This window comes from Ruegeria sp. F12, assembly GCF_056533885.1.
The window spans coordinates 112,916-168,896 of record NZ_JBQFOV010000007.1 but is presented as its reverse complement, the minus strand read 5'-3'; the positions used below and the strand labels follow the sequence as shown (position 1 = coordinate 168,896).

Here is a 55,981-nt window from a genome sequence, read left to right as displayed (position 1 = left end):
CAAGGGTTATGAGCTTGCCTTTCAACTCCACCTCCCGAGAGCATAGCGAGGGCTTTGTTCGCCTCTCTTTAGCCGCTCCCTTTCTGCAATATCTCACCGAACGTAAGATCAATCCGCAACCAGCATTGGATCAGGTCGGCTTGAAAGCTGAACTGATGACTAACCCATCCGTGTTCGTTCACTCCGAGTTGGTTTACGGCTTGGTAAATGCTTTCTCAGAAGTATCAGGGGATCGATACCTAGGACTGAATGTAGGGGAAGCGTTTGACCTACAAGGATGGCCGCCCTTCGCTCAAGCCTTGCAATCTACAAAAACGCTGTTCGAGTTTTTTACCCGCTTTGTTGAGCTCGTGCCGCAGGAGTCCAATTCTGTGCGGCACAGCCTTGTCATTGAAGCAGGCAAAGCGACTTATCGTATCGAGAGGCAACAGGAACCAACCGTCCCACCCATTCAGGTGACCGGTTTTGGTGCCGCAATCTATGTACGCCTATTGCAGACCGTCGTCGGAGAGTCCTGGGACTCTTCCCGTGTGCGATGGGAAAGCAGATACATCAATGGGCTGCCTATCGACTACAAAGGGATCGAGGTTGGCCTTGGGACTGATCCCGGAATGCAAATTAGTTTTCCTGTGGAATGGTTGTTTTTGCACCACGTCTCTGAGGGTTCTGCCAAGCCCATAGCATCACTTCGACAAGATGAAGAAGTAACCGTGGTGGCAGCTTTGCGATCTGTCTTACGCGACAAACTGGATGAAACCGATTTGGGACCAGAGATGGTGGCTGGAATGCTGGGAATACAACCGGAACGGTTTCTGAAAGCGCTTCAAAAACAAGGCACAACGCTACCGCGCGAAATCAAACGGCTGCGTATCGATGTCGCCAAGGAGCACCTCAAACAAAACCAGATGACAATTGCAGAGATCGGACTGATGCTCGGCTATTCTGACAAGTCCCATTTCACTCGCTTTTTCCGAGGTCAGACCGGAATGACACCGACCAAGTTCCGAAGCAAGTAAATGTGGTCGAGCCAAATGAACGCTTCGAAGATTAGGTCCTCGTGGGATCAGTTCGGAGAAGTTGTAGTGCGACGTTGAACAGGTTAGTCGACGACATGAATGGTTGGTTGCCACCGCCGATACAACCTCTGCAACTGGCCGTTTCGTTGTGTATTTCGGAGTTAGCAAAGCTTGGTTGCGAAGGTCCGCTTCGGGCTGCCATCGGCCGAAAAAACAGGGCGCAGAGAAACGCGTAATTGAGGCCGCGGCGGTAGGACAAAAGAGTAAAGGTCGGCGTCAGCCGGTCATACCTGCCGCCCGTAGCCCATTGGTGAGAAGTTTAAAATCATCCGGTCGCCGCCACATAGACCGAAACCCGCGAGTAAGGCTATCTAACGTATCATCCTCAACCACAATACCTCGACTTGTGAACTCATCGTGACGTTCAGAAACAAATTCTTGCAATGCGTCAGAGGCGTCTCGCTCACGTTTGAGCTGCGCGTAGGAGGCGGCGACAAATGCTGTGGCCAACGAGTTAAGCCGCGCTGCTCCCATTAGAAAACTAAGCGCTGCTTCAAAGTTGCCGTTGAAAAATTCGACCTGCCCCATAATCCAGTCGATGGCAGGCGGATGTAGCGGGTCCAGCGCCATCGCTTCCGAAACTACTTCGCGCGCCTTTTCGTGCAAGCCGAGCAATAGGAAAGCGTAGCCGCACCATGCCATCGACTCCGCCTCGTTTTCTATCATGGAAAGTGTCTTGTTGAATTGTGCCTCTGCCTCATCCCAAAGGCCAGCACAGAGATAGGAAAAACCAAGTTGGTCCTGAATGTAGACGTCCCGGTTATCCAGTGCCACGCCCTTTCGGGCAATTTTCAAAGTGTGGGCCGGTGCGTCAGCGTCCGCCAGCCCAAGCCACAAATCTATGACATATGTATCTGAAAGATACATATAAGATCGCGCGATGGTCGGATCGAGTGCGACCGCTCGTTCCAACAACGCTCTCGCCTTGGCCGTATCTCGTGCGTTCAGACCATCGCGTAGCGCCTTGCCCTTGAGCATCAGTTCATAGGCCTTCATCTGATCCGTTGGTTTCTGTGTCGAACGGTCGACGACATCGTGCTGGACCCTGCCCGGCAACACTGCGACGATATTTCGAGCCACTTCGTCTTGAACCGCCAGAACGTCTTCCAGTTCGTGGTCATATCGATCCGACCAGAGTTGAGTGCCCGTACCCGCGTCAGCGAGCTGTACCGAGATTCTCACGCGACTGCCGACCTTTCGCACGCTGCCTTCAACCAGGTAATCAGCGCCGAGAGCCTCCGCGATTTTGGCCGGATCTGTGTCCTGTGTCCGGAACCTGAAAGACGCATTTCTGGAAACAACCTTAAGCGTCCGAAAACGCGATAAGCCCACAATAATGTCTTCCGCAATCCCGTCGCTGAAGAAGGCCTGCTCGGGGTCATCGCTCATGTTGTGCAGTGGCAAGACCGCAATAGTGGCTGTTCCTGACGATTCAGGCCGATCCGGTTTAGCGCATACTGCGCTTGACCCGCCAATGCGCCAAGCATGTACCGGTTCGGCAACGTTCTTTACTGTGTGCTGACCAGCATCCTCCCAAGCAACCGGTATACGGTTTCCGACCACACGATATACAGCGTCCGACACCAACACACCGCCCGGTGGGGCAAGCTGCTCCAGTCTCGACGCCAGGTTCACACCGGAACCAAAAACATCTCCGTCGCGCATGATTATGTCCCCAAGAGTAACGCCAATACGAAATTGGAGAGGGTCCTTACCTGCCGCTGATGCGTTTTGCCATTCAACCGCGCAGGAAACGGCGTCGACTGCGCTGTCGAAGCTGGCGAGCAGACCGTCACCCATCTGTTTGACGATGCGACCGTAATACCGACCGACAAGCGGAGCAGCAATATCGTCAATGTGCGCTGAAAGGACTTCGAGCGTGCCTTTCTCGTCCCGCTCCATCCGAGCGGTAAAGCCGACAAGGTCAGCAATCAGGATGGCCGCTAGCTTTCGCTCCACGTGTTGTCCTCCTTTCTGTTTAATACTGGTCGCTAAGTGTTAAGACCACGCGAAAATGAACAGGGTCGGTTTCTGACCTTGCTTGAAGTCGGTTTCAATGTTGGGGAACTATACCATTTGTCTGCGCGAAAGGCTTGGAGGACAAACAGCCGAATTGTCCTCGCCTTGAGTTGCGCCATGTCCGCTTTGGGGCTGAAAATTCTACTCTCAGAGTTCGCGCAAAAAAAGGCCGCTCGAAAGCGGCCTGATAGATCACATCTCGGTGGCTTCCGCGATGGCGAGTGCGTCTTCGATGTCTACACCCAGGTAACGCACTGTACTGTCCATCTTGGTGTGACCAAGCAATAGCTGCACGGCTCGCAAGTTACCTGTTCTACGATAAATCTGCGCCACTTTTGTGCGTCGCATTGAATGGGTCCCATACTGACTGGGATCAAGCCCAATCGAAGCGACCCATGACTGAACCAACCTCGCGTACTGACGAGTAGAAATATGCAGCCGATGCTGAAAACGCCCTGGCCACAAGTACTCGGATCTTTTCATTGCAGGTTGTTTCAGCCAATTCAAAAGCGAGTTTCTCGTACCACTACTAATTTCAAAACGAACGGGTATCTTTGTCTTGCTTTGGTTGACAGACGCGCGTTCCTTTACTTGTCCAGCGGCAAATACGTCTGCAACTTTCAGGCGAACAAGATCGCAACCACGGAGCTTACTATCTATTGCTAAATTGAAGAGTGCTAAGTTCCTATAATCTTCTGAAATTTCTAAGCGAACGCGTATTGCCCAGACATGCCTTGGCAAAAGCGGGCGCTTCTGGCCAATAACCCGACCTTTGTTCCACGCAGATCGGCCAACTCGAATGACGGGTAGATTTAAAGCTTGCATGACGAATACTCCACACCGCCACGCACCACCTCATCGCCCACACAGTGTCAGCGTCTATTGGTTACCATGCTTGGTCTCCGTCATGAAAAATCTGACTTTGTCGAAGCCTGACCGGCGCCACAAATATGCGATTTGGTATAGGGCGAATAGCAGAACTATGGATTCAATAGATCAGGATGGATAATCTTCGGCGTAGGGGAGAACGGAAGTGGAACGCCGCCTTACCACTATCTTGAGTATTGACGTCGTGGGTTACTCGCGGCTGATGGAACGCGATGAGGCAGCGACGCTGGCTGCACTAAAGTCGCATCGGCTGGAACTCATTGACCCCTTTGCGGCGAGTTTTGGCGGCAAGACAATCAAGCTAATGGGTGATGGTGCGCTGCTGGAGTTCGAAAGCACCGTACAGGCAATGAAATTTGCCGTTTCTGTTCAAAACGAAATGCTTTCTCGAAATTCGGACGTTCCAGAAAGCGAACGAATTGTGTTTCGGATCGGCATCAATATCGGAGATGTGATTGCCGAGGATGGAGACATTTATGGTGATGGCGTCAATGTCGCCGCTCGACTTGAAGGCTTGGCTGAGCCCGGAGGTATTTGCATTCACCGCAGCGTAAGGGACCAGGTACAGGACAAGCTGGATCTGAATTTCGAGGATCTGGGTGAGACCGAAGTCAAAAACATAGAGAGACCAGTCCGAGCCTTCGAAGTCGTTCTGGATGACAAGGCCAAGGCTTTGGCTATTTCAGAGCCAGTTGCGCATACGAAACCACACATATCCAAGTGGGTGCCAACTCTAATCGGTGCAGCATGCATCTGTTTGGTGCTGGTTTCGGTCGTATGGTGGCGATCCAGAGATGTGGCACCCCTGACCGAACAAGAGGAGTTTGCGCTTGCCATCCCCGACGAACCGTCCATCGTCGTTTTGCCCTTTGAGAACCGCTCAACAATTGAAGAGGTCGGCTATCTGGCAGAAGGTTTTGGAACAGCAATCACGACGCAGCTTTCGAAGTTTCCACAGCTATTTGTGATTGCTGGTTCTACTTCGATTACCTTTGCGGACAGCTTGGTCAAACCGCGAGAAATTGGCCGAGAGCTCGGTGTGCGATATGTTTTGTCAGGTAGCGTTCAGAGCGTTGGCGAGAATATTTCGATTAACTCAACACTGATAGAGACAGAGTCGGGGCACGCTCTATGGTCGGAACAATATGACGTTGGCGTCGAAGAATTGTTTTCCGCTCAGGCCGACCTTATTCGGGAAATCGCATCCACCCTGAAAATTGTAGTTGAGGAAGAAGAAATCGCTTCGCTTAGGAAACGGCCAACCGATGATCTAGAAGCGTATGAACTTTTTCTGAGGGCTGTCGCCAAAAGCAAGCTGCTGAATACTGCGAGTCGGCAAGAGGCAATTGAACTACTGGAACGAGCCATAGTGCTCGATCCAGACTACCTTACTGCACATATTGAATTGAGCGGTCGCTACCTTAGCCTTTGGCGCTTTGGTGGGTCGGACGATCCAGAAACCGCGCTGAACAAAGCCCGCAGGCACGCACAGCGTGCGTTAGAACTGGATCAATCGGACTATCGCGTTCAACACCGCTTGGGCCAGCTACATTTGTTTGCTGACCACGATCATCAACTCGCATACCAGGCATTTCAGCGGGCAATACGGGAGAATCCCAATGATCCTGAGGTTCTATATGGTATGGGCTTTCTACGGTCGCTTATGGGTGAGCCAGCCGAAGCGATTGAGTGGAACAACAAGGCAAAAAAGGTCAACCCGCGTTATCCCGGCTGGTACAATTTTAACGCGGCCCTTTCTCATTTCCTAATCAGAGATTACGAACAGGCAATTCTGCTGGCAAAAACCGGTATCTCAACTTATCCAAAGTCGCTTCCTCCGCGCCGTATCTTGGTCGCAACCCTTGCTGAAATGGGACGTCTGGAAGATGCACAGGTTGAAGCAAAGAAATTACTCGAAATCCGGCCGGACTTCCGTGTTTCTACACACAGAAACACACCCTTTATGCATACTGAGGACCAGGACCGGTATTTTGGTGCGATGGTTGCTGGTGGATTGCCCGAATAACAAGGTTTTCAAAACCCCGAATACTGGCTGTATGCGCGGTTTCCACTTTTGGTAGCATCGTTGCATGAACGGACCAATCCGCTCCTCGGGATCAACAAAGCTTGCTGATGAATGTCTGGTTTGGGCTGGGAGCGGCCATCCGAAAACCTTCCCCGGAAATATGGCGATGGCGCTAAACAAGCAAAGAATGAGACCCGAAGATATAGAACCTCGAACTAAGGAAGTTGAAGATTAATACGCCCAGAGTTTTGGGCCAAAAATGCAAATCTTTGGGCGAAATGCAAAGCTATGGGCGCACCTACAACATCCCTAGAAATCCAGATTTTCCACGCTTAGCGCATTTTGCTGGATGAATTCTCGGCGCGGTTCGACTACATCGCCCATTAGTTTGGTGAACAGGTCATCCGCCTCGACCATGTCATCCACGCGGACCTGCAACAGTGTACGTGCATCTGGATCCAGCGTGGTTTCCCACAGCTGATCAGGGTTCATTTCGCCCAGACCCTTGTAGCGCTGCAGAGACAGGCCCTTTTCGCCTTCTTCCAGAATGGCGCGCAACAGGTCCAGCGGGCCGTGGATGGCCTGCGTCCGGTCGCGGCGGATCAGGGTGGCGGGGGTGTTGTAGACCTCTTGCAGGCTTTGCGTGAAGCTGCCGGTTTTGCGTGCCTCACCAGACCGCAGCATGGGGCCGTCCAGTGTACGGACCTCCTCGACGCCGCGCAGGATGCGGGCCAGACGAATGCCGTGATCCTGTGTGATCCGGCCCTGCCAGCCGCGTTCATATTCCAGCGCGATCAGGTCCAGACGAGCGGCCACCTTGTCCGCGACGCCTTGCAGGTCGGCATCGACCGCACCGGGCACAAAGGCACCTGCCACCGCAGCCTGTTCCAGAATGTGACGCGGGTAGTGGGTTGGGAAGGCGTCCAAAACACGTTTCAACTGACGCGCTTCATCGACCACGCGAGTCAGGTCCTGCCCGATGATTTCCTCGCCCGAGCCCAGCTTCAGCACCGCGCCCTCGACCCCTTGATTGATCAGGTAGTCATCCAGAGCCGCCTGATCCTTCAGGTAAACCTCTGATTTACCACGCGAAACCTTATAGAGCGGTGGCTGCGCGATATAAAGGTATCCACCTTCGATAAGCTCTGGCATTTGCCGGTAGAAGAAGGTCAACAGCAGAGTCCGAATATGCGCGCCGTCCACATCGGCATCCGTCATGATGACGATCTTGTGGTAGCGCAGCTTTTCGATGTTGAACTCATCCCGGCCAATGCCGGTGCCGAGCGCCATGACCAGATTGCCGATCTCTTGGCTCGACAGCATCCGGTCAAACCGCGCGCGTTCGACGTTCAGAATCTTACCACGCAGCGGTAGAACGGCTTGGGTCAGACGGTCTCGACCCGTTTGGGCAGAACCACCGGCCGAGTCCCCCTCGACCAGAAAAACTTCGGTCTTCGAAGGGTCCTTCTCGGAACAATCCTTCAGCTTGCCGGCCAGATAATTCACGTCCATCGCCGTCTTGCGGCGGGTCAGTTCGCGCGCCTTGCGGGCGGCCTCACGGGCCAGCGCGGCCTCGATGATCTTGCCGACAATCCCTTTGGCTTCGTTCGGGTTTTCCTCGAACCACTCAGCCAGCTTTTCGTTCATCAGACCTTCGACCGCCGGGCGCACCTCGGACGACACCAGCTTGTCCTTGGTCTGGGATGAGAATTTCGGATCAGGTACTTTGACCGACAACACGCAGGTCAGACCTTCGCGTGCGTCGTCTCCGGTAAAGCTGACCTTTTCCTTTTTCGCGATCCCGCTGGACTGCGCATAGTTGTTGATTGTCCGGGTCAAAGCACCCCGGAAGCCCGCCACGTGCGTTCCGCCATCGCGCTGGGGGATGTTGTTGGTAAAGGGCAGAACCGTCTCATGGTAGCTGTCATTCCACCACATCGCGATTTCCACGCCGATGTCATCGCGCTCGCCCTTGATATAGATCGGTTCGGGCATCGCAGGCGTCTTGGACCGGTCAAGATATTTGACGAATTCCTTAACGCCACCCTCATAGAACAACTCGGTCTCCAGCCGCTCAGCCGGGCGTTCGTCGATCAGGATGATCCGCACACCCGAGTTCAGGAAAGCCAGCTCGCGCAGGCGTTTTTCCAGCGTCTCGAACGAGTAGTTCAGGTTCGAGAACGTATCGGTCGAGGCCAGAAACCGCACTTCGGTCCCGGTCTGTTCACCGCATTCCTGAACCACCTTCAAGTGCTCCGACGTCTCACCACCTTCAAAGCGCGCCACATGTTCCTTGCCGTTGCGCCAGACGCGCAGCTCTAGCCAATCGGAAAGGGCGTTCACCACCGAGACACCCACGCCGTGCAGACCGCCCGACACCTTGTACGAGTTGCTGTCAAACTTACCGCCCGCGTGCAGTTGGGTCATGATGACCTCAGCGGCGGACACACCCTCTTCGGGGTGAATATCCACCGGAATCCCGCGCCCATTGTCGCTGACTGAAACACTGGAATCGGCGTGGATTTTTACGGTTACATGGTCGGCGTGACCGGCCAGCGCCTCATCAATTCCGTTGTCGACGACCTCATACACCATATGGTGCAGACCCGAGCCATCATCTGTATCCCCGATATACATACCTGGACGTTTGCGAACAGCTTCTAAGCCTTTGAGAACTTTAATGGAATCAGCGCCGTATTCCTGTGGTGCCTGTGCGTCGTCGGACATGCCGTTAGTACCTATATTATTTTGGTAACTTATACGTTTTCTGGTGGGGAATGTCACGCGCTCCCCCAAGATTTTGTGGTTTTCTCTGCCGTTTTCGGCCGATCAAAGCCGGTCCAAATCCGCCGCGATATCTGCGGCGATTTCTGCGGCATTCACATCGTTGCGTTCGGCGGACAATCGCAGGCCCAGAATGTCCGACTGATACCGTGCAGCCAGCCGATCCGGGTCGTGATCCGGCCCGATCTCTCCGGCTTGCTGGGCACGACGGAAGAGCGTGGCGAAACACTCTTTCATCTCGACCATGTGGCCACTCGCCTTGTCCGCCAACTCATGACCTTTGGCCTGCAATTCCGCATAGGTCTTGGCCAGCATACAGGCATGCGTCGGCACAGCGCCCGCGTCGATCACCACATGCGGTTGCGCTTTTAGTGCCCGCAACGGACCCATCTCATCGGCCATTGCCATCAGACGCGCTACGCCGTCCTGCGCGTATCGCTCTAACGTCAGTGCGTAAAGCGCATCCTTCGACCCGAATGCGGCATAAAAACTGCCGGGTTTCAGGTTCAGCGCGCGTTCTAGATCTTTCAGCGACGTGCCGGCCCACCCCTGTCGCCAGAATATATCCCGCGCCTGCGCAATCAGCGCATCCCGGTCGTATGAGGGTTTTCTTGGCATCGCCGTCACCAATTCTTGAACGTTTGCTCAAATATATACTTGAGTGATCACTCAAGAAAGCCTAAATGTGATTCACTTCGCCAGAAACAGGAGCTTTGACATGGCAAACTTCCCCTCTCATGACCTCGAAACAGCGCCCGAAGGGTCCAAACCGCTGCTGGAAAAGTCGCAGGCCGCATTTGGGCGCCTGCCCGGCCTGCACAAGGTGATGGCCGAAAGCCCCCAGCACCTGGAAGCTTACCAGATGCTGCACCACCTGTTTCTGCAAACCGATTTCGACAATGACGAGAAAACCGTCGTATGGCAGACCATCAACGTGGAAAACGAATGCCACTACTGCGTGCCCGCCCATACCGGCATCGCCAAGATGATGAAGGTCTCGGACGAAATCACCGAGGCGCTGCGCAACGAAACCCCGCTGCCGTCCGCCAAGCTTGAGGCACTGCGCACATTCACCCTGCAAGTGATGCAAAGCCGCGGCAACCCGAGCGAGGAACAGCTGCAAGCCTTCTTTGACGCAGGTTACTCGCACCGCGCGGTGCTGGACGTGGTGCTGGGTCTGGCTCAGAAAACCATGTCGAACTACATGAATCACATGGCGCAAACCCCGGTCGATCAGGTGATGCGCGGCTTCCTGTGGGAACGCAAGGTCAGCGAACCTGCCTAAGCGACAACCGAGGCCCCGTCGCTTTCGGTCACAACCAGCGTCTGGGCCCGGTCGCCCAGTTCCACAAACAGCTCAGGCCCGGTGCCCGTCATCCAGGCCTGCGCACCCAAGGCGCAAATCTCGTCATAGAGCGCGGCCCGCCGTCCGGCATCCAGATGGGCGGCCACCTCATCCAGCAGCACAATCGGCGGTGCACCCACCATCCCCGCCAGCGCCCGCGCATTCGACAGGATCAGCGAGACCAGCAGGGCCTTTTGCTCTCCGGTCGAGCAATCCTTGGCCGGAACGCCCTTGGCCGCGAACACACCGTACAGGTCCGATCGATGCGGCCCCACCAAGGTCCGCCCCGCCGCTAGATCGCGAAACCGGCTTTCATTCAGCGCCTCGCGCAGGTCCTCGACTGTGTCCGGCATCGCGCCTTCGGACTGAACCAGCTCCAGATCAGCGGACGGAAACGCGGTTTCGGCCTGCTCCTGCGCCGCGCGCAAGTGATCCAAGGCCGCCAGACGCGCCGCGTGGATGCGGTGCCCGGTCTCGGCCATCTGCCCTTCTAACGCGGCATACCAATGGGCATCTCGCACCTGCTCTTTCAGCAGGCGGTTGCGTTCGCGCATTGCCTTTTCATAGGTCAGTGAAGCCTCGGCATGGGCGGGATCAAAACTCAGCGCAATACGATCCAGAAACCGCCGTCGCCCCTCAGCCCCTTCGATCCACAGTCGATCCATCGACGGGATCAGCCAGACCACGCGCGCCAGCTTGCCCAGATCAATCTGACTGGCCGCCTTGTCATCAATCCGAACCTGCCGCGCAGCGCCCCCTTCGGACCATGTCTCGATCTCATAGCCTTGCCCCTGTGCGTTCAGCAGGCCTGACAGCTTCCACCCCAGCGCTTCGGGTCGTCGCGTCATCTCAGCGGCACTCGCCCTCCGCATGCCGCGACCGGGCGAAAACAACGACACCGCTTCCAGAATATTGGTCTTCCCGGCCCCGTTCGGCCCATGGATCGCCACCGGCCGCCCATCCAGAGACAAACGCGCCAGCTTATGAGACCTAAAATGCGAGACCGTAAGCTCGGTCAGGGCCAATCCCATGACCCCTCCCTTCTTCTGTTCAAAAATACCTCCGCCGGAGGCATCGCGCGCCAGCGCGACTAGACGCGCATCGGCATGACAACATAAACCGCGCTTTGGTCATTGCCCTCGCGCATCAGGGTTGGATCACCGGCCGAATTGAACAGGAACACCGCATTCTCGCGATCCACTTGAGACGCAATCTCCAGCAGGTATTTCGCGTTGAACCCGATCTCCAGCCGCTCATCGCCATATGCTACGGCCAGTTCTTCCTCAGCCGCACCGCTATCGGGCGCATTGACCGACAAAACCAGTTTATCCGCATCCAACTGCAACTTCACCGCGCGCGAGCGTTCGGACGAGACGGTCGCCACCCGGTCCACAGCCTGAGCGAACTCGGCGGCATCCACTTCCAACTGGCGCGTGTTGCCTTGCGGAATAACACGAGTGTAGTCGGGGAAGGTGCCGTCGATCACCTTGGAAGTCAGCGTGATATCGGGAGTAGCAAAACGCACTTTCGTCTCGCTGACCGAGACAGCGATGTCCATCTCGTCATCGTCCAGCAGCTTCCGCAGCTCACCTACGGTTTTACGCGGTACGATCACGCCGGGCATGTCTGCCGCCCCATCAGGCAAGTCCGCATCGATGCGCGCCAGACGATGCCCATCGGTGGCCACACAGCGCAGCACCTTGCCGCCATCTGACCCATCGGCCACATGCATATATACGCCGTTCAGATAATAGCGCGTCTCTTCCGTCGAGATTGCAAATTTCGACTTGTCGAACAGCCGCCGCAGCAGCGCCGCAGAGGCTGTAAAGTTCGATTGATATTCCGAGGACGCCATCACCGGGAAATCCTCTTTCGGCAGCGTCGCCAGCGAGAAGTTCGACCGCCCGGCCTCGACCGTCAGACGCCCTGCGGCGCTGTCAGCTGTCAGCGTAACCAGCGCGCCATCGGGCAGTTTCCGCACAATTTCATGCAAGGTGGTGGCGGCCACTGTGGTCGCGCCCGCGCGTTCTACCTGCGCAGGGGCCTTGTCGACCACCTCGATATCCAGATCGGTGGCGCGGAACATGGCCTGATCACCTTCGGCCTCGATCAGCACATTGGCTAGTATCGGAATGGTGTTGCGACGCTCCACAACGGATTGGGCCTGCGAAACTGCCTTCAGAAGGGTGCCGCGTTCGATGCTGATCTTCATACCCTTAATTCCTCTGACTTGCGTGCCGATAGGGGCGGGACTGGCACGTTAGCGGTTCCACCCTGAGGCACAAGGATTTTTTATGGATTTCTGAGTCGGATTGCCCAAAGGGTCAAGGGCCACGTGGCCGCTTGGGCACAGTTCCCAATCAACCGTGGAGTTTATCGCACAAGAAAACGCCCCGGATGTGAGGCTCCGGGGCGTTTTCCTGTTTTCTGAAGATACGTCCTACGCCTCCAGAGCGCGGCGCAGCATTTCCACGTCTTCGGCGATTTGACCGTCGGTGGTCTTCAGCTCTTCGATGCGCTTCACACCATGCATAACGGTGGTGTGGTCGCGCCCGCCAAACCGACGCCCGATCTCGGGCAGCGAGCGGCTGGTCAACTGCTTGCACAGGTACATCGCCACCTGACGCGGGCGAGCATAAGACCGCAAGCGCTTGGGGCCGATGATATCCGACAGACGGATGTTGTAGTATTCGGACACTTTGCGCTGAATCTCCTCGACGGTGATCTTGCGCTCTGAGGCACGCAGCACGTCAGCCAGACAATCCTGCGTCAGTTCCATATCGATCTCGCGACCTACCAGCGAGGCAAAAGCAAACAGACGGGTCAGCGCACCTTCCAGCACCCGCACATTGGTCGAGATGCGGTGGGCCAGAAATTCCAGCACGCCATCAGCGATCTGCAGGTCGGGATAGGTGGCGCTATAGTGCTGTACCTTGTTCTGCAAAATGCCCAGACGCAGCTCATAGTCAGTGGGATGCAGATCCACAACCAGACCACATTGCAGGCGCGATTTGACACGGTCTTCCAGATCCTTGATCTCACCCGGCGCACGGTCGGCCGAGATGATGATCTGTTTGTTCTGATCCACCAGCGCGTTGAAGGTGTGAAAGAACTCTTCCTGCGTGGAATCCTTGCCTGCGATGAACTGCACGTCATCAACCATCAGCACGTCGACCGAGCGGAACAGGTGTTTGAAATCCATCATCCGGCGTTCGCGCAGGGCCTGAACGAAACGATACATGAACTGTTCTGCTGACAGGTACAGCACGTTCAGATCAGGGCGCTTGGTCTTCAACTCCCACGCAATGGCGTGCATCAGGTGGGTTTTACCCAGACCAACACCACCATACAGAACCAGCGGGTTGAAGGTCACCGGACCGCCTTCGGACACGCGGCGCGCGGCGGCATGGGCCAATTCGTTGGGTTTGCCGACAACAAACGTATCAAAGGTAAAACGGGTATCCAGCGGAGCAGCCTGCAGGGACTCAAGCGCCTCATTTCCGACGGCGGCCTGCTGCGACAGAGGCTCATCCTGCGGGACTTCGACCGCAGGTGTAGCTTCGACCGAAGGGCGCGCAGGCGAGTTGGCCGCGACCCGAAAGGCCAGACGCTGAACGGATTCCCCGGATGTATTCATCTCATACAGAATCAGGTCGGCAAAATTCTGGCTGACGTAATTGCCCATAAAGTTCGTCGGCACCGAGAACACCGCAACGCCATCCTGAACTTCTTGGAATTGCAGAGGTTCAATCCAGGTCGTGTAATTGTTCTTGCCGATTGCCTTGAGCAAATTGTTTTGCAGTAGTCCCCATTTCTCTTGTGTCATTCAGCGCCTCACGCATCCCATTCTTTATTGGCCTGTCGGCCTTATTAATGTGTCCGGTTGCCCGGTTCTGACGCTCACTCGCAAAAGGATATCAACCCGCCGAACCCGCAAAGTTCGGCGCCTTCGTCCCAGAAAGCCTGCACAGACCAATTTCGCAGACGTTCCATAACCGGATCGCCCCGAAAACCGGGTCGTGGCTCGCAATCTCAATTTTCGACAGGGCCTAGGTTCTTGGTGCGCCAAGTCCCACAGCAGACCGGCAATCCGGTGCAACCGGTTGCCGACAATCGTTCCCTGACCATCCTGATGCCCGTCAGTCCGGTCGGTGAAACAGCCTGTCCCCCCAAGCGAGTGAATCGCTAAAACAGTGGTAGCAAGAGGGTGACGCTCGGGGCAACGAAACTCTGATATTGACTCGGGTCTGGGGGCGAAAGAATCTCTCGGTTTCGTGAGGACGCGGTATTCTGGCAACAGCAGAAAGGGCGCCGCACTGCGCGACGCCCTTTAAATAGATCAGTCTTGCTTACGTGACCTAAGGTCACCAGCGGTCACTGTGCGACTCAGCCCAGCGCTTTGACGCGGGCCGACAGCCGCGACATTTTACGCGATGCGGTGTTTTTGTGGAAAACGCCTTTGGTGACGCCGCGCATCAGTTCGGGTTGTGCTGCGCGCAGGGCAGCAGTTGCTGCGTCTTTGTCTCCGGAAGCGATCGCTTCTTCAACTTTGCGCAGGTAGGTGCGGATGCGCGAACGGCGCGCTTTGTTGATTGCAAAACGCTTTTCGTTCTGACGTGCGCGTTTCTTTGCCTGGGGCGAGTTAGCCATGTGTCTCTGACCTTTGTTCGGTACGGTTATCTAGGGTTGCGCGCCACGGAATTATCCGCACCGGATCAGAAATCACGAGTGTGAGTCGGGCCAAGCGGGCCGCACGCGCATGTATAGCGGCGGTTACTATCCAAACTGCCGGGGTTTGCCAAGCAGATTCTTGCACCCGCATATCAGGCATGAAAAAGGCGGGCCTGCCCGCCTGATCCGATCTGCCGCAAGCTTACTTGTCGCGGAATTGCGCGGCCCGCTTTTCAAGGAACGCAGCCATGCCTTCTTTCTGGTCTTCTGTCGCAAACATCGAATGGAAGACGCGGCGTTCGAACAGCATCCCCTCGCTCAGCGTCAGTTCGTAGCTGCGGTTGACCGCCTCTTTCGCGGCCATTGCACTCAGCTGAGACTTCTCTGCGATCTTCTGTGCCGCGGCCATCGCCTCTTCTAGAAGTTTCTTGGCCGGCACCACGCGGCTGACAAGACCGGCTCGTTCTGCTTCGTCCGCGTCCATGAACCTACCGGTCAGGTTCATGTCCATCGACTTGGACTTGCCCACGAAGCGGGTCAGTCGCTGGCTGCCGCCCAAACCTGCGATCACGCCCAGATTGATCTCGGGCTGGCCGAACTTGGCGCTGTCCGCGGCGATGATGAAATCGCATAGCATCGCCAGTTCACACCCACCGCCCAACGCATAGCCTGCCACGGCTGCAATGATCGGCTTGCGGATGGCCGTCATGCGGTCGTTCAGATCCGCAAACAGATTCGTAGTGTAGACGTCGACAAAGCTCATCGTGGACATTTCCTTGATGTCCGCGCCTGCAGCAAATGCCTTGTCCGAGCCGGTGATGACGATGCAGCGCACCTTGTCATTGCTATCGGCATCTTCCAATGCCGCGCACAATTCGCCGATAAGCTGCGAATTCAGCGCGTTCAGGGCATCGGGTCTGTCCAGCTTGATAAGAGCGACGTGGTCTTCGATTTCGACGATGATCGTCTCAAAAGCCATGAGGTGTAAGCTTCCGGTTGTTCCGTTCAGATACGATTCATTATCACGCGCAAAAGCTGGATCAAGTTATCTTTGGCATTGCGCGCAATAGAAGGATGAGCGACCGGACTGGGTGATTCTCTTGATCGGCGCGCCGCAGCCTTCGGTGCGGCAGGGTTCGCCTTCGCGCCCGTAGACATCAAAGCTGTGCTGAAAATATCCAAGTTCTCCATCGGCTTGACGGAAATCACGCAGGGACGACCCGCCGGCCTGAATGGCATCTTGCAGGACCTGCCGGATAATCGGGACCAGTGCTGCAACACGCGGCGTCGAAATTTTCCCAGCCTTGCGACGTGGCGACACTCTGCCGCGATAAAGCGCCTCGCAGACATAGATATTCCCTAATCCGGCAACGATTCCCTGATCCAGCAGTGCGGATTTGACAGGGGTGTTCTTGCCCATGAACGCATCAATCAGGTGCTGCTCGTGAAAATCATTGCCCAAGGGTTCCGGCCCCAGAACCGAGAGCAGCTTATGCGCCTCGGCATTCGCGGTGGGCAACAGGTCCATCGCCCCGAACCGGCGCGGGTCGTTAAAGGTGACGCGCGCACCATTAGCCATGTGAAAGACCACATGGTCATGTTTTTGCGCCGCAGGATGATCATGCACGAACTGACCCAACGGATCGCCCGAGACCGTCATCCGCCCCGACATGCCCAGATGAATCAGCAAGGTCTCGCCGCTGGAAAGATCGGCCAGAATGTATTTTGACCGCCGCCGCAACCGATCTATCCGCTGCCCCGTCAGCCGCTCGGCCATACGGTCGGGGAAGGGCCAGCGCAGATCGGGACGGTTCACATCGGCGCGTTCGATCACCACCCCCTCCATCGCCGGGGTCAAACCGCGTCTTACTGTCTCGACCTCGGGCAATTCGGGCATTAGATGGCTCCTATTCCAAAGGGCCGCATTGTGCCCGCCTCTTATGGCCCTATAACAGAGGCGAAATTCGACGAACGGCAAGGCTTATGTCCGACAACAGCGACAAGACCACTCATTTCGGGTTCGAAACCGTACGCGAGGCTGAAAAGGCCGGGCGTGTGCAAGGCGTGTTCAACTCGGTTGCCTCGAAATATGACGTGATGAACGATGTCATGTCGATGGGGATCCATCGGGTCTGGAAAGACGCGATGATGGACTGGCTGGCTCCGCGCCCCGGTCAGCGCCTTCTGGATGTCGCGGGCGGTACCGGAGACATTTCCTTTCGTTTCCTCAAGCGCGCGGGGCACGGCCACGCCACCGTTCTGGACCTGACCGAGCCGATGCTGGTCGAAGGCCGCCAACGCGCCGAAGCAGATCAGATGGCCGACAGCCTGAACTGGGTGGTGGGCGACGCCATGTCCCTGCCCTTCGAGGACAACACCTTCGACGTCTACACGATTTCCTTCGGCATCAGAAACGTGACCCGCCCGCAAGAGGCGCTGAACGAAGCCTACCGTGTGCTGAAACCCGGCGGCCGCCTGATGGTACTGGAGTTCAGCCAGTTACCGAATGACGGGCTGCAAAAGCTCTATGACCTCTACAGCTTCAATGTCATCCCGCGCATGGGCAAGCTGATCGCCAATGACTACGACAGCTATCAATATCTGGTCGAATCGATCCGCAAATTCCCCGATCAGGAAACGTTTCTGGGCATGGTCCGCGCGGCCGGGTTCGAAAACGCCAAATACCGCAATCTCAGCATGGGTATCGCCGCGCTGCATTCCGGTTGGAAGATCTAAATGCGCGGCCCTCACAACATCATCCGCCTGATCCGCACAGGCGCCACGCTGGAGCGCACGGGCGCCATGAGCGTGGTGCTGGACGCGTTCGAGGCTCCGCCTGCGCTTCGCTTTGTAGCCCACGCTCTGGGCAAACCTTTTCAATGGCTGGGCTACAAGGGCGACCCCGACATGCCCCCCGCCACCCGCGCCCTGACGGCGCTGGGTCCGGCTTATATCAAATTCGGTCAGGTGCTTTCGACCCGCCCCGACGTGGTCGGCAATGAACTGGCCGCCCAATTGCGCGTGCTGCAAGACAAACTGCCCCCATTTTCCCGCGATGAAGCTATGGCCGAAGTCGCCAAAGAACTTGGCCAACCCGTGGATGAGGTGTTTTCGGAATTCAGCGAACCAATCGCCGCGGCTTCCATCGCGCAGGTTCACAAGGCCAAGCTGACTAGTAACGGTGAGAATGTCGCCGTCAAAGTCCTGCGCCCCGGCATCGAACGCGCCTTCCGCAAGGATGTGGACGCCTTCTATTTCGCCGCCCGCATCGTGCAGCTCTTCGCCCCCGGTGCACGCCGCTTGCGCCCAATGGAGGTGATCGAACATTTCGACGGTGTCGTGCGGGGCGAACTGGACCTGCGTCTGGAAAGCGCCGCAGCCTCGGAATACGCCGCCAACACCAAGGATGATTCCGGGTTCTGGCTGCCTCCGGTGGTTTGGTCGCTCTCTGCCCGCAGGGTCATGACCCTTAGCTGGGCGGACGGTATCCCGTTGGGCGACAATGACGCCTTGGACGCAGCCAATCATAACCGTCGCGATCTGGGCGAACGCGTCCTGCGGCTTTTCCTGTTGCATGCGCTTCGTGACGGCTATTTCCACGCCGACATGCATCAAGGCAACCTCAAGGTCGCGGCCAATGGCGATATCATCGCCTATGACTACGGCATCATGGGGCATATCGACGAATATACCCGCCGGGTTTACGCCGAAATCCTCTTTGGCTTTATTCGCCGCGACTACAAACGGGTTGCCGAGGTGCATTTCGAAGCGGGCTATGTCCCCGCCAATCAAGATGTCGACGAGTTCGCCCGCGCCCTGCGCGCAGTCGGAGAGCCCATCTTCGGCATGGACGCCACCCATATCTCGATGGGCCGTCTGCTGAATTACCTGTTCGAAGTGACCGAACGTTTCGGTATGGAAACCCGCACCGAACTTATCCTGCTGCAACGTACAATGGTTGTAGTCGAAGGCGTGGCCCGTTCGCTCGACCCGCAGGTTAACATCTGGGAAGTCGCCCGCCCCGTGGTCGAGGACTACATCAAGAAATCCATCGGCCCCCGTGCCGCCCTGCGCGATTTCAGCAAAACTGCACTGGTCCTTGCCCGTTTCGGCCCCCGCCTGCCTGCGCTAGTCGAAAACGCGCTGATCGCCCAAACCCAAAAAGACGACCCCAAGTCTGCTCGCTTCTGGTCCGCGGCGCTTCCTGCAACGATCGGAGCCGCCGCAGGCGCGGCCATCGTGCTGATTCTTTCGGTGCTCAGCTGAAACCGATCCGCCCTTCATCTGGCTGAAAATATCCTTGGGGGGATTCGCGCCCAAAGGCGCGAAGGGGGGCAGACAGCCCCCCCGACACGGTCTCAGATCAGAGCAGTTCGAATGCAATGGCGATACCTTGACCGCCGCCAATACACATGGTCACCAGACCTTTCGAGCCGCCGATGCGTTCCAGCTCATACAGCGCTTTCAGCGTGATGATCGCCCCGGTTGCCCCCACCGGGTGGCCCAGCGCAATCGCGCCGCCATTCGGGTTCACCTTGGTCGCGTCCAGCCCCAGCTCCTTGTTCACCGCTAGCGCCTGCGAGGCAAAGGCTTCGTTGCTCTCGATCACGTCGAAATCTTCGATCGACAGACCCGTTCGGGCCAACAGGTTCTGCACCGCAGGCACCGGACCAATACCCATCACCTCAGGGCGCACACCGGCGTGGCCATAGCCCAGAATACGCGCCTTGGGCTTCAGACCCGCCTTTTCAGCCGCATCAGCCGTGGCCAGAACCATCGCCGCCGCACCGTCGTTGATGCCCGACGCATTGCCCGCCGTCACCCGACCATCCTTCTTGAACGCCGGGCGCAGACCTGCCAGCGCCTCGATTGAGGTCGTCTTGGGATGCTCGTCGACCACGAAATCGACCATGTCGCGCTTGACTTTGACCTGAACCGGCGTGATCTGGCTCTGGAAGTACCCAGCCTCAATCGCCGCAGCAGCACGGGTCTGGCTGGTCAAGGCGAACTCATCCATCTGCTCGCGCGTGACCTGGTGCTCATCCGCGACGTTCTCAGCCGTGACACCCATATGACCAGTGCCAAACGGACAATTCAGCGCACCCAGCATCATGTCCAGCGACTTGATATCGCCCATTTTTGCACCCCAGCGCGCCTGCTGTAGGATATAGGGGCTGCGCGACATGCTTTCGGCACCACCGGCCACAGCAAAATCTGCATCACCCAACATCAGCGACTGCACTGCCGACACAATCGCCTGCGCACCCGAACCGCATAGTCGGTTCACGTTCATCGCAGGCGTTTCGACCGGAATTCCCGCCTGTTTGGCAGCGGCCCGAGACAGATACATATCACGCGGTTCTGTGTTGATCACATGGCCGAACACAACATTGCCGATCTGACCACCTTCGACGCCCGACTTCTCCATCGCGGCCTCAGTCACAACGGTCGCCAGATCAATCGGCGCGGTCGAGGCCAGTGCCCCGCCAAACGTACCAACCGCGGTGCGGGCACCATCCAGAATAACGATGTCTTTCATATCTCATCTCCTCTTGGGTCTGGCGGCACTATTACGTCCTGCAGCGTAGCTGTCCTATACGACGTACCGTCACAAGCAGAATTGACATCGCTCCTCCAAAGGCGCATGAGTTTCCGTAATGACGGAAACCACAGACGATATCCTGACACGCCTGCCTGCCCGCCTGAAAGAAGCGCGCCGCGCCAAAGGCCTGTCGCTTGAGGCCGTCGCCAACCTCAGCGGCGTGTCCCGCTCCATGGTCAGCCAGATCGAACGCGGGGAAAGCAGCCCCACCATTGCGACATTGTGGAACCTGACACGCGCGCTGAATGTAGACTTTGCCGGGCTTTTGGATGAAGAGGTTCAGGGCGACACAATTGAAGTACTGAAACAGTCGGATGTGCCCAGTATCGACAATATGGGGTATGGCTGTCGGATCGGCATCCTCTCCCCGCCAGAAGATGCCGGTGGGCACGAAGTGTACGATATCTGGTTCGAGCCGGACGGAAAACTGACCAGCCAACCGCATGCAAAAGGCTCTCGTGAACATTTGACTGTTTTGATGGGATCGGTCGAGATTGAATCAGGCACCGCAACTGAGGTTCTGCATCAAGGCGACACAGGGCGTTATGCAGCGGATGTTGCGCACTCGATCATTGCACATAATGGACCGGCACGCGTTTTTCTAATTGTGAAAACCGGTCTATAGGATCGACCGGCCGCCTGAACAGGCGGCCAGTCCGGATTGATAAATTATTACTCGTCGGGTAGGTCGTTTGCGCCGCGGGTTCCTCCACGGTTGGACACCTGACCGTCTGTACCGGTAATGCTGCTGAGACTGCTTCCAATATTGCCCCAGCCGCCATTTCCGCCGCCGCTCACCGCCGAAGCAGTGCCTTTGCCTTTGCTTCCAAAGTCCCGACCGAGTGTGGCCGCGCCACCTGAAACAGCCCCGGCCATCGACTGAGCAAGCCCACTGTTACCACCACCGGTATTGCCTTTGCCAGGCCCTGCGAAAGCCGCTGTTGCACCGAACATCAGAGCCAATGCCGCGACTGTTGAGATCTTAGTCATATCGTTTCCCTCCCAGTTGATATGCAAATGAATACGCGGCGTGGAAAAAAGTGGATCACATTGAGTTCAGCAAAAAGTTATCACTTAAAGCTTCCTTCAATCCGTAATGTAAGAAAATTTTCCGTAATACTGCAATTCTTCTATTTCGGAAATGCATCCGCTATGATAGAAACCGGGGAGCTATGGAGGCCCAGATGGCAAATGCATTCCTATCACACATCACGGACACGCTTTCGCAGATCGAATCCGAGGGTCTGTATAAACGCGAACGCATGATCACCTCGCCTCAGGGCGGTGAGATTACGGTGGGCGACAAGCAGGTCATAAACTTGTGCGCCAATAACTATCTGGGTCTTGCCGATCACCCTGCGCTGATCGACGCCGCCGTTGGTGCGATGGGCCCCAAAGGGTTCGGCATGGCCTCGGTCCGGTTCATCTGCGGTACACAAGACATCCACCGCGAGCTGGAACAGAAGCTGGCGCAGTTCCTGAACAAGGATGATGCGATCTTGTTTGCAGCTTGTTTCGATGCGAATGGCGGACTGTTCGAGCCGCTACTGGGTCCTGAGGACGCCATCATCTCGGATAGTCTGAACCACGCTTCGATCATCGACGGGGTACGGCTGTGCAAGGCCAAGCGCTATCGCTACATGAACAACGATATGAACGATCTGGAGGCGTGGCTGAAACAGGCGCGCGCGGATGGGGCGCGGCATATCATGATCGCCACCGACGGCGTGTTTTCCATGGATGGCTATCTGGCCAACTTGCCAAAAATCCGTGAACTGGCCGATATGTATGACGCAATCGTCATGGTCGATGACTGCCACGCCACCGGCTTCATGGGGCCGAACGGTGCCGGCACGCCGGATCATTTCGGCGTCGATGTGGACATTCTGACGGGAACTTTGGGCAAGGCACTTGGGGGGGCAATCGGCGGCTATATCGCCGGGCCGCAGCCAGTGATCGACCTGCTGCGGCAGCGGGCGCGGCCCTATCTGTTCTCGAACTCGCTGCCGCCTTCGATCGTCGCCGCCGGGCTTGAAGCGATCCGTCTGGTCGAACAAGGCGACATGCTGCGCGCCCAACTGTTCGGCAACGCCAAATACTGGCGGGAAGGTCTGGAAAAACTGGGCTTTGACCTGCTGCCCGGCGAACACCCGATCATCCCAGTGATGCTGGGCGAGGCGACGCTGGCGCAGGACATGGCCAACAGGCTGTTTGACGAGGGCGTATATATCTCGGGCTTTTTCTTCCCGGTCGTCCCGCGCGGACAGGCGCGGATCAGAACACAAATGAACGCGGCGCTGACCCGCGACGAGTTGGACCGCGCCTTGGCCGCGTTTGGCAAGGTCGGCAAAGAACTAGGAGTGATTTCGTGATCCTGCCCTCTGTCATCGACGCGATTGGGAATACACCGCTTGTTGACCTGTCGCGCGTCTGTCAGCACCTAGGTCTGGAGGGCCGCATTCTGGCCAAGCTGGATTACCTGTTGCCGGGGTTCTCGAAAAAGGATCGCGCCGCAAGGTCGATCATCGAACTGGCCCGCGCGGATGGCACCCTGTCACCGGGGCAGACGGTGGTCGAGCTGACCTCGGGCAATATGGGCACCGGGCTGGCGATTGTCTGCGGAATTCTGAGGCATCCTTTTGTAGCGGTGATGAGCGCCGGAAACTCGGTCGAACGGGCGCGGATGATGCGCGCCCTTGGGGCAGAAGTTGTGATCGTGCCGCAAGCCGAGGGCAGCAAACCTGGCGAGGTATCGGGCGCGGATTTGGCGCTGGTGGACGAGGCCGCGCAACGCATCACGGCCGAGCGTAACGCCTTCCGGGCCGATCAATTCGGCCATTCCGGCAATCCCAAATCCCACGCAACCGGCACTGGACCCGAAATCTGGGAGCAATCCGGCGGCACCGTCACGGCCTTTTGCGATTTTGCGGGCTCTGGCGGTACTCTGGCCGGGGCCGCCGCCTATCTGACGCCGCATGGCGTACGCTGCTATGCCGTGGAACCCGAAGGCGCACGGGCCATCGCTGGCGAAGCCATCACCAACCCCGATCACCCAATTCAGGGTGGCGGATACGCAATGGGTGATCTGGTTCATCTGAACGGCACCTCTTTGGCAGGGCATCTGTCCGTGTCAGGCGACGCGGCGCGGGATGGGGCGCGGTTACTGGCCCGAACCGAAGGCATTTTCGCGGGCTACTCGGCAGGTGCGAACCTCGCCGGCGCGATCCAGCTGCTGCGCGGCCCGGAAAAGGGCGGCTGCGTTGCGATTGTGATGTGTGACAGCGGGTTGAAATACCTGTCGACCGATTTGTGGGAGTAATCCGATGCGACCCAACACCATGAAAGCGCTTGAGAAATCCAAACCCGAAGAGGGGCTGTGGATGGTACAGGCCCCGGTACCCGAGATCGGCCCGGATGAAGTTCTGATCCGCATCAACAAGACTGGCATCTGCGGCACCGACATTCATATCTGGAACTGGGATGAATGGGCCTCGGCCACGGTGCCGGTTCCGATGATCACTGGCCATGAATTCGCCGGTGAGATCGTGGAATTGGGGCCCAACGTGACCGGTCTGGCAGTCGGTCAAAGATGCTCGGGCGAAGGGCATCTGATCACCAATGACAGTCGCCAAAGTCGCGCTGGCAAGTTCCATCTGGACCCAGGCACGCGCGGAATTGGCGTGAACGAACAGGGTGCCTTTGCCCAATACCTGAAACTGCCCGCCTTTAACGTGGTGCCGCTGCCAGACGATATCCCGGATGAGATCGGGGCAATCCTCGATCCGCTGGGCAATGCCGTTCACACCGCGCTCAGCTTTGATCTGCTGGGCGAGGATGTTCTGATCACCGGCGCTGGCCCCATCGGCATAATGGCGGCAGCCGTGGCCCGCCATGCCGGTGCGCGCCATGTGGTGATCACCGATATCAACCCCGACCGCCTGAAACTGGCCGAACATGTGGTGCCAACCGTGCGCAGCGTCGATGTCTCGAATGAAGACCTGCAAGATGTTATCGCGGATCTTGGTATGACGCAGGGGTTCGATGTGGGGCTGGAAATGTCGGGCTCGCAAGCCGCGTTGGACCAGATGGTCGAGGCACTGGTGATGGGCGGCAAGATCGCCCTGCTGGGGATTCCGCCCGGCAAATCGCCCGTCGACTGGTCGCGCATCGTGTTCAAAGCGATCACCATCAAAGGCGTCTATGGCCGTGAGATGTTTGAAACCTGGTACAAGATGATCGCCATGCTGCAGAACGGTCTGGATGTCAGCCGAGTGATCACGCACCAGATGAAAGTCGACGACTTTGCCGACGGCTTCGCCGCGATGAAGTCCGGCCAATCGGGCAAGGTGGTGCTGGACTGGACCTGACACACTGGATAGTTGCAAAATGGCGCCTTAGACAGGTGCGAAATACCGCATCAAGGGGGCGTCATGAGCGACAAGACCGACAGATATCTGGAACGTGGGATCGAACCATCCCTTGTAACCGATTTCACCCAGACCCACCGCAAGAGCTATGGCGACTTCCTTCAGCTCAAGACGCTTCTGAACTTGCAAAAGACCTTTCAGGACCCGGCCCAACCCGATGAGATGCTGTTCATCATCATCCATCAGGTCAGCGAACTGTGGCTGAAATTGATGCACCACCAACTGGTCGAGGTGCGCCACTTTCTGCAACAGGACGAATTCGGCCCGGCAATGAAGAATCTGGACCGGGTGAAGGCAATCCAGCGGCAGTTGATCGCCGCGTGGGAAACCCTGCTGACCATGACCCCGGCCGATTACATGACCTTCCGGCAGGCCCTTGGCAGTTCATCCGGGTTCCAAAGCTATGGCTACCGTCAGATCGAGTTCATTCTGGGCAACAAGGACGCCGCCACCCTGAAAGTACACGCACATGACCCCGAAGTGATGCAGATGCTGACCGCCGCGCTGACCAAACCTTCGCTCTATGACGAAGTGCTGCAGATGATGGCGCGGCAGGGATTTGATGTGCCCCAGGACCTGCTGGACCGAGACTATGCGCAGCCCTATTCAGGCGATCCGCGCGTTGTGAAACTGTGGGTACAGGTCTTCCGCAACACCGCGCAGTATTGGGACCTCTATGCGCTGGCCGAAAAACTGATGGACGTTGAATCCCTGTTCCAGCGCTGGCGCTTTGACCACGTCACCGCGGTCGAGCGCGTAATCGGCAACCAACCGGGTACCGGAGGTTCCAGCGGCGTTTCATTCCTGCGCAAAGCCTTGGATTTGCGGTTCTTTCATGATCTCTACGATGTACGCACCGAATTGATGTATGCGGATCAGGAGTAGCCCATGCTGTACCGAGGTTTCACACAGGCCGAACTGGATCAGGAATATTCCCCCCGCTCGATGATTGGCGGCGACCTAACGCCTTATGTTGAAAGCTGGGCCGCGCTCAGCGCGCAGCACCGGGCGCAATTGGACTGTCATGAGAACCTCGCGTACGGTGATAGCCCCACGCAGGTGCTGGATTTCTTCCCCGCAAAAGGCACAGGCGCACCGTTGCATGTGTTCATCCACGGCGGCTATTGGCAGGCGCTCAGCCAGCGTGAATCCGCCATGGTGGCCCCGGCGATGATCGAGGCCGAGCAATCCTTTGCCACCCTCAACTACACTCTGGCCCCCGATGCGCGGATCGGCGACATGATCGAAGAATGCCGCACCGCCCTGCTATGGCTGGCCGCAAACGCCGGTAATCTGGGGTTTGACCCTGCGCGCATCACTCTGTCTGGTCACAGCGCCGGGGCGCATCTGGCAGCGATGGTCATGGCCACCTCAGCTGACGCGCTGGCCCGCGCCGGACTGCGCGTGCGCGATGTGATCCTGATCAGCGGGGTGTACGATCTGGAGCCGATCAGCCTGACGCCCGTCAACGATCCTCTGCAACTAACCCCTGTCGAAGTGCACGACCTGTCCCCCATCCTGCACCTCCCAGCACCCGGCCCGCGCTATCGAGTAACCGTCGGCGAACGAGACACACCCGAATTCATTCGCCAAAGCCGGGACTATGCTGAACTGCTGCGCAAGGGTGGGCATTCAGTCAATTTCGATCTGCAAAAGGGCTTGCAGCATTTCGATATCATCATGCATCCGGGGACGTTTTGGGCGGCGACGAAATAGGCAAGGGCATTTTCTGCGACGCCAGGAGCGTCCGGTTCGAGCCCTTAGCGGACCTTCAATTGACAAAACTGCGCCATTCCGCAGCGAACGACTGCACAAAGCCCGTGTAGCTGTGAGCTTCCAGGCCGCTAACAAGAAGATCAATGGTTTTTAGCCTGCAAGCATTTCTTCGACGCTCGCGTTAAATCGGTGTAGCGCGCCTTCGAAACGTCCGAATAGATGGCTTGGGTTGCCGCGCGAGGCAAAGCCGGATTGGATTTCTTCGCCCAATTCGAAATCCTCCATCAATGCTGTCACTGTGATTTTTTGGTTCTTGTCCCAATGTGCTTGCATCTCCTCCGTATCTGGCAAGGCACGTGGAACCAGCGTTGCCATTCGGACATGGGTCAAGTCATGGGCAATGGGTTCGAAATGGAACCACATAACATGGTCCTGTTGCACTAAAAGCTGAGAGTTTGACATCAAGGTATACACCATATTGGCATCCCGTCGTATTTCCCACTTGTCTTCGGGCGTATCGCGCATATCTGGCATTGAAATCCGAGGCAGAATTGCGCGCATATGCGGACCGAACATCTGGTAGGTCAGCAGATTGTCGGGGAAATAGGGACCTATCGTGTTCTTGTGGGCGACCCGGAAGTGATAAGCTTCCATTCCACCTTCCATCAACAACTTCCAGTTTGCCTTAATGTCAATCTCTTCGATCGCGGCGATACGGTGCTGATCCAGCCCGATCCAATCCAGCTCCGCACCGATCCCCGCAAGCCAGCCATCAATATCCGGCATCTCAGCGATATCTGGGTCTGCAACGATCCAAATGAACCCATTTTTCTCGGCGCAGGGCAATCGACGCAGGCCGCGCTCAGCACGTGGAAGGTCGGGAAAACCCTGCGCTTCTTGCGGCACTGCACGCAATTCACCTTCGTTGGTCCAGCTCCAGGCGTGGTAGGGGCAAGTAAAGACTCGCTTGCAGCCCTTTGCCTCGCGTTCCAATTTCGCGCCGCGGTGACGGCAAACGTTAAGGAAAGCACGAACATTCCCATTTTCGTCGCGTGTCAGCAAAACAGGCAAGTCTAAAAACCGTTTGGTCAGAAAAGCACGAGGCACTTCAAGCTCCGAGCTTTGCGCGACGATAACAGGGCGCCGCGTGAAGATCATAGCCCGCTCACGCTCGAATCGTTCCGAGCTGGAGTAGCGTGAAATCGGGGAATGCGCGATCGCATCATCCAGGAAAGCCGATTTCTGATCGGCCAGTCCGATGATCTCTTTTATCAGTTCGATTTCTGTTTGTCTGTCCATCAATCCGCCCTCACTTACCAATCGGTAAGCGTCTTACCACTTGGTAAGCCAAAATTCATCTGATACCTAGCGTCACAAAAGGAGAGCGTTCCATGAATAGGCAAAACGATCCCAGGGCAGGCTATTTGACGGTCGCCTCAAAACAGTTTGCAACCCACGGATATCATGGCGCAAGCCTTGCCGCTTTGGCCGGCGAAGCAGGTGTATCAAAACAGGCCTTGTTGCATTTCTTCGGAACGAAGCAAAAGCTGTATTCCGAGGTTCTATCCGGTCTCGCCAACAGGCAATTTGCTGAAATCGAAGCGGCGAAACAGCCCGATCCAGTGATGCACCTAAAGACCTATTTTGATCGATTTCTGGCGTCCAACTTATCGCTGCCCGATGACGCGCGGCTGACTGTTCGAGCGTTACTAGACGTTCAGACGAATGCCAAAGTTTGGCCGATGAAGGTCTATCTGGACAGTTTGATTGAGATCGCCAGTCATACCCCGGTCGGGCAAGAAGCAAGTGAAACCGAACTGCGCGCCCGGGTATTTCAATTGATCGGAGCAGTGCAGTATTTTGCCATTTCAATGAATGCGATTGGTGGGATGTACGGCAAAACGCAGGCCAGTGAATTGACGGCTCGGTTTTCAAAACAAATCTCAGACACGGTTGACAGCTTGTTCGGGCGGTCAAGCTGACGCGTGCCGAACGGAAGTGACCGTTCAGGGCTTGTCACTTTGCTTCGTTGGCTGACCGTAGGTGGGACAGTGATCAACCTGTGGCATCGTTTCGGCATGCACGCGGTTTCGGATATGATCTGCAGCGCGGCGCGAGAGACCCAATTGCTTGCGAACTGCGTCGATTTCCTTCTCATCGGCTTCGCAGATATCGCCATCTTCCAAGGCCCTTCGAAATTCACGTTCCAGACTGGCCCGTCGGCGGTGCAACTGGTCGTTTAGGCCGCTGGCAATGATCCCTGCAGGCAACGCAGCCATACCAATGCCAATCACCGTGATCGCAGCGCCGAAGACCTTACCGGCAACTGTCACGGGCGTCACGTCGCCATAACCAACGGTCGTCAGCGTTGCCATCGCCCACCACATCGCCGCTGGGATCGAGCCGAATGCCTCCGGTTGCGCCTCGTGCTCTGCCAGCCAAGCACCGCTGGCCGCAAAGACCAGCATCACCATCAGGATGAAGAAACCTGCAAAGAATGCGCCAGGCCCCAGCTGGTGTATATGGAATCGACCGTCTCTAGGATAACGGCGGCCACATTCAGCGTGATTAGGGCAATCAGTGCTATCTCAAGCAACCAGGGACCGATGGCCGCCCGGTCCGGGCGCTCGAGTCACCAATATACTTTCCTTCTTAGATAGCCCGAACTTGTGACTGCCTCACTCATGTCGAAACTGCGCCCAGGCGCGCGTGAGGGGGATCGCGATTTGCGATAGCAAAGCTGTCCCCCAGATCAGATTGCCAACCAAGGAGGGGACATGTGGGACGACAAAGAAACAGATGATTGCCAGCACTATCCCGAATACACGCACATCCCATCGCCCGAAATCCGTCGCCAAACGATGTTCTATTACGTTTTGCAGCACCCACAGCATGGCGATGTAACCGGCAAGTCCGAAACAGCCAATGGCAGCATATTCTGTTGGGTATGGTTCCCAAAATCCGACTTTCACCTCGGCAGCAAGAGCCACGCCGACCATGACGCCGCAAAGCATCAAGATCAGGTGCGCAAGCCACCAGATGACCAACGTCGATACCTTTTTGTCCTTTGGTTTGGCATTGCCGACAAAGTCGAAATAGACCCAACACATCACGAACATCGAGACGCCGCCGATGACGAAGTTGACCAACACGTCCGGTGATACTTTGTAAATTCCTTTTTCGGACAGGGTAACGACCAGTTTGAAGAAACCTTCCCCCAATACGATCAACGTCAACAGAGCAAACCGCTCAGCCATATGACCAAGGCGCGGGACAAACCTCTCGAAACGCAGGACTGTTACACCGGGGATCATGTACATTGCCTGTGTAGCCACCATTGCGGCGGCAAACGCCCAGTAAGCAAGAGGTGTGGGCAAAAAGGCTGTAATCGCAAAGATCACCGCAAAGACAGAGAAATTGCGGATTTGTGCCGAGGACATTGACTCGCCTGATGAATTGGCGCGCCGAGCGCGATAGTACAGCGCCGCGATCATGGCCCGGTTCGCTGCAAATCCTAACGCGAAGAAAACCCAACCCTTTCCTTCAATAGCCGGGATCGCCGCTGCCATGAACATCACCGTGCAGATCATCACGGCCATAATCAGCCGGTGCCAGAAGTCAGTGCTGACGTAGATCGAGTTGAAAATGCTGAGTTCGCCCCACGCGTACCAGAGCGTGATGAAGACCCCAGCGAAGACAAGAAAACCATGCAGATCAAGATGATGCGACAAGTAGTTGCCCAGCAGAAAGATCGTCACGACATGGATCAGGTCGTAGAACAGCTCGGCCCAGTGGACATGATCATGTGCGTGGTCGAGGTCCTGGTGATGTTGGGGCTTTCGCCACATGGGGTGGTCATGCAGTGCCATAAATTGGGAACTCTTCAAGATTGAAAGGCTATAGTGGCCGACATGCGGCCACTCCGACTAGGTTTTTTTCTACAAGAGAAAGGTTGTCGCGGAGACTTACGTCATGCAACCCCCGCTATGGTTTCTCAGCGGTGGCATGCCGGGCAACACCCGTCCGATCGTGGTTTTTTGCGCCGGAAGGGCCCGGTATTCACGGGTTTTACGCGGCCCTGTCGTCTTGTAGATCCAGCAAGATGCGGGCGTAGTTTTGCGCGCGCTGTGCGCCGGTCACAAGGTGACGTTGGTCGAACACCATTGCGGGCACGTCCCGAACACCTTGGCTGATCCAGAATTGCTCTTTCTGGCGCACGAGATTGGCTCGATCTTGGCTTTGCAACATGTCCAGCGCATCCGCTCGGTTCAGCCCTATGCCTGCAGGCACGTCGGCCAGAACCTGTACGTCCGAGACGTTTTCGCGACGTGTAAAGAACGCCGAAAAGAGAGCCTGCTTCATTTCGTGGCCTTTGCCTTGCTCGGCTACACAGTCAATCAATTGATGCGCGCGGAAGGTGTTATACATCCGCATGTCATCGGCGTAATTGAACGTGAATCCCAGTGCCGCGCCCATCTCGGTCAGGCGGGCTCTCGCCTGGTTCGAGCCTTCCAACGTGGTCCCGTATTCCGGTACCAGATGGTCGCGCAGGTTCTCTCCGCCTTCTGTCATCTGAGGGTTCAGCTCGAATGGGTGCCAGTGGATATCAAGTTCGACGCCTGTGTCGCGGGCGGTCTTGGCGAGCTGGTGGTAGCCAATCACACACTATGGACAAACAACGTCTGACACGACATCGACACGGATAGAGGGCGCAACTGGCATGGCTTAGGTTCCTTTCACGTCGCCGGAAAAACGCGCTGCGTTTTCCTTGGCAAAGGCGCTGGCATCTGCGTCAGCATCCCAGAACTGTGGGTTGGCCTTGGGGATGGTCAGCGCTCGCTGCACAGCGGGTCGGGCATCAATCCGGTCGAACCAGGCGTTTAAATGCGGAAGGTCCGACACATCCACTCGGGCCCAGACATAGGCACGCGCCCACGGGTAAAGCATCATGTCAGCAATGGTGTATTCGTCCGCTGCGATCCATTCACGCCCCTCCAGACGTGTATTCATCACCTCCATCAACCGGCGGCTTTCGTCCACGTAGCGACGGATCGAGAATGGCTCTTCATGGCCATTGGGGGCGGCGATATGCTGGAAATACATTGCCTGTCCCATCATTGGTCCCACGTGGCCGACCTGAAACAGCATCCACTGCATAACCTCGGACCGCTTGACCGGGTCCGACGGCAGGAATTTTCCGTATTTCTCAGCCAGATGCCACAGGATCGCACCGGATTCGAAGATCGCGCGGCCTTCCGAACGATCCTCGATTGTCGGGATCTTTCCATTTGGGTTCAGCGCCAGATAGTCCGGCGCCTTTTGTTCCTGTTTGGAAAAATTGATATGAGTCAGGTCGTAGGGAACACCTGCCTCCTCCAAAAAAATGACCGGTTTGTAGCCGTTCATCGTGCCTGCAGTATAAAGGTGAATATCAGGCTGGGACATGTTCGACCTCGGAAAAAGTGGTTTTCAGATGCGCGTCAAATCGAGCGAAATCAGCCTCGATTTCGGGGTTCTTCATAACATCGAAGGCAGCGAATGTCGGGAGGGCCTGCATACCAAAGAACTTGGCGTTCAGATGCATGGGGCGCAGCAGATCGTCAACGCTTGCCCCGGCAAAGAACGGCTCGGTGGGGTTGTCGAATGCTTCCTTCGGCGCATTAAATGTCACCGAAAGCATGTATGTCTTGCCGTGCAGTGACCCACCCATGCCGTAATTGGCCTTTGGTGCGTTGGTGGTGCGACCATCACCATCGCATAGGCGGCCATCCATCCCGGCTGTGTAGACCTCATCCATATATTTCTTGAAGATCCATGGGACGCCCATCCAGTTTACCGGGAACTGCATGATGACCGTATCGGCCCAAACATGCGCCTCAACCTCTGAATTTGCGTCATAGCCATCCGCAACGGTGGTCATACGTACTTCGTGGCCCAATGCGGCCAACGTGTTGCCTGCGCGTTCGACCAGGCTAGCGTTCAATTGTCCGGGGGCGAACTCATACGGCTGAGTGCCGTTCACGATCAGGATTTTGCTCATGTCCATATCCTATATGTGCACTGTATGAACCCCTTGACGAATGAGGGGGTTGAAAGCATTTGAGTATTGAGGTTAAGAAAATCAACTAGTATACTTTTTGTAACCTTATGCATAAGGAAATGGATAGCGATGCGGGCGCGGGTGGACGAAGATGTAAAAGGGCGCAAAATTGTGACAGAGGCCTGCCAGGAGCCATGCGCAATTGAGCAGGGCATGCGGATCATCGGGGGCAAATGGACCGGGTCCATCCTATGGCACCTGAAGGATCGTCCGGTGCGTTTCAACGATCTTGCTCGGTTGCTGGGCGGGGCCAGCAAAAAGATGATTGCCGAGCGGCTGCGCCAGCTAGAGGATCAGGGGCTGGTGAGCCGACACGTGATGGATACCGCGCCGGTTTCCGTGCAGTATTCTATCACTGACCTTGGCCGCACGGCACTTGGGTTTCTCGACGAATTGCGAAAGTGGAGCGAGAAGCTGCCTAACGGCTTAATGCGATGACTTTGGTCTGTGTTTAATGATCAGAAAGCTAGAGCTTTTTCCGACCATATACCAAACGAGGTTTTCACCAATCTGCGGATGAAGTGACAAGGTTACTTGAAACAGTCTCCCAAGGGTTTGTTTTCCCGAAGAATGTAGTGCGAACAAATTTCTGCCGGCCGCTCAGCGCCATTTGAACAGAACGGTGACGTAACACCTGTCCCGCAGGCCGAGAGTTTTGTTGAATTAGGTTCTGGCATCTACAGCAAACGGCTGCTTTGACGGCCGCGCCGCGGCAGCGGCTTTGCCAAGTAAGTGGCCGCAAAGGCCAGTCGATACGCATTGCGATTTCCGCTTTGTCCCGCAGTTCAGTCGTTGGAGCTTAACAAAAGCAAAAAAAGCGGCCCAATGGGACCGCTTTTGTCAATTTCTTCTGTAGCAACCGGATCAGTCCAGCGTCCGCGTGACCTCTTCGCGCTCGAAGATCTCGATCACGTCGCCGGCGCGGATGTCGTCGTAATTTTCGAACGCCATACCGCATTCCTGACCCGACTGAACCTCGGTCACTTCGTCCTTGAATCGCTTCAGCGTTTTCAGCGTGCCTTCGTGGATCACCACGTTGTCGCGCAGCAAGCGGACACCTGCGGAACGACGTGCGACACCTTCTGTAACCAGACAACCAGCAACCTTGCCGACGCCGGTGACCTTGAAGACTTCGCGGATCTCGGCGTAACCGATGAACTTCTCGCGGATCTCGGCACTCAGCAGGCCCGAAGCAGCTGCTTTCACGTCATCCACGAGGTCATAGATCACCGAGTAATAGCGGATTTCCACACCCTTCTGGTTCGCAGTGTTCCGCGCCGAGGCGTTCGCACGGACGTTGAAGCCAAAGATCGGTGCGCCGGAGGCTTCGGCCAGACCGACATCCGTCTCGGTGATTGCACCGACACCCGAATGCAGAACGCGCACGCGCACTTCTTCGTTGCCGATCTTCTCCATCGCCTGAACGATGGCTTCGGCCGAACCTTGTACGTCCGCCTTCATCAGAATCGGCAGCTCGGTGACATTTTCGTCTTCCTTGGCCTTCTGCATCAGTTGCTCAAGGGTGGTCGCGGCACCGGCGGCGGCGCGTTTGTCCTTGGCGGCTTGCTCACGATAAGCAGCAATCTCGCGGGCTTGCGCTTCGGTCTCGGTCACGTTCAGAACGTCACCGGCTTCGGGCGTGCCGTTGAGACCCAGAACCTCAACCGGAACCGAGGGGCCTGCCTCTTTGACGCGGTCGCCTTTGTCGTTGATCAGCGCACGGACCTTACCGTATTGCTCACCCACAACAAAGATATCGCCCTGACGCAGCGTACCGTTCTGAACCAGAACGGTGGCCACGGGGCCACGACCCACATCTAGCTGCGCCTCGATCACAGCACCTTGGGCGGCGCGGTCGGGGTTGGCTTTCAGTTCCAGAATCTCAGCCTGCAGCGCGATGGCTTCCAGCAATTCGTCCAGACCCTGACCGGTGATGGCGGAGACTTCGACGTCCTGAACCTCACCTGACATTTTCTCGACGATCACTTCATGCTGAAGCAGATCGGTGCGCACCTTGTCCGGATTTGCATCCGGCTTGTCGACCTTGTTGATCGCCACGATCATCGGCACTTCGGCCGCTTTAGCGTGGTTGATCGCCTCGATGGTCTGCGGCATCACCGCGTCGTCGGCGGCAACCACCAGAACCACGATATCCGTGACCTGAGCCCCGCGCGAGCGCATCGAAGTAAAGGCCGCGTGGCCCGGAGTATCCAGGAAGGTCAGCGTAGTGCCGCCATCGGTTTTCACCTGATAGGCGCCGATATGCTGGGTGATGCCCCCGGCTTCACCGGCCACAACGCGCGCATCGCGGATCGCATCCAGCAGCGAGGTTTTACCGTGGTCAACGTGACCCATGATGGTGATGACCGGCGGACGCGGCTGCAGGTCCTCGTCCTTGTCCTCGACCTCTTTGATGACGTCTTCCACATCCGAATCGGAGACACGAGTGACCTTGTGGCCAAACTCTTCGATGATCAGTTCCGCGGTATCGGCGTCGATGGTCTGGTTTTGCGTGACCATCATGCCCATCTGCATCAGCGATTTGACAACATCAGCGACACGCTCGGCCATACGGTTGGCCAGTTCCGAAACCATGATCGCCTCGGGCAGCTGAACGTCGCGGATCACCTTTTCGCGTTCAACCGAACCACCCATGGCTTTCTGGCGCGCACGTTCCTGCTTGCGCTTCATCGCAGCCATCGAGCGTTGGCGGTTGCCTTCGCCACCGGTGGCCTGACCCAGAGTCAGTTTACCCGAGCGGCGGTTGTCATCACGGCCCTTGCCACGACCGCGCTGTTCACGCTCGCGATCCTGCTTGCGCGGAGCAGCCGCAGGCGCGGGCTTGCTGGCTGGGCTGCGCGCGGCTTTGGGCTCTTCGGGCGCGGGGGCAGCGGCGGCGCGTTTGGCGGCTTCTTCTGCCTCCTGACGCTTGCGCTCTTCTTCCTCGGCCTTGGCACGTGCCTTTTCTTCAGCCTCACGCTGTTCGCGTTCCTTGGCTTCCTGTTCCGCGCGGCGACGGGCGCGTTCTTCTTCACGCGCCTTTTCAGCAGCCTCACGGGCGGCGGCCTCTTCGACCTCGCGCGCTTTGGCGGCCTGCAGCGCCTTCATCCGGCGGGCCATTTCGGCGTCGGAAATCCCGGCAGGACGGCGCGACGGATCACCCGAAGGCGTTGCACCGCCGCTCGGCTTTCCGGCACCCGGCTTGGGGACCACCACGCGTTTGCGTTTGGTTTCCACCACGACATTCTTGGTGCGTCCGTGGCTGAAACTCTGTTTCACATTTCCGGGGCGTGCCCCGCCACGAAGACCCAATGTCTTTTTGCCGTCACTATCGCTCATAAAGCTTCTTACCCTTCCGTGCGGCCCTTGCCGCCGTCATCCGTTTCGCGCAAGCCACGCAGGCGCTGCGCTTCCTCTACAACACGTTTGGCGAGTCCGCCAGAGGCCAGCGCCGCATGAATCACGGTTTGGCGCCCAAATGCCGCCCCTAATTCATCCGCAGTCAGCCATCCGATGTATTTTCCGAAGTGCGGCGTGCTGAGTTTCGACTTGCCGCGCCCCGATCCATCGCTGGCCTGAATCAGTACCTGAGCCTCTTCCCGGTCCAGCCACGTCTTGACCTTTTCATACCCAGCGACCGCGTCACCGGACTTGCGCGCCAAGCTGATCAGCTCGATCACCCGTCGCGCGACTTGCTTTTCAACCTCATCCGCCAGGTCCGTTTGCGCAGTCGCCTGCGTCTTGAACCCGCGCGAGAACAGCTTTTTGCCAACGGCCTTATCCAGCGCGGCGCGATCCGCCGCCACATAGACCCCGCGCCCCGGCAGTTTTGCCGCAACATCGGGAAAGACCTGACCCTCCGGACCCATTACAAAGCGGATCAGCCCGTATTTGGGCTGAACCTCGCCCGTGGCGATGCACTTGCGTTCGGGTCCGTCCGACCGATCCTTGTGGACGCCACCGCGACCCATTAACGCCACCCCGAGGCCCTGAGATCAGGCCTCGGCCTCCTCTTCGATCTCGCCTTCTTCGTCGGCTTGCTCCAACTCGGCCGGATCAACCCAGCCCAGCATGATGCGTGCCGTCATGACCAAGTCCTGTGCCTCTTCCAGCGTCACGCCGAAAGGTTCCAGAACACCATCATCCTTGATGCGCTCGCCGTCGACCGTGGTCCAGCCACCGGCCAGTTCCCAGTCGGCGCAGGTGGCGAAGTCTTCCAGAGTCTTCACGTCATCCTTGGCCAGCGCCTCTACCATCTGGGGTGTGAGGCCTTCGAATTCAATAAGGCTGTCCTCGACGCCCAACGCACGGGCTGCGTCCAGAGCCGCCTTGGCCTGTGCTTCCAGGAATTCACGGGCCCGGGTCTGCAATTCCTGAGCGGTGCCTTCGTCAACGCCGTCGATGACCAGAAGCTCGTCCAGCTCGACATAGGCCACCTCTTCGAGGTTGGTGAAGCCTTCGGACACCAGCAGTTGGGCAAAGAACTCGTCCAGATCCAGCGTCTCCATGAACAGCTGGGTTCGGGCTTCGAATTCCTTCTGACGACGTGCCGATTCTTCGGCCTCGGTCATGATGTCGATGTCCAGGTTGGTCAGTTGGCTGGCCAGACGCACGTTCTGACCGCGACGGCCGATTGCCAGCGACAGCTGTTCTTCGGGTACGACAACTTCGATCTTGCCAGCTTCTTCATCCAGAACCACCTTGGAGACTTCCGCGGGCTGCAGGGCGTTCACAAGGAAGGTCGGCTGATCTTCGTTCCACGGGATGATGTCGATCTTTTCACCCTGCAGTTCGTTCACAACCGCCTGCACACGGCTGCCGCGCATACCAACGCAGGCACCGACAGGGTCGATCGAGCCGTCATAAGAGATCACGGCGATCTTGGCGCGCGAACCGGGGTCGCGGGCCACGGCCTTAACCTCGATGATGCCGTCATAAATCTCCGGCACTTCCATCTTGAACAGCTCGGCCATGAATTCCGGCGCGGTGCGCGACAGGAATATCTGGTGGCCACGAACCTCGCGGCGCACTTCCTTGATGTAGGCGCGCACGCGATCATTCGGGCGATAGCTTTCGCGGCCGATCTTGTCATTGCGGCGCAGAACGGCCTCGGCACCGCCCAGATCGACGATGACATTGCCAAATTCTTCGCGCTTGACCGCACCGTTGATGATGGTGCCTGCGCGATCCTTGAACTCTTCGTACTGGCGATCACGTTCCGCTTCGCGGACCTTCTGCAGGATCACCTGCTTGGCCGATTGCGCCGCGATCCGGCCCATTTCAACCGGCGGCACTTCTTCGACGAAGACGTCACCGACCTCAGGGTTTTCTATGTACTGCTTGGCTTGTTCGACGGTGAACTCGGCCTGATAATTTTCCAGCTCTTCATCCTCAACCACGGTGCGGACGCGGGTAAAGGTCGCCTTACCTGTCTTGCGGTCGATGCTGACACGGATGTCCATCTCGGCGCCGTAGCGGCTCTTGGCGGCACGGGCGAGCGATTCTTCCATCGCTTCGACAACCAGACCGGGGTCGATCATCTTTTCGCGGGCCACGGCCTCGGCGGTCTGCAGCAGCTCCAGCTGGTTGGCTGAGGTGATTGCCATCAGTTCGTCTCCTCTTCGGACCCTTCGGTCTCAATCTCGTCGAAAGCGTTTTCGTTTAAGGATCCAGCGTCTTTGCGCTGGCGCAGCATTTCCTTGATCAGGTCATCGGTCAAAACCAGCTTGGCATCGCTCAGCCAGTCGAATTGCAGACCGATGGTGATCGTCTCATCTCCCTCGGGGATATTGATCAGAACTTCATCCCCTTCGATCCCGGCCAGCTCACCCTTAAAGCGGCGGCGGCCGTCGATCAGTTCCGCGGTTTCAATCTTCGCTTCATACCCTTCGAAATTCTCAAAATCCTTGAGACGGGTCAGAGGGCGGTCGATACCGGGGCTGGACACCTCCAGCGTATAGGCGTCCAAAATCGGATCCTCGACATCCAACGTGGCGCTGACGGCGTTGGAAATCTCAGCGCAGTCATCCACTTCGATGCCACCATCGGGTTTGTCAGCCATGATCTGCAACGTGGTGGTCTTGCCGCTCATCAGGCGGATACGCACAAGCTCATACCCCAGATCCTCGATCACGGGGGTGATGATCTCGGCCAGTCGCCGGTCAATGGCAGCTTTGGCAATCAGGTCGTTTGTCATTCAGATCTCTACCCTTCAATCGGGCACAAAAAAACGGGCGCGCGGCCCGTCGATATTTCCGGTGGAGCCTTGAACCAGAAGTCCAACGCGCCGCTGTTGCAACTGCATATACGCAGGCTTTCCCGAGTCTGCAACCCCCGGCGTGAAACGTGATCAGGTCAGGCCAGCCACCACCGTTCAGCGATGCGTCCGTCGTCCAGCGCACGCCCCCCGATCTGGCGCGGCATTCCCACCTGTCCGGCCACGGCCAGCGCCATGTCATCTTGGCTGGGGTGATAGCGCAGGCCGCGCTGATCCTTCAGGCCATCGCTATCAGGCAGCGCCGCGACATCCACGTAACCGTCGCGCAACGCCTCGGCCCGGACGCGGGCGTCAGGGATCACGATCACCTCAAGCGCGTCGGCCCAACCGGCCTGTCCATCCTTGTAGTGATCCGCCACCCGGCGGCCCAGAAAATGCCGATTATCCTGGGCCCGTTCAACCCGGTAGCACCCGGTGCCATTGGCGGCGTGCAAGGGCGTCACGCCCTGCCCATCGCGCGTGATGACGAACCGCGTATCGGCCAGCAGGAACGGCAGGCCGGGATTGGCCTCGGTCAGTTCCAGCCGCACCGAAGCCGCCGTCAGCGCCTCAGCCCGCCCGACCAGTTGCAGCACCGACACCACATCTGCAACATCCAGCGCCGCGCCGTCATGGAAGGTCACATTAGCCCGCAGATCAAAGCTCCAGACCCGCGCATCCGCATTCGTGCGCCACCCGGTCGCCAATTCGCCGCGCAAGGTGCCATCGGGCGCGATCTCGGTCAGAGTGTCAAAGACAGCCCCACGCGCAATCTGCTCCAAACTGTCATCACGTGGCACGGCCAGCCGCAGCGTTCCGCCCTTTTTGGGCGTATCTGCCAGCGAGGCCCCCGTGGCCGCCAGCAAAGCCGCCGCAGCACCCGAGGCAAATAAGGCACGACGGTCCATCCGGGTCATGCGATGCCCTCCGCCACGCGGTCCATGATGCGCACCAGCTCGGCGCTGATGCCGGGTTCGGACAGGGCATGACCTGCTTGTCGCACCATCTTCAGCTCGGCATTCGGCCAGCGTTCGGCCAAAGACCACGCGGCCTGTGGCGGGCAGATCATGTCATAGCGCCCTTGCACAATATGGCCGGGGATATGGGCGATCCGGGCCATCTGATCCAGAATCTGCCCGTCCTTCTCAAGAAACGCGCCATGGGTGAAGTAATGATTCTCTAGCCGCGCAAAAGCGCGCGCGTATTCTCCGGGGCTTTCGCCTGTGGACCCGTGCGAATGGATCGAGGCCAGCGCATTCTCCCACGCCGACCAGGCCCGCGCATACAGGATTTCCGTCGCCCGATCACCCGAAAACAGGCGTTTGTGATAAGCGCCGATGGTGTCCGACAATTCATCCTCGGTCAGCAGAGCGGTGAATTTCGCCCATTGCTCGGGCCAGAACTTGCCCGCGCCGCCACCATAGAACCAATCAAGCTCGGCCTGAGTGGCCAGAAATACGCCGCGCAGCACCAGCCGATTGACGCGGTCTGGATGCGCCTGTGCATAGATCAACGCCAAGGTCGCCCCCCAGCTGCCGCCAAACACCGTCCAGTCGTCGATATCCAGCAGAGTCCGTAGGCGTTCGATGTCATCCACCAGATCCCACGTCGTATTATCCACAACTGACGCATGGGGCCGCGACCGACCACACCCGCGTTGATCAAACAGAATCACCCGGAACACACGCGGATCGAAATACCGCCGCATCGCTGGGCTGCACCCGCCACCGGGGCCGCCATGCAGGATCACGACCGGCAAGCCTTCGGGATTGCCGCATTGCTCCATATAAATACGGTGCCCATCGCCCACATCGACCATGCGCTGATCGAACGGGTCGATCGGCGGGTACAGATACTGAACTGCGCGCTTTTGGTCCGGGTACTTATCCATTAGGGCCCTATATAGTCTTTAAACGTAAAAGAGCACACGGAGACAGGAATGCAAGCGCATCCGAACACGGTTGACCCGTCCGAGATCGCAAAATTCGAGGCAATGGCTGCAGAATGGTGGGACCCGCATGGGAAATTCAAACCTCTGCACATGCTCAATCCGTGCCGTCTGGACTATATCACACAGCAGATTGCCGGTGAATTTGACCGTGATCTGAAGGCCGAAAAACCGTTCGAGGGGCTGCGCCTGCTTGATATCGGCTGCGGCGGCGGGCTGCTGAGCGAACCGATGGCGCGTCTGGGCGCGACGGTCGTGGGCGCCGACGCTGCTGAACGTAACCTGCCGGTCGCCCGCATCCATGCCGAACAATCGGGGCTTGAGATCGACTATCGCCACACCACCGCCGAGGACATGGCCGCCGCGGGCGAGCAATTCGACGTGGTGCTGAACATGGAGGTGGTCGAACACGTAGCCGACCCCCTCGGCTATCTCACCGCCACGCAGCAATTGCTGAAACCCGGCGGGTTGCAAGTGTGTTCGACCATCAACCGCAACCCGAAATCCTTTGCGATGGCCATTTTCGGGGCCGAGGTCGTCATGCGCTGGCTGCCCCGCGGCACGCATGAATGGAACAAGTTCATTACCCCCGATGAGCTGTTCGACCTGCTGCGTCAGGCCGGGCTGGAGCCGGTGGACCGCAAGGGTTTCGTCTTCAACCCGATCCTGTGGAGCTGGTCGATCTCGAACCGGGATCTGAGCGTGAACTATGTGACGGCGAGTGTGAAGCCTACCTGAGGCTACTCCCCCTCCAACTGCAACCGCAAATCCCGCAGTACGGGCAGCGTGCTGCGGACGCGCTCCAACCCCAGCTCTCCGACCACGCGGTTGATCAGCGGGGCAATCGACGAAATCGCCTGATCGCGCGCGCGACGACCGGCGGGACTGATGGCAACCATCTTGCGGCGGGCGTCGTCCCAGTCGGGGCGGATGTGGATGTATCCGGCCCATTCCAGCTTGGCCAATGTGTTGGTCATCGCCCCGCGAGTGACGTGGAACGTGCTGGCCAGTTGCGCCGGGCTGCGCTCATCGCCGACGAACACAAGATGGTTCAGGACCGAGAAATGCGAGATCTCCATACCCTTTGGCAGCACCCGGCTGAGCCGGTTGCGCAATAGCTGGTCGGCGGTCAGGATCTCGCTGAACAGCGTGACCGCAAGGGCATTGGTGTCGTTTGCCATGGTCCGATCTTGAGTCAGGGCCCATCGAAGGGCCGCAGGTGCGTCAGTGAGGGCACGCGGCGGCGCGCCTCTGACACAGAACTATCATCCAAATCGAAAATGTGAATGCCCGGATCAGTGCCTGCGTCGATGACGACCTCTCCCCACGGGGCAATGGCCATGGTATGGCCATGCGTATGTCGTGTTTTTCCGCGCGTTTTAGGGTGCGCACCCGTTTGCGCCGGAGCCAGCACCCAACAGCCGGTCTCAATCGCCCGAGCGCGCAGCAGCGATTCCCAATGCGCCTTGCCCGTGACCGGAGAAAACGCCGCCGGAACGGTCAGAATTCGCGCACCTGCCTGCGCCAAGGCAGCAAAGAGATGCGGAAAACGGATGTCATAGCAAATGGCCATACCGACCTTACCGAAATCGGTCTGCGCAATCACGGCCCGGTCGCCGGGGCGATAGTTCTTCGACTCGCGGAAGGTTTCAGTTTCCGAGACCTGCACGTCGAACATATGGATCTTGTCATAGCGCGCCACGATCTGCCCTCGCGGATCGATCATGAACGACCGGTTGGCAAAGCGCCCATCGGCGTCGTGCGTCTTGATCCCAAGCGAGCCGATCAACAACCACACGCCCAGCGCAGCAGCCTGTTCGCGCAAGCCCGCCAGCGTCTGGTCATCTTCTTCGTGCTGCAACACCTCGCGTTGCCGCGTGGTCGAGGTCGAGACGCAGTTCGTCACCTCGGGCGTCAGAATGAACAGCGCGCCCTGCGTGGCCGCCTCGGCCATCAGTGCGCGCACCATGTTCAGATTGTCAGACGGATCATCCGACGAGGTGATCTGCAGCAGCGCAGTCTTCATGCCGCCAGCAGGCGATCCAACTTGCCCTGACGGTCCAGCTCGTACAGATCATCACAGCCGCCAACGTGCTGGGTGCCGATGAAGATTTGCGGCACGGTGCGTTTGCCGCCTGCGCGCTTGATCATCTCGGGCTTGCGTTTGGGGTGCATGAAGACGTCAACCTCTTTGAACTCGACGCCTTTCTGCTTCAGCAGACGCTTGGCCGCATGGCAGAAGCCGCACAGAGGCGATGTGTAGATCTCAACCGGTTTCATAAATCATCCCTTCGGGTTTCGCGTAATCCTGCGCGAATTAGGCATCCTTGGCAACGCGCGCTAGGGTCAACACGAAAATATGATTTGCCCCTGCATCCATGCAGACACGGGCACAGGCCGCCAGCGTCGCACCCGAGGTCATCACGTCATCGACAAGCAGGACATCCCGACCCTGTATCCGGCTGATGCGCCTGGGATGGGGCGCGATGGCGTTTTCCAGCGTCTCGGCCCTTTGCGCGGCGGTTTTCCCGTCCAGAACCGGCGTTTTGACCCGGCGGGTCAGAAGATCGGGGCAGACCTCCAGCCCGGTTTGCTGGCCCAAGTGCTGCGCCAACAGAGCGGATTGATTGTAGCGTCGCTTCAGCAATCGGGACCAATGCAAGGGCACCGGCACCACAAGCATGTCTTCGCGGAACAAATCCCGACCTGCCTCGGTCATCCAGCGCGCAGCGGGGCGCGCCAGTTCGGGCCGGTCCCCGTGTTTGAACGCCAAAATCAGTCCTCGCGCCTTGCCGTCATACAACAATGCCGACCGTCCATCCCGCCATGGCCGGGGCGTCTTCATGCAGTCATCGCATTCGATCCGGTACCCATCCGCCTCGCCCGGCAGAGGCAACCCGCAGCTTTCGCAGACGACCCCGCCGATGAACGGCGCGTCACGCCAGCACGCGCCGCAAAGGCCAAAGTCAGACTCGGTCAACTCGCCGCAGCCCATGCAACGCGGTGGATAGATCATCTGAAGGGCGGTTTGAATCCGCGGCCAGATGCGATACTTGCGCCCTATGAAACTGCCTGCTTCCAACGCACCCTCTCTGTTCGACCGCAAGGCCCTGACCCTGCATCGCGCCCGCACCCGGGACGAGGCCCTGTTCCTGCACCGCGCCGCCGTGGACGAGGTTCAGGATCGACTCAGCATGGTTAACAAAACCTTTACGGCCCCGGCTGTGGTGACGCCGTTTGCCCATATCTGGCGGGATGTGTTCCCAGAGGCACAGATCGTGGCCGATGATGAGGCGCTGGCCCTGACCCCCGGTGCGCATGATCTGGTGATTCACGCTATGGCGCTGCACTGGGCCAACGACCCCGTAGGCCAGTTGATCCAATGCCATCGGGCGCTAAAGCCTGACGGGCTGCTGCTGGTGGTCTGTCTGGGCGGAGAAACCCTGCACGAGCTGCGCGCAGCATTGGGTCAGGCCGAGATCGAGGTCTCGGGCGGGCTCAGCCCACGCGTCGCGCCGATGGGAGAACTGCGTGATATGGGCGGCTTGCTGCAACGGGCCGGGCTGGCCCTGCCGGTGGCCGACACGGCGCGACTGACGGCCGAATACCGCGACCTGCGACATCTGATGCAGGATCTGCGCGTAATGGGCGAGACCAACAGCCTAACCGACCGCATCAGACGCCCCACTCGGCGACAGGTCTTTGACCGCGCCCAGCAGATATACGCCGAACACTTCGCAACCCCCCAAAGGCGGTTGAAAACCACCTATGAACTGATTTGCCTGACCGGCTGGTCCCCAGATGACAGTCAGCAAAAGCCCCTTCGCCCGGGATCGGCCCAAACCCGCCTTGCCGATGCATTGGGGACAAAAGAAGGCAAACTGTCCGATTGACGGCGGACCATTTCCGTTTATCTCAGCCCGGAACACGACGAATTCAGGAAACAATCCCATGTTTGACGCCACTCGACCCGCTCATGCCCCCGAAGACCACCCCAAGGTCAAAATGGGCCGCGTCGGCATCCTGCTGGCCAATCTGGGCACTCCGGACGATTACACCTATTGGCCAATGCGCCGATATCTGAACGAGTTTCTTTCGGACCAGCGCGTCATCGACTATCCGAAATGGAAATGGCAGCCGATCTTGCAGGGGATCATTCTCAGCAAGCGGCCCTTCAGTTCGGGCGAGGCCTACAAATCGATCTGGAATCACGAAAAAGGCGAAAGCCCGCTGATGACGATCACCAAGGATCAAACCGCCAAGATGCGCGATGCGATGCAAGCGCGCTATGGCGATCGGGTGATGGTCGATTTCTGTATGCGCTACGGCAATCCCTCGACCAAATCCAAGGTGCGCGAATTGGTGGCAGCGGGCTGTGAGCGCATCCTGTTCTTCCCGCTCTATCCGCAGTATGCGGGCGCCACGACCGCCACCGCCAATGACCAGTTCTTCCGCGCCCTGATGGAAGAAGTCTGGCAACCTGCGTCACGCACCGTGCCCGCCTATTTCGACGAACCCGCTTATATCGACGCGCTGGCCGGATCTGTGGAACAGGCTTACGCCGCGATGGAAACCAAGCCTGATATTCTGGTCTGCTCATATCACGGGATGCCGGACCGCTATTTGCAGCAGGGCGATCCCTATCACTGCCAATGTGCAAAAACCTCTCGCCTGCTGAAAGAACGGTTGGGCTGGGCGGATGATCAGCTTGTATCAACCTTCCAGTCGCGATTCGGGCCCGAGGAATGGTTGAAACCCTATACGGTCGATCACGTGGCGGACCTGGCACGTCAGGGGAAGAAAAACATCGCCGTGATCGCTCCGGCCTTTTCCGCCGATTGCATCGAGACGCTGGAAGAGATCAACGAAGAGATCAAGGAAAGCTTTGAAGAAGCCGGCGGCGAGAGCTTTACCTACATCCCCTGCCTCAATGACGACGACGCGCATATCGCAGCTCTTAGCAAGGTCATCGAAGACAATCTGAAGGGCTGGCTGGACTAAACCCGACCTGATCCGGCGCCTGCATGAGCGCATAAAAAAAGGCGGTGGAATGCTCCACCGCCTTTTTTATGTATTTCGCTCGTCGAATTAGCTTGCTGCAACAGCTGCGGCAACCACAACCAACAGGACCAGCGGCAGGATGATGCCCTGCGACGAACCCTGAGTTTCTTCGACAACAACAGGTGCTTCAACAACCGGCTCTTCCAGGTTGCCAGCAAAAGCGGTCGATGCAGCAGCGGTCAGTGCAGCGGCGAGAACGAGTTTCTTCATATTAACCTCCAGAATAAGTACGGCTCCAACTAGCGAAACCGCACACCCAAGACTTACCTCGTATATTTTTCTAACCAGCTATCCGACTGGAATGCAAATGGAACTTGCGTCGCAAGCGGGTTCACGCGCGATTTTGTCGTCAAATTAGCAACACTTGCGTGCCAACATTGGCCATCGAAAACAACTCGGCAATATCTTCGTTGAAAAGACCGATGCAGCCATTGGATGATCTACGCCCGATTTTGCGCGTATCGTGGGTTCCATGAATTCGATAGTATTTCCAGCTTAGATATAAAGCGTGCGTTCCCAACGGGTTATCCGGACCCGGTGGAATATAGTCCGGCCATTCCGGGTTGCGTTTCTTCATCGACGGCGTCGGCGCCCAGCTTGGACCTTCGACTTTTCGGATCACGCTGGTGCGTCCCCGGCGGGTCAATTCCTCGGTCAAGGGCACTGAAGACGGATACAGTTTGTACACACTTTGATCTTCTGACCAATAATGTAGCGCCCGTGAGATGGTATCGACCAAAATTGCGCCGTTTCGAGTGTTGTCGAAATAGGGTTTCCAATCCAAAGCGCGGAAGCCAGAAATATTGCGGCGCACCTGAGGTTCGGGCTCTGGGGCCGGCCTGAGCGGATCACCGGGGATGTATTGCGCAATCGCAGGTGACGCCAGCGCCGCCGTGGCGGTCGTCAGAAATACGCGGCGACTTGTCGCCGGAATAGGTTTCTTGACCATATCGAGCGGTCCCTCTCTATACCAAATCTGAAAAACTGACGTATTTTATTGCCAGAATGCGTCTTTCGCAAACCAAACCGGCAAAATCACGCGAGAATCGGCTATTGCAGGTTTGCCCAACCCCGTCGAGCGCGCTATGCCCTAGGACAACAGAAACATCAGGCCCACCATGACGCGTATTATTTCTTTATTGTTTGCTTGCCTCGTTGCTCTGGCAGCATGTACCCCCAGCAGCACGCCGACTTACGGTGCCGACGGGCGTCCTTTGCCGACTGTCTACAAGATTCGAGGCAATCCCGAAAAACTGCAATTCCGCATGCTTGATTCGGTCAACGCGCTGCGTCAGGCGTCGGGACTACAACCGGTTCAACTGAATGCGCAGCTGAACGCAGCTGCCGCGACCCACTCCAAGGACATGGCGCGTCAGAACCGGCCATGGCATTTCGGGTCCGACGGCTCTTCGCCAATCGACCGGGCGGCGCGTGTGGGATATTTCGGCACATTTCTGGGCGAGGCGATTTCCGAGACATTCGAAACCGAAACCGAAACGCTGGCCGCCTGGATGCAGGAACCGGGGCCACGCTCGGTTATTCTGGACCCAAAGGCCACACAAATGGGCTTTGCCTGGCATCAGGAGAATGGCGGGAAAATCTGGTGGACTCTGGAAATGGGGACCGGCGGCTGACCACAGCCACTTAAATAAGAAGCCCCCAATATTCGGGGGCTTTTCTTTTTCAATCAGACGATTAAGCCGCCTGCATGGATTGCGCTTCGGTCAAAATCGCATAGAGCTTGACTGGATCGGGATTGGCCCGCAGCTTGGCGCAAACCGAGGTATCGCGCAGCGTCCGAGATACCAGCGCCAGTGCCTTCAGGTGATCCACTCCCGCCTCTTCGGGGGCGAACAATGCAAAAGCGATATCAACAGGCTGCCGGTCTACCGACCCAAAATCAATCGGCTTTTCCAGCATGACAAACACGCCCGAGACATCCTGCAGCTCGGTCAGCCGCGCATGAGGCAGAGCAACGCCATGGCCCACGCCTGTGGGCCCAAGGCTTTCACGCTCCAGAAGCGCATCCACAACGACCTGCGCGTCCAGACCCAGTGTCGCAGCCGCAACATCGCCGATTTCCTGAAACAACCGCTTCTTGCTGGATGCGGCGGATAACACACGCACTGCTTCGGGCTTCAGAATGCTCGAAAGCTCCATGATAACGCTCCATGACGATGCCCCCACTGGCGCAGGGGCACGTCTTTCTAATCTTGCCTGTTACGGATCAATCCAGCCGATGTTTCCGTCTTCCCGACGATACACGACATTCAATCCATCCTTGTTCTCATTCCGGAACACCAGCACCGGGGCACCAGCCAGTTCCATCTGCATAACGGCTTCACCAACACTCAGCGATGGGATCTTGGTTTCCATCTCAGCCACGATCATCGGCTGCAGAGTTTCAGGCTCATCCGCCGACTCAGATTCGTCAGAGGCGAGGATATAAGAGGAAGCTCCAAAGAGTTCAACCGGCTCGGACCGATCCTTGTGATGGTCCTTGAGACGGCGTTTGTATCGGCGCAATTGTGTTTCCATCTTGTCACAGCACCCCTCGAATGCTGCGTAAATCTCGGTTGCGTGGGCTTTGGCCTGCGCCGTCAGGCCGGTGGAAAGATGTACGGTGGTCTCGCACACATATTCATGCGCAGAACGGGAAAAGACGACATTGGCGTCGGTCGGTCGCTGGGCGTATTTGCCCACCACCTCGCCAAGTTCGGTCTGCACATGGGTCTGAAGTGCTTCGCCGATGTCGATCTGTTTTCCGCTGATTTGGTAACGCATGTGATCTCCTTCACAATTCACACCCATTTAGACGCTGTGAAATACAACGCGCTTTTTTTTATCGGGTGGGGGGTATCGACATGTTCCGCGGTAGCCGGAACTTGATCCCTTCGAAGAAGGGGCATCGTGATCCAGACTGGAACCGAGGAAATGCCATGCCCCAATTGAGGCAAGAGACGGAGGAAGAGTCAATCAAAACAGGCGTGTATATACGAGATTTCCGCCATGCATCCGGCGCAATACCACGCAAACCTATGAAATACGGAAGTTTTCGCCCAGATAGACGCGGCGCACGTTTTCGTTTTCGACTACTTCGTCCGGCGTTCCGGACATAAGTACCTGACCATCATGCAGAATATAGGCGCGATCCACGATCTCGAGCGTCTCGCGCACGTTGTGATCGGTGATCAGAACACCGATCCCGCGCTTTTTCAGATCGGCCACAAGGTGACGGATATCGCCCACGCTGATCGGGTCCACACCGGCAAAAGGTTCGTCCAGCAGCAAATACTTGGGGTCAGCCGCCAGACAACGCGCGATCTCGACCCGGCGCCGTTCGCCACCAGACAGGGCCAGTGCAGGCGCGCGACGCAGATGTTCGATCGAGAAATCGGACAACAGCTCTTCCAGCCGTTCTTTGCGGCGATGCGCGTGTTTTACGGTGATATCCAGCACGGCTAATATGTTGTCTTCAACGCTCATACCCCGGAAAATCGACATCTCCTGCGGCAGATACCCGATACCAAGCCGTGCGCGGCGGTACATGGGCAGGGTCGTCACCACCTGACCGTCGATGGTCACGGTTCCAGCCTCGGGAAAAACCAGCCCAGCCACGGAATAAAAGGTCGTGGTCTTGCCCGACCCGTTGGGCCCCAACAGCGCCACAACCTCGGACCGGCCCAATGTCATCGAGACATCGCGGATAACCGTTTTCTTCCGGTAGGATTTACGCAGCTTTTCGATCCTGAGCCCCGATGTGCCCTCGGTCACGCTCAGACTGGGTCGCGCCATCAGTTGGCCCCCTGCTGAAGGATCGTCTTGACGTTGCCCGTCACCGTTGCCGACCCAGAGGTCAGGTTTGCATTCATCTGATCGCCGCTGATCGTGCTGGGGCCCTGGGTCAGCAGAACGTTACCGCGCATGACGATCTGGCCCGAGTCGATGGTATATTCCGCCCAATCCCCTTCCGCCGCATCGGGCGGGCTGACCAGAACAACGTCTTCCGTGGCCTCCATCCGCTCGATACCCGAGCGGTCCTCATTGTAGATCACCAGTACCCGACCCGCAGTCAGCCGCATTTCTCCCTGGATGACGATCACGTTGCCCACGAACTCGGCCGAGCCGTCCTCCTGGTTCACGTTCAGCGATTCCGATGTCACCTCGACCGGCAGGCTGGGGTCTGCCTTGACGGCACCAAACGCGACCTGGGTTCCCTGCGCCGCAGCCAGATTGGCACCGGCCAGCAAAGAGACGGTAAGAAGGACAGTACGAAAATCGAACACAGCTTATCTTTCTGCTTGTTGCGGCTGGTATATCAGCTTCACGCCATCTGTAAAAAGAATATGGACCGGACCGTCCTTTTTTTCCGCCCCGAATGTCATACGACCGGCCGAGAAATCGCCGATCGCGCCGGTTCCGTCAATCTGACCCGGCGTATCACCCCGAATTTCGTCCAAGGCAGTGTTCAGGTGATCGGTTGTCACCCGAATACCGTCGGTCGTGGTAATCACGACATCTCCCACGAAGGTTGCCGTGTTCTTGTCAGGGCGGATCGTGCCCGAATTGGAATCCAGCGTGATGATACCGCCATTCAAAAGCCCCAGCCTGCCCTGAAACTCGGATGCCGTGGGCACAGAGTTCTCGGTTCCTTGCGTGGCTTGCGTGGCTTCGATCAGTACCTCTTCGCCCTTGCGCGTGGTGCCACGGTAGCTCGGATTGGTGACCACCTGATCGGCCAGACGTTCCTCGATATCGCGTTGGGTGAAGGGGACCGTCACGTCGGTTTCGATGCTGCGCGACAGCAGGAACACGGTGGACAACAGCACAATGGCCGCCAGCGGCAGGACCACCTTCAAGAACTGCACCATCCGAGAGTGGCTGTCCACGGCCCCGCCCTCTTATCCCAGCCCGACGCGCAGGCAATCGTGAATGTGCAGCAGACCCAGCGCGTGGCCGTCCGTATCCGGTTCGACCACAAACAACGAGGTGATCTTGCGGTCATTCATGATCGCCACGGCTTCTTCAGCCAATGCATCGGGTCCGATTGTCGTCGGGTTCTCGGTCATCACCTGCGCGGCTGTTTTGGACAGCAAACCATCCATGTGACGGCGCAGGTCCCCATCGGTGATAATCCCCGAAAGCTGGCCGCCGCTTTCTGTCACGCCCGCGACGCCGAACCCTTTCTGGCTGATCTCTATCAGCGCATCGCTCATGGCGACATCGGATGCCAGCAGGGGCAGGGCCTCGCCCGTATGCATCAGGTCACGCACCGTGCTGAGCCGCGCGCCCAGCTTGCCTCCGGGGTGGAAAGCACGGAAATCCTCGGGCTTGAAATCGCGATGTTTCATCAGCGCGATCGCCAGCGCGTCGCCCATCGCCAATGTCAGCGTGGTCGAGATCGAGGGCACCATGCCAAATCCACACGCCTCGCCCATCGAGGGGATCAGCAAGTGCACATCCGCCTGTTTCATCAACGTGCTTTCAGGCTTGCTGGACAAGCCGATCAGCGGAATCCCAAACCGGCGGGTAAAGGCCAGCAAGTTTGCCAGTTCCGGCGCTTCGCCAGAATTCGAAATAGCCAGAACAACATCGCCCTTGGACACCATGCCCAAGTCGCCATGGCTGGCCTCGGCAGGGTGAACGAAATAGGCGGGCGTGCCGGTGCTGGCCAAAGTTGCCGCGATTTTGTGGCCGATATGACCTGATTTGCCGATGCCGCTGATGATAATGCGGCCTGTGGCTTGCAGGATCAGCTGCACGGCCTCGGCAAAGTCTTCGTTCAGGCTGTCGGCCAGCACGTCCAGCGCGCGGGCTTCGTCGGTGATCACCTGTCGGGCGGTTTTCAGGAAGGCGTCTGTATCGGTCATGAGTGCGCAAAAATATCCGTTTCGGGCCAACCGGCGAGGTCAAGCTTCGCACGCATCGGCAAGAATTCAAAACAGGCCTGGGCCATTTCCGTCCGGCCTTCGCGGGCCAGCCGACCGTCCAGCGCCTCGCGCAGACGGTGCAGATACAAAACGTCCGAGGCCGCATAGTCCAGCTGCGCCTCTGTCAGGGTTTCGGCACCCCAGTCGCTCATCTGTTGCTGTTTCGAGATATCGACCCCGATCAGTTCCTGGCACAGGTTTTTCAGCCCGTGGCGGTCGGTATAGGTGCGCACCAAACGGCTGGCGATCTTGGTGCAATAGACCGGCGCGGCCAGTGCGCCAAAGGCGTGATACATCGCCGCGATATCGAAGCGTCCGAAATGGAACAGCTTCAGTACGTCGGGGTTTTCCAGCATCGCGCACAGGTTTCGGGCCTCGGTCTGACCTTTGGCGACCTGCACAATATGGCTGTTGCCATCGCCGCCCGACATCTGGATCACACACAGACGGTCGCGATGCGGGTTAAGCCCCATGGTTTCGCAGTCGATGGCCACGACAGGGCCAAGGTCCAACCCGTCCGGCAGGTCGTTTTGATAAAGATGGTTCGCCACGGGGTCTTCCTTTGTGCAGTATCGCCCCCGAGATAGGCGGTTTGGCCCGTGAACTCAACGCCATCCATAGAATGCAACAAAGATACGCGATTCTTGACCATCCGAGACTGGGCTGGGAAAACCAACCATGTATCCGTTTCCACCGGAAAGGACCGCCCGGACAATGCTGAGCATCTTGCGAAACCGCGTTTATCGCCACCTGTTGGCCGCCCAGATAGTGGCGCTGACCGGCACCGGTTTGGCGACGGTTGCGCTAGGGCTTCTGGCATTTGATCTTGCAGGTAATGCTGCAGGCATGGTGCTGGGCACGGCGCTGACGATCAAGATGGTCGCCTATGTGCTGGTCGCGCCCATTGCCGCCGCCGTGGCCGAGCGGCTGGATCGCCGCAAAATGCTGGTGGTGTTGGATCTGGTCCGTGCGGCTGTGGCTGTCTGCTTGCCCTTCGTAACCGAGATCTGGCAGGTTTTTGTGCTGATTTTCATCCTGCAATCGGCCTCGGCCGGGTTCACGCCCGCGTTTCAGGCCACGATCCCGGATGTGCTGACGGATGAGCACGACTATACAAAGGCTCTATCGCTGTCCCGGCTGGCCTATGATCTGGAGAGCGTCGTAAGCCCACTGCTTGCCGCTGCTTTGCTGACGATTGTCAGTTTTGACAGCCTGTTCTGGGGCACTGGGGTTGGTTTTGTCGCCTCGGCCCTGCTGGTGGTTTCGGTCGTCCTGCCCTCGCCCAAACCCAAACAACCCCGCGGTATCTTTGACCGCACCACCCGCGGCCTGCGCATTTATTTGGCCACACCACGCCTCAGGGGGTTGCTGGCGCTGAACTGGACGGCTGCAGCCCTCAGCGCGACGGTTATTGTCAACACGGTGGTTATCGTGCGCGGCGATCTAGGACTGTCGGAAAGCGCAGTGGCAACGGCTCTGGCCGGGTTCGGAGGCGGTTCGATGCTGGCCGCTTTTGCCCTGCCCGCCCTGTTAGAGAAACTGCGGGACCGCGACGTCATGCTGACCGGCGCGAGCTTTGGCACGTTGTCGATGGCCGTGGCCGCCGCGATGTCGGCGCTGTCACTGATCTCGCTGCCCGGCCTCGCGCTGATCTGGGCCTGCGTCGGGTTTGGCTATTCGGCAACGCTGACCCCGGCAGGCCGCTTACTGACCCGCTCGGCCCCGCCTGAGGATCGCCCTGCGCTTTTCGCCGCGCAATTCACACTGTCGCATCTATGCTGGTTGGCGCTCTATCCCCTTGCGGGCTGGCTGATGACAGACAAGGGCACAACCCAAACCTTTGCCTGGATGACCTTTGCGGCGGCCTGGGGGATCGGGTTTATGGGCTTTCTGTGGCCCCGGTCCCTGACCCGTGCGCCCCATAACAAGCCTTGAGCCTCTGCCCGCCCTTGCACTACATCTGGCGTCATGGATCAACTGGACCGCCGCATCATCGCCGCCCTGCAACACAATGCCCGCGAGTCGACCACCAAGATCGCGGCCAAGCTGGGCGTAGCCCGCACCACCGTGCACGAGCGGATCAACCGCATGGAAGAGCGCGGCGTGATCGCAGGTTACTCCGTCGTACTGACTACACCCGAAGACAGCCCCCGCGTACAGGTCGTTGTCCTGCTGGAGGTGCAGCAAAAGGAAACCACGCGCATCATCAAGCGGCTCGAGGCCTACCCCGAGGTCAAACTGTGCCTGTCCATTAACGGAGAGTTCGACCTGTTGCTATCCGCCGAAGCCCCAAGATTGGAAGATTTGGACATTCTGGTGGATGAGCTGGCCAAAATCCCCGGCGTTCTGCGCACCAATACCAGCGTCGTGTTCGGGCGGCGGATTGATCGAATCTGATTGGCCGATAACCCTCTGTAAACCTAAGCGGGACTAGCTTGGCCGGGACTGATCAGAATCCCGGACCGGCAGAATGCCCCATCGTTTCATCTCAGGACTGGTTGTCGCGCTTTTCGTCGCGCAATCGCTAGCCGCCGCGCCAGATGCCCGCACTGCCGGGATCTGCGACCATGCCGCCCGACGCGCTGCACGCACGCATGACGTGCCGCTGGACGTGCTGCGCGCCATATCGCGGGTTGAAACAGGCCGCGCGGTGGACGGCCAACTTGCCCCATGGCCCTGGACCATCAATGTTGAGGGCAAGGGGTTCTGGTTTACTTCGGAATACGAGGCGAAAACCTATCTTTTCAACATCTTCAAAGCAGGCAAACGCAGCTTTGATGTCGGCTGCTTTCAGATCAACTACCGGTGGCACGGTAAGGCTTTTCGGTCGATCGACGCGATGTTCGACCCACTCGAAAACGCACAATACGCCGCCCGGTTCCTGAAAAAACTGCATGCCGAGCTTGGGTCATGGACCGCTGCCGCCGGTGCCTATCACTCGCGCACGCCGGATCTGGCGCAGGCCTATTCCGGCCGGTTCAGGCGCGTTCTGGCCGGGTTAGAGCAGGGTATCGACGCGCCTCTGGCGGCGCGAGACCCGTTCACCGGAGCGGCTGCGCCGCTGATCCCCCAGGACACCGACCAAACGCGCGGCACTGCACTTGGCTCGCTGGTTCCTGCGACCGGAACCGCCACCGCCTTCATCCCATTCTACTAGGAGGGTCGCGTGCCCAAGATCGACCCTCGTTCCCTGTTCTCGCCCACCGTCCTGCTGGCGCTGGCGCTGATGACGGTCATCGTGATGATGATCCTGCCGATGCCCGCCTGGGTGCTGGATGTAGGTCTGGCGGCGTCTTTCGCGCTGGCCATCCTGATCTTCACTCTGACCCTGTTCATCGAACGGCCATTGGATTTCTCATCCTTCCCCACGATCCTGCTGGCCTCACTGATGCTGCGGCTGTCGCTGAACGTGTCGTCAACCAAGCTGATCATCGGTCAGGGGCACACCGGCCCCAGCGCCGCCGGGGACGTGATCGAGGGATTCGCCAATTTCGTCATGGGCGGCAGCATCTTCCTGGGGCTGGTGGTGTTCGGCGTACTGCTGATCGTGAACTTCATGGTCATCACCAAAGGTGCCGCCCGCATGGCCGAGGTCGGTGCGCGCTTTGCGCTGGACGGGATGCCGGGCAAACAGCTGGCCATTGACAGCGACATGTCCGCCGGGGCCATCGACCACCAGCAAGCCAAGGAACGGCGCGAGCGCGAGCAGCAAGAGACGACATTCTTCGGCTCGCTCGACGGTGCTTCGAAATTCGTCAAAGGCGATGCGGTTGCTGGTCTGCTGATCACCCTGCTGAACCTCGTGATGGGTCTGATCATGGGAGTGATCGTGCATGGGATGCCGATATCCTCGGCGTTTGAAACCTATGCCATCTTGACCGTGGGCGACGGGTTGGTGTCGCAAATCCCAGCCGTGATCATCTCGATCGCCTCGGCGCTGCTGCTGGCGCGTGGCGGCACGCAGGGGGCCACGGACAACGCCATTTTTTCACAACTGGGCAAGCACCCGGCGGCGTTGGGGACGGTGGCAATGCTGATGGTGCTGTTTGCTCTGGTGCCGGGTCTGCCCTTCCTGCCCTTCATCCTTGGGGCCTGTGTTCTGGGCTATGCCGCCTATAGCGTGCACCGCAAA

General features: G+C 58.0%; 58 protein-coding genes (1 of these 58 only partly in view). 21 read left to right on the top strand and 37 right to left on the bottom strand.

Annotation, left to right across the window (positions count from 1 at the left end; all coding sequences use genetic code 11):
* Window positions 1-8: 8 nt before the first annotated feature.
* Complete coding sequence (locus tag ACR0CA_RS12070; protein ID WP_171120123.1) at window positions 9-1,016, top strand: helix-turn-helix domain-containing protein; 1,008 nt, start codon at window positions 9-11, stop codon at window positions 1,014-1,016.
* Window positions 1,017-1,292: 276 nt separating this feature from the next.
* On the opposite strand, the gene ACR0CA_RS12065 is transcribed toward ACR0CA_RS12070, so the two are convergent.
* Entirely contained in the window at window positions 1,293-3,035 is a 1,743-nt protein-coding gene (locus ACR0CA_RS12065; protein WP_170555188.1) for an adenylate/guanylate cyclase domain-containing protein, read from the bottom strand.
* Between the two features lie 252 nt (window positions 3,036-3,287).
* On the bottom strand, window positions 3,288-3,920 hold the full coding sequence (locus ACR0CA_RS12060; RefSeq protein WP_480860895.1) for a tyrosine-type recombinase/integrase: 633 nt from the start codon (window positions 3,918-3,920) through the stop codon (window positions 3,288-3,290).
* A gap of 208 nt (window positions 3,921-4,128) precedes the next feature.
* On the opposite strand from ACR0CA_RS12060, the gene ACR0CA_RS12055 reads away from it, so the two are divergent.
* Window positions 4,129-6,009 carry a tetratricopeptide repeat protein gene (locus tag ACR0CA_RS12055; RefSeq protein WP_480899241.1) on the top strand — a complete coding sequence of 627 codons (1,881 nt, stop codon included), beginning with the start codon at window positions 4,129-4,131 and terminating at the stop codon, window positions 6,007-6,009.
* Window positions 6,010-6,318: 309 nt separating this feature from the next.
* On the opposite strand, the gene gyrB is transcribed toward ACR0CA_RS12055, so the two are convergent.
* Complete coding sequence (gene gyrB / locus ACR0CA_RS12050) at window positions 6,319-8,736, bottom strand: DNA topoisomerase (ATP-hydrolyzing) subunit B (RefSeq protein ID WP_480899239.1); 2,418 nt, start codon at window positions 8,734-8,736, stop codon at window positions 6,319-6,321.
* Between the two features lie 102 nt (window positions 8,737-8,838).
* The gene (locus ACR0CA_RS12045) at window positions 8,839-9,411 is read right to left on the bottom strand and encodes a TetR/AcrR family transcriptional regulator (protein ID WP_480859611.1); all 573 of its coding nucleotides are present in this window, start codon (window positions 9,409-9,411) and stop codon (window positions 8,839-8,841) included.
* A 100-nt stretch (window positions 9,412-9,511) separates the two neighbouring features.
* On the opposite strand from ACR0CA_RS12045, the gene ACR0CA_RS12040 reads away from it, so the two are divergent.
* Entirely contained in the window at window positions 9,512-10,078 is a 567-nt protein-coding gene (locus ACR0CA_RS12040; RefSeq protein WP_170786474.1) for a carboxymuconolactone decarboxylase family protein, read from the top strand.
* Here ACR0CA_RS12040 and recF read toward each other — a convergent pair.
* From recF to mutM, 6 genes are all read right to left on the bottom strand, one after another.
* Complete coding sequence (gene recF / locus ACR0CA_RS12035; protein ID WP_480859610.1) at window positions 10,075-11,169, bottom strand: DNA replication/repair protein RecF; 1,095 nt, start codon at window positions 11,167-11,169, stop codon at window positions 10,075-10,077. The genes ACR0CA_RS12040 and recF overlap by 4 nt on opposite strands.
* A 59-nt stretch (window positions 11,170-11,228) precedes the next feature.
* Entirely contained in the window at window positions 11,229-12,350 is a 1,122-nt protein-coding gene (gene dnaN, locus ACR0CA_RS12030) for a DNA polymerase III subunit beta (RefSeq protein WP_170770910.1), read from the bottom strand.
* A 228-nt stretch (window positions 12,351-12,578) separates the two neighbouring features.
* Window positions 12,579-13,964, bottom strand: a complete 1,386-nt coding sequence (gene dnaA, locus ACR0CA_RS12025; RefSeq protein ID WP_480504139.1) for a chromosomal replication initiator protein DnaA — start codon at window positions 13,962-13,964, stop codon at window positions 12,579-12,581.
* Window positions 13,965-14,524: 560 nt separating this feature from the next.
* Window positions 14,525-14,788, bottom strand: coding sequence for a 30S ribosomal protein S20 (rpsT, locus tag ACR0CA_RS12020; RefSeq protein WP_170351928.1), 264 nt, complete (start codon window positions 14,786-14,788; stop codon window positions 14,525-14,527).
* Between the two features lie 223 nt (window positions 14,789-15,011).
* Window positions 15,012-15,788: an enoyl-CoA hydratase gene (locus tag ACR0CA_RS12015; protein WP_170790064.1), complete on the bottom strand. Its 777-nt coding sequence runs from the start codon at window positions 15,786-15,788 to the stop codon at window positions 15,012-15,014.
* A gap of 66 nt (window positions 15,789-15,854) precedes the next feature.
* Window positions 15,855-16,706, bottom strand: a complete 852-nt coding sequence (mutM, locus tag ACR0CA_RS12010; protein ID WP_170786465.1) for a bifunctional DNA-formamidopyrimidine glycosylase/DNA-(apurinic or apyrimidinic site) lyase — start codon at window positions 16,704-16,706, stop codon at window positions 15,855-15,857.
* An 86-nt stretch (window positions 16,707-16,792) separates the two neighbouring features.
* Between mutM and ubiE the strand changes: the two genes are divergently transcribed.
* Together ubiE and ubiB are read left to right on the top strand one after the other, a co-directional pair.
* On the top strand, window positions 16,793-17,545 hold the full coding sequence (gene ubiE, locus ACR0CA_RS12005) for a bifunctional demethylmenaquinone methyltransferase/2-methoxy-6-polyprenyl-1,4-benzoquinol methylase UbiE (RefSeq protein WP_480551709.1): 753 nt from the start codon (window positions 16,793-16,795) through the stop codon (window positions 17,543-17,545).
* The gene (gene ubiB / locus ACR0CA_RS12000) at window positions 17,546-19,075 is read left to right on the top strand and encodes a 2-polyprenylphenol 6-hydroxylase (protein WP_480899235.1); all 1,530 of its coding nucleotides are present in this window, start codon (window positions 17,546-17,548) and stop codon (window positions 19,073-19,075) included.
* Window positions 19,076-19,172: 97 nt separating this feature from the next.
* Here ubiB and ACR0CA_RS11995 read toward each other — a convergent pair whose 3' ends face one another.
* On the bottom strand, window positions 19,173-20,348 hold the full coding sequence (locus tag ACR0CA_RS11995; RefSeq protein ID WP_170790068.1) for an acetyl-CoA C-acyltransferase family protein: 1,176 nt from the start codon (window positions 20,346-20,348) through the stop codon (window positions 19,173-19,175).
* Window positions 20,349-20,466: 118 nt separating this feature from the next.
* Between ACR0CA_RS11995 and ACR0CA_RS11990 the strand changes: the two genes are divergently transcribed.
* Window positions 20,467-21,036: a helix-turn-helix domain-containing protein gene (locus tag ACR0CA_RS11990; protein WP_480899234.1), complete on the top strand. Its 570-nt coding sequence runs from the start codon at window positions 20,467-20,469 to the stop codon at window positions 21,034-21,036.
* 47 nt (window positions 21,037-21,083) lie between these two features.
* Here ACR0CA_RS11990 and ACR0CA_RS11985 read toward each other — a convergent pair whose 3' ends face one another.
* Window positions 21,084-21,401 (bottom strand): hypothetical protein, encoded by a 318-nt coding sequence (locus ACR0CA_RS11985; protein ID WP_170786457.1) that lies wholly within the window; start codon window positions 21,399-21,401, stop codon window positions 21,084-21,086.
* Between the two features lie 194 nt (window positions 21,402-21,595).
* Here ACR0CA_RS11985 and ACR0CA_RS11980 point away from each other — a divergent pair, with 194 nt between their 5' ends.
* From ACR0CA_RS11980 to ACR0CA_RS11960, 5 genes are all read left to right on the top strand, one after another.
* The gene (locus ACR0CA_RS11980) at window positions 21,596-22,783 is read left to right on the top strand and encodes a glycine C-acetyltransferase (RefSeq protein ID WP_480899232.1); all 1,188 of its coding nucleotides are present in this window, start codon (window positions 21,596-21,598) and stop codon (window positions 22,781-22,783) included.
* Entirely contained in the window at window positions 22,780-23,730 is a 951-nt protein-coding gene (locus ACR0CA_RS11975; RefSeq protein WP_480899230.1) for a PLP-dependent cysteine synthase family protein, read from the top strand. Before ACR0CA_RS11980 ends, ACR0CA_RS11975 begins: the two co-directional genes overlap by 4 nt.
* 19 nt (window positions 23,731-23,749) lie before the next feature.
* The gene (gene tdh, locus ACR0CA_RS11970) at window positions 23,750-24,778 is read left to right on the top strand and encodes an L-threonine 3-dehydrogenase (protein ID WP_480899249.1); all 1,029 of its coding nucleotides are present in this window, start codon (window positions 23,750-23,752) and stop codon (window positions 24,776-24,778) included.
* 63 nt (window positions 24,779-24,841) lie between these two features.
* On the top strand, window positions 24,842-25,723 hold the full coding sequence (locus ACR0CA_RS11965; protein WP_170790071.1) for a tryptophan 2,3-dioxygenase: 882 nt from the start codon (window positions 24,842-24,844) through the stop codon (window positions 25,721-25,723).
* A 3-nt stretch (window positions 25,724-25,726) separates the two neighbouring features.
* Window positions 25,727-26,554, top strand: a complete 828-nt coding sequence (locus tag ACR0CA_RS11960; RefSeq protein ID WP_170770934.1) for an alpha/beta hydrolase — start codon at window positions 25,727-25,729, stop codon at window positions 26,552-26,554.
* 150 nt (window positions 26,555-26,704) lie between these two features.
* On the opposite strand, the gene ACR0CA_RS11955 is transcribed toward ACR0CA_RS11960, so the two are convergent.
* The gene (locus ACR0CA_RS11955; protein WP_480551696.1) at window positions 26,705-27,853 is read right to left on the bottom strand and encodes an aromatic ring-hydroxylating oxygenase subunit alpha; all 1,149 of its coding nucleotides are present in this window, start codon (window positions 27,851-27,853) and stop codon (window positions 26,705-26,707) included.
* Window positions 27,854-27,978: 125 nt separating this feature from the next.
* On the opposite strand from ACR0CA_RS11955, the gene ACR0CA_RS11950 reads away from it, so the two are divergent.
* Window positions 27,979-28,536, top strand: coding sequence for a TetR/AcrR family transcriptional regulator (locus ACR0CA_RS11950; RefSeq protein WP_480876243.1), 558 nt, complete (start codon window positions 27,979-27,981; stop codon window positions 28,534-28,536).
* Window positions 28,537-28,560: 24 nt separating this feature from the next.
* On the opposite strand, the gene ACR0CA_RS11945 is transcribed toward ACR0CA_RS11950, so the two are convergent.
* The 5 genes from ACR0CA_RS11945 to ACR0CA_RS11925 form a co-directional block, all read right to left on the bottom strand.
* Window positions 28,561-29,034 carry a potassium channel family protein gene (locus tag ACR0CA_RS11945; RefSeq protein WP_480899247.1) on the bottom strand — a complete coding sequence of 158 codons (474 nt, stop codon included), beginning with the start codon at window positions 29,032-29,034 and terminating at the stop codon, window positions 28,561-28,563.
* Between the two features lie 198 nt (window positions 29,035-29,232).
* Entirely contained in the window at window positions 29,233-30,423 is a 1,191-nt protein-coding gene (locus ACR0CA_RS11940) for a low temperature requirement protein A (protein ID WP_480899227.1), read from the bottom strand.
* Between the two features lie 199 nt (window positions 30,424-30,622).
* Window positions 30,623-31,216 carry a DsbA family oxidoreductase gene (locus tag ACR0CA_RS11935; protein ID WP_480899224.1) on the bottom strand — a complete coding sequence of 198 codons (594 nt, stop codon included), beginning with the start codon at window positions 31,214-31,216 and terminating at the stop codon, window positions 30,623-30,625.
* A gap of 63 nt (window positions 31,217-31,279) precedes the next feature.
* Window positions 31,280-31,999: a glutathione S-transferase family protein gene (locus ACR0CA_RS11930; protein ID WP_480859592.1), complete on the bottom strand. Its 720-nt coding sequence runs from the start codon at window positions 31,997-31,999 to the stop codon at window positions 31,280-31,282.
* Window positions 31,986-32,594 (bottom strand): NAD(P)H-dependent oxidoreductase, encoded by a 609-nt coding sequence (locus ACR0CA_RS11925; RefSeq protein WP_480899222.1) that lies wholly within the window; start codon window positions 32,592-32,594, stop codon window positions 31,986-31,988. Before ACR0CA_RS11925 ends, ACR0CA_RS11930 begins: the two co-directional genes overlap by 14 nt.
* 141 nt (window positions 32,595-32,735) lie before the next feature.
* On the opposite strand from ACR0CA_RS11925, the gene ACR0CA_RS11920 reads away from it, so the two are divergent.
* A complete protein-coding gene (locus tag ACR0CA_RS11920; RefSeq protein WP_480899220.1) occupies window positions 32,736-33,092 on the top strand; it encodes a winged helix-turn-helix transcriptional regulator in 357 nt (118 codons plus the stop codon).
* Between the two features lie 426 nt (window positions 33,093-33,518).
* Here the strand turns inward: ACR0CA_RS11920 and infB are convergent, their stop codons facing one another.
* The 6 genes from infB to pip all read right to left on the bottom strand — a co-directional run bounded on the left by infB (window position 33,519) and on the right by pip (window position 40,801).
* Complete coding sequence (gene infB, locus ACR0CA_RS11915) at window positions 33,519-35,993, bottom strand: translation initiation factor IF-2 (protein WP_170770950.1); 2,475 nt, start codon at window positions 35,991-35,993, stop codon at window positions 33,519-33,521.
* Window positions 35,994-36,001: 8 nt separating this feature from the next.
* On the bottom strand, window positions 36,002-36,625 hold the full coding sequence (locus ACR0CA_RS11910; RefSeq protein ID WP_170790079.1) for an RNA-binding protein: 624 nt from the start codon (window positions 36,623-36,625) through the stop codon (window positions 36,002-36,004).
* 24 nt (window positions 36,626-36,649) lie between these two features.
* Entirely contained in the window at window positions 36,650-38,260 is a 1,611-nt protein-coding gene (nusA, locus tag ACR0CA_RS11905) for a transcription termination factor NusA (protein WP_480899217.1), read from the bottom strand.
* On the bottom strand, window positions 38,260-38,850 hold the full coding sequence (rimP, locus tag ACR0CA_RS11900; RefSeq protein WP_170770957.1) for a ribosome maturation factor RimP: 591 nt from the start codon (window positions 38,848-38,850) through the stop codon (window positions 38,260-38,262). The genes nusA and rimP overlap by 1 nt, the downstream gene beginning before the upstream one ends.
* 158 nt (window positions 38,851-39,008) lie before the next feature.
* Window positions 39,009-39,827: an ABC transporter substrate-binding protein gene (locus ACR0CA_RS11895; RefSeq protein ID WP_480899215.1), complete on the bottom strand. Its 819-nt coding sequence runs from the start codon at window positions 39,825-39,827 to the stop codon at window positions 39,009-39,011.
* Window positions 39,824-40,801, bottom strand: coding sequence for a prolyl aminopeptidase (gene pip, locus ACR0CA_RS11890; RefSeq protein ID WP_480899213.1), 978 nt, complete (start codon window positions 40,799-40,801; stop codon window positions 39,824-39,826). The genes ACR0CA_RS11895 and pip overlap by 4 nt, the downstream gene beginning before the upstream one ends.
* A 48-nt stretch (window positions 40,802-40,849) precedes the next feature.
* Here pip and ubiG point away from each other — a divergent pair, with 48 nt between their 5' ends.
* A complete protein-coding gene (ubiG, locus tag ACR0CA_RS11885; protein ID WP_170790082.1) occupies window positions 40,850-41,596 on the top strand; it encodes a bifunctional 2-polyprenyl-6-hydroxyphenol methylase/3-demethylubiquinol 3-O-methyltransferase UbiG in 747 nt (248 codons plus the stop codon).
* A 2-nt stretch (window positions 41,597-41,598) separates the two neighbouring features.
* Here the strand turns inward: ubiG and ACR0CA_RS11880 are convergent, their stop codons facing one another.
* From ACR0CA_RS11880 to ACR0CA_RS11865, 4 genes are read right to left on the bottom strand one after another with little or no spacing between them, the layout of a single operon-like run.
* Complete coding sequence (locus ACR0CA_RS11880) at window positions 41,599-42,039, bottom strand: MarR family winged helix-turn-helix transcriptional regulator (protein ID WP_170790083.1); 441 nt, start codon at window positions 42,037-42,039, stop codon at window positions 41,599-41,601.
* Between the two features lie 14 nt (window positions 42,040-42,053).
* The gene (locus tag ACR0CA_RS11875; RefSeq protein WP_480899210.1) at window positions 42,054-42,884 is read right to left on the bottom strand and encodes a carbon-nitrogen hydrolase family protein; all 831 of its coding nucleotides are present in this window, start codon (window positions 42,882-42,884) and stop codon (window positions 42,054-42,056) included.
* Window positions 42,881-43,138, bottom strand: a complete 258-nt coding sequence (grxC, locus tag ACR0CA_RS11870; RefSeq protein ID WP_170790085.1) for a glutaredoxin 3 — start codon at window positions 43,136-43,138, stop codon at window positions 42,881-42,883. The genes ACR0CA_RS11875 and grxC overlap by 4 nt, the downstream gene beginning before the upstream one ends.
* A 37-nt stretch (window positions 43,139-43,175) precedes the next feature.
* Window positions 43,176-43,874 (bottom strand): ComF family protein, encoded by a 699-nt coding sequence (locus tag ACR0CA_RS11865; protein ID WP_480899208.1) that lies wholly within the window; start codon window positions 43,872-43,874, stop codon window positions 43,176-43,178.
* Between the two features lie 46 nt (window positions 43,875-43,920).
* Here ACR0CA_RS11865 and ACR0CA_RS11860 point away from each other — a divergent pair, with 46 nt between their 5' ends.
* Complete coding sequence (locus tag ACR0CA_RS11860; protein WP_480899206.1) at window positions 43,921-44,751, top strand: methyltransferase domain-containing protein; 831 nt, start codon at window positions 43,921-43,923, stop codon at window positions 44,749-44,751.
* 58 nt (window positions 44,752-44,809) lie between these two features.
* Window positions 44,810-45,859: a ferrochelatase gene (gene hemH / locus ACR0CA_RS11855; RefSeq protein ID WP_480899204.1), complete on the top strand. Its 1,050-nt coding sequence runs from the start codon at window positions 44,810-44,812 to the stop codon at window positions 45,857-45,859.
* 87 nt (window positions 45,860-45,946) lie between these two features.
* Here hemH and ACR0CA_RS11850 read toward each other — a convergent pair whose 3' ends face one another.
* Together ACR0CA_RS11850 and ACR0CA_RS11845 are read right to left on the bottom strand one after the other, a co-directional pair.
* Window positions 45,947-46,129 carry a hypothetical protein gene (locus ACR0CA_RS11850; RefSeq protein WP_170770974.1) on the bottom strand — a complete coding sequence of 61 codons (183 nt, stop codon included), beginning with the start codon at window positions 46,127-46,129 and terminating at the stop codon, window positions 45,947-45,949.
* 139 nt (window positions 46,130-46,268) lie between these two features.
* Window positions 46,269-46,868 (bottom strand): L,D-transpeptidase, encoded by a 600-nt coding sequence (locus ACR0CA_RS11845; protein ID WP_170770976.1) that lies wholly within the window; start codon window positions 46,866-46,868, stop codon window positions 46,269-46,271.
* 169 nt (window positions 46,869-47,037) lie between these two features.
* Between ACR0CA_RS11845 and dalA the strand changes: the two genes are divergently transcribed.
* On the top strand, window positions 47,038-47,553 hold the full coding sequence (gene dalA, locus ACR0CA_RS11840; protein ID WP_170770978.1) for a divisome-associated lipoprotein DalA: 516 nt from the start codon (window positions 47,038-47,040) through the stop codon (window positions 47,551-47,553).
* Window positions 47,554-47,614: 61 nt separating this feature from the next.
* Here the strand turns inward: dalA and ACR0CA_RS11835 are convergent, their stop codons facing one another.
* From ACR0CA_RS11835 to ACR0CA_RS11805, 7 genes are all read right to left on the bottom strand, one after another.
* Window positions 47,615-48,079: a PTS sugar transporter subunit IIA gene (locus ACR0CA_RS11835; protein ID WP_170770981.1), complete on the bottom strand. Its 465-nt coding sequence runs from the start codon at window positions 48,077-48,079 to the stop codon at window positions 47,615-47,617.
* A 60-nt stretch (window positions 48,080-48,139) separates the two neighbouring features.
* Window positions 48,140-48,703 (bottom strand): ribosome hibernation-promoting factor, HPF/YfiA family, encoded by a 564-nt coding sequence (hpf, locus tag ACR0CA_RS11830; RefSeq protein ID WP_170770983.1) that lies wholly within the window; start codon window positions 48,701-48,703, stop codon window positions 48,140-48,142.
* Between the two features lie 252 nt (window positions 48,704-48,955).
* On the bottom strand, window positions 48,956-49,714 hold the full coding sequence (lptB, locus tag ACR0CA_RS11825; RefSeq protein WP_170786428.1) for an LPS export ABC transporter ATP-binding protein: 759 nt from the start codon (window positions 49,712-49,714) through the stop codon (window positions 48,956-48,958).
* Window positions 49,714-50,205 carry an LptA/OstA family protein gene (locus tag ACR0CA_RS11820; protein ID WP_170770987.1) on the bottom strand — a complete coding sequence of 164 codons (492 nt, stop codon included), beginning with the start codon at window positions 50,203-50,205 and terminating at the stop codon, window positions 49,714-49,716. The genes lptB and ACR0CA_RS11820 overlap by 1 nt, the downstream gene beginning before the upstream one ends.
* Window positions 50,206-50,208: 3 nt before the next feature.
* Window positions 50,209-50,808 (bottom strand): LPS export ABC transporter periplasmic protein LptC, encoded by a 600-nt coding sequence (gene lptC, locus ACR0CA_RS11815; protein ID WP_170770989.1) that lies wholly within the window; start codon window positions 50,806-50,808, stop codon window positions 50,209-50,211.
* A gap of 12 nt (window positions 50,809-50,820) precedes the next feature.
* Entirely contained in the window at window positions 50,821-51,789 is a 969-nt protein-coding gene (locus ACR0CA_RS11810; RefSeq protein WP_480899200.1) for a KpsF/GutQ family sugar-phosphate isomerase, read from the bottom strand.
* Entirely contained in the window at window positions 51,786-52,400 is a 615-nt protein-coding gene (locus tag ACR0CA_RS11805; RefSeq protein WP_480899198.1) for a ribonuclease D, read from the bottom strand. Before ACR0CA_RS11805 ends, ACR0CA_RS11810 begins: the two co-directional genes overlap by 4 nt.
* 163 nt (window positions 52,401-52,563) lie before the next feature.
* Here ACR0CA_RS11805 and ACR0CA_RS11800 point away from each other — a divergent pair, with 163 nt between their 5' ends.
* From ACR0CA_RS11800 to flhA, 4 genes are all read left to right on the top strand, one after another.
* Window positions 52,564-53,784, top strand: a complete 1,221-nt coding sequence (locus ACR0CA_RS11800) for an MFS transporter (protein ID WP_480899196.1) — start codon at window positions 52,564-52,566, stop codon at window positions 53,782-53,784.
* 33 nt (window positions 53,785-53,817) lie between these two features.
* A complete protein-coding gene (locus tag ACR0CA_RS11795) occupies window positions 53,818-54,246 on the top strand; it encodes an Lrp/AsnC family transcriptional regulator (RefSeq protein WP_170770997.1) in 429 nt (142 codons plus the stop codon).
* 73 nt (window positions 54,247-54,319) lie between these two features.
* Window positions 54,320-55,006 (top strand): lytic transglycosylase domain-containing protein, encoded by a 687-nt coding sequence (locus tag ACR0CA_RS11790; RefSeq protein WP_480899195.1) that lies wholly within the window; start codon window positions 54,320-54,322, stop codon window positions 55,004-55,006.
* A gap of 9 nt (window positions 55,007-55,015) precedes the next feature.
* Window positions 55,016-55,981, top strand: partial view of a flagellar biosynthesis protein FlhA gene (gene flhA / locus ACR0CA_RS11785; protein ID WP_480899193.1) — the 5' portion only. It continues 1,122 nt past the right edge of the window; the window shows 966 of its 2,088 coding nt (coding positions 1-966); it begins with the start codon at window positions 55,016-55,018; its stop codon lies off the right edge, out of view.

Excerpts from the sequence above, each read along its gene's own strand:
- ACR0CA_RS12045 (WP_480859611.1), bottom strand. The coding sequence starts at position 9,411 with ATGCCAAGAAAACCCTCATACGACCGGGATGCGCTGATTGCGCAGGCG.
- rimP (WP_170770957.1), bottom strand. The coding sequence starts at position 38,850 with ATGACAAACGACCTGATTGCCAAAGCTGCCATTGACCGGCGACTGGCC.
- ACR0CA_RS11795 (WP_170770997.1), top strand. The coding sequence starts at position 53,818 with ATGGATCAACTGGACCGCCGCATCATCGCCGCCCTGCAACACAATGCC.
- infB (WP_170770950.1), bottom strand. The coding sequence starts at position 35,993 with ATGAGCGATAGTGACGGCAAAAAGACATTGGGTCTTCGTGGCGGGGCA.
- ACR0CA_RS11810 (WP_480899200.1), bottom strand. The coding sequence starts at position 51,789 with ATGACCGATACAGACGCCTTCCTGAAAACCGCCCGACAGGTGATCACC.
- ACR0CA_RS11960 (WP_170770934.1), top strand. The coding sequence starts at position 25,727 with ATGCTGTACCGAGGTTTCACACAGGCCGAACTGGATCAGGAATATTCC.
- ACR0CA_RS12060 (WP_480860895.1), bottom strand. The coding sequence starts at position 3,920 with ATGCAAGCTTTAAATCTACCCGTCATTCGAGTTGGCCGATCTGCGTGG.
- ACR0CA_RS11980 (WP_480899232.1), top strand. The coding sequence starts at position 21,596 with ATGGCAAATGCATTCCTATCACACATCACGGACACGCTTTCGCAGATC.
- ACR0CA_RS11910 (WP_170790079.1), bottom strand. The coding sequence starts at position 36,625 with ATGGGTCGCGGTGGCGTCCACAAGGATCGGTCGGACGGACCCGAACGC.
- ubiG (WP_170790082.1), top strand. The coding sequence starts at position 40,850 with ATGCAAGCGCATCCGAACACGGTTGACCCGTCCGAGATCGCAAAATTC.
- ACR0CA_RS11835 (WP_170770981.1), bottom strand. The coding sequence starts at position 48,079 with ATGGAGCTTTCGAGCATTCTGAAGCCCGAAGCAGTGCGTGTGTTATCC.
- ACR0CA_RS11990 (WP_480899234.1), top strand. The coding sequence starts at position 20,467 with ATGACGGAAACCACAGACGATATCCTGACACGCCTGCCTGCCCGCCTG.
- mutM (WP_170786465.1), bottom strand. The coding sequence starts at position 16,706 with ATGCCCGAATTGCCCGAGGTCGAGACAGTAAGACGCGGTTTGACCCCG.
- tdh (WP_480899249.1), top strand. The coding sequence starts at position 23,750 with ATGAAAGCGCTTGAGAAATCCAAACCCGAAGAGGGGCTGTGGATGGTA.
- gyrB (WP_480899239.1), bottom strand. The coding sequence starts at position 8,736 with ATGTCCGACGACGCACAGGCACCACAGGAATACGGCGCTGATTCCATT.
- ACR0CA_RS11925 (WP_480899222.1), bottom strand. The coding sequence starts at position 32,594 with ATGAGCAAAATCCTGATCGTGAACGGCACTCAGCCGTATGAGTTCGCC.
- grxC (WP_170790085.1), bottom strand. The coding sequence starts at position 43,138 with ATGAAACCGGTTGAGATCTACACATCGCCTCTGTGCGGCTTCTGCCAT.
- ubiB (WP_480899235.1), top strand. The coding sequence starts at position 17,546 with ATGCGCGGCCCTCACAACATCATCCGCCTGATCCGCACAGGCGCCACG.
- recF (WP_480859610.1), bottom strand. The coding sequence starts at position 11,169 with ATGGGATTGGCCCTGACCGAGCTTACGGTCTCGCATTTTAGGTCTCAT.
- dnaN (WP_170770910.1), bottom strand. The coding sequence starts at position 12,350 with ATGAAGATCAGCATCGAACGCGGCACCCTTCTGAAGGCAGTTTCGCAG.
- ACR0CA_RS11940 (WP_480899227.1), bottom strand. The coding sequence starts at position 30,423 with ATGGCACTGCATGACCACCCCATGTGGCGAAAGCCCCAACATCACCAG.
- ACR0CA_RS11930 (WP_480859592.1), bottom strand. The coding sequence starts at position 31,999 with ATGTCCCAGCCTGATATTCACCTTTATACTGCAGGCACGATGAACGGC.
- ACR0CA_RS11850 (WP_170770974.1), bottom strand. The coding sequence starts at position 46,129 with ATGAAGAAACTCGTTCTCGCCGCTGCACTGACCGCTGCTGCATCGACC.
- lptB (WP_170786428.1), bottom strand. The coding sequence starts at position 49,714 with ATGGCGCGACCCAGTCTGAGCGTGACCGAGGGCACATCGGGGCTCAGG.
- dalA (WP_170770978.1), top strand. The coding sequence starts at position 47,038 with ATGACGCGTATTATTTCTTTATTGTTTGCTTGCCTCGTTGCTCTGGCA.
- hemH (WP_480899204.1), top strand. The coding sequence starts at position 44,810 with ATGTTTGACGCCACTCGACCCGCTCATGCCCCCGAAGACCACCCCAAG.
- ACR0CA_RS11955 (WP_480551696.1), bottom strand. The coding sequence starts at position 27,853 with ATGGACAGACAAACAGAAATCGAACTGATAAAAGAGATCATCGGACTG.
- ACR0CA_RS11875 (WP_480899210.1), bottom strand. The coding sequence starts at position 42,884 with ATGAAGACTGCGCTGCTGCAGATCACCTCGTCGGATGATCCGTCTGAC.
- ACR0CA_RS12040 (WP_170786474.1), top strand. The coding sequence starts at position 9,512 with ATGGCAAACTTCCCCTCTCATGACCTCGAAACAGCGCCCGAAGGGTCC.
- ubiE (WP_480551709.1), top strand. The coding sequence starts at position 16,793 with ATGTCCGACAACAGCGACAAGACCACTCATTTCGGGTTCGAAACCGTA.
- ACR0CA_RS11790 (WP_480899195.1), top strand. The coding sequence starts at position 54,320 with ATGCCCCATCGTTTCATCTCAGGACTGGTTGTCGCGCTTTTCGTCGCG.
- ACR0CA_RS11880 (WP_170790083.1), bottom strand. The coding sequence starts at position 42,039 with ATGGCAAACGACACCAATGCCCTTGCGGTCACGCTGTTCAGCGAGATC.
- ACR0CA_RS11860 (WP_480899206.1), top strand. The coding sequence starts at position 43,921 with ATGAAACTGCCTGCTTCCAACGCACCCTCTCTGTTCGACCGCAAGGCC.
- ACR0CA_RS11845 (WP_170770976.1), bottom strand. The coding sequence starts at position 46,868 with ATGGTCAAGAAACCTATTCCGGCGACAAGTCGCCGCGTATTTCTGACG.
- ACR0CA_RS12070 (WP_171120123.1), top strand. The coding sequence starts at position 9 with ATGAGCTTGCCTTTCAACTCCACCTCCCGAGAGCATAGCGAGGGCTTT.
- hpf (WP_170770983.1), bottom strand. The coding sequence starts at position 48,703 with ATGCGTTACCAAATCAGCGGAAAACAGATCGACATCGGCGAAGCACTT.
- dnaA (WP_480504139.1), bottom strand. The coding sequence starts at position 13,964 with ATGACACAAGAGAAATGGGGACTACTGCAAAACAATTTGCTCAAGGCA.
- ACR0CA_RS11965 (WP_170790071.1), top strand. The coding sequence starts at position 24,842 with ATGAGCGACAAGACCGACAGATATCTGGAACGTGGGATCGAACCATCC.
- ACR0CA_RS11895 (WP_480899215.1), bottom strand. The coding sequence starts at position 39,827 with ATGACCCGGATGGACCGTCGTGCCTTATTTGCCTCGGGTGCTGCGGCG.
- pip (WP_480899213.1), bottom strand. The coding sequence starts at position 40,801 with ATGGATAAGTACCCGGACCAAAAGCGCGCAGTTCAGTATCTGTACCCG.
- nusA (WP_480899217.1), bottom strand. The coding sequence starts at position 38,260 with ATGGCAATCACCTCAGCCAACCAGCTGGAGCTGCTGCAGACCGCCGAG.
- ACR0CA_RS12015 (WP_170790064.1), bottom strand. The coding sequence starts at position 15,788 with ATGGCTTTTGAGACGATCATCGTCGAAATCGAAGACCACGTCGCTCTT.
- ACR0CA_RS11985 (WP_170786457.1), bottom strand. The coding sequence starts at position 21,401 with ATGACTAAGATCTCAACAGTCGCGGCATTGGCTCTGATGTTCGGTGCA.
- ACR0CA_RS11800 (WP_480899196.1), top strand. The coding sequence starts at position 52,564 with ATGCTGAGCATCTTGCGAAACCGCGTTTATCGCCACCTGTTGGCCGCC.
- ACR0CA_RS11865 (WP_480899208.1), bottom strand. The coding sequence starts at position 43,874 with ATGATCTATCCACCGCGTTGCATGGGCTGCGGCGAGTTGACCGAGTCT.
- rpsT (WP_170351928.1), bottom strand. The coding sequence starts at position 14,788 with ATGGCTAACTCGCCCCAGGCAAAGAAACGCGCACGTCAGAACGAAAAG.
- ACR0CA_RS11995 (WP_170790068.1), bottom strand. The coding sequence starts at position 20,348 with ATGAAAGACATCGTTATTCTGGATGGTGCCCGCACCGCGGTTGGTACG.